The sequence below is a fragment of the Citrobacter sp. U14242 genome (genome assembly GCF_046555775.1).
GTDB lineage: Bacteria > Pseudomonadota > Gammaproteobacteria > Enterobacterales > Enterobacteriaceae > Citrobacter.
Genome location: NZ_JBKGLW010000011.1, coordinates 173,014 through 219,912, shown reverse-complemented (window position 1 = coordinate 219,912; position 46,899 = coordinate 173,014). Strand labels below are relative to the sequence as shown.

29 protein-coding genes, 3 tRNA genes and 4 pseudogenes (1 of these 36 only partly in view) are annotated in these 46,899 nt (G+C 51.8%); 30 read left to right on the top strand and 6 right to left on the bottom strand.

The features are described from left to right. Nucleotides 1-13 precede the first annotated feature (13 nt). The 3 genes from ACLJXE_RS19090 (at nucleotide 14) to ACLJXE_RS19080 (ending at nucleotide 310) form a co-directional block, all read left to right on the top strand. Nucleotides 14-90: transfer RNA gene (locus tag ACLJXE_RS19090), tRNA-Met, on the top strand. A gap of 33 nt (nucleotides 91-123) precedes the next feature. Continuing rightward, nucleotides 124-200 (top strand) — tRNA-Met (locus tag ACLJXE_RS19085). A 33-nt stretch (nucleotides 201-233) separates the two neighbouring features. Then, nucleotides 234-310, top strand: a tRNA-Met gene (locus ACLJXE_RS19080). Between the two features lie 303 nt (nucleotides 311-613). Here ACLJXE_RS19080 and ACLJXE_RS19075 read toward each other — a convergent pair. Next, nucleotides 614-1,005: pseudogene (locus ACLJXE_RS19075) on the bottom strand (integrase domain-containing protein); the annotation flags it as partial. Between the two features lie 638 nt (nucleotides 1,006-1,643). Between ACLJXE_RS19075 and tssB the strand changes: the two are divergent. From tssB to ACLJXE_RS18945, 26 genes and pseudogenes are all read left to right on the top strand, one after another. Further along, nucleotides 1,644-2,144 (top strand): type VI secretion system contractile sheath small subunit, encoded by a 501-nt coding sequence (tssB, locus tag ACLJXE_RS19070; protein ID WP_410751713.1) that lies wholly within the window; start codon nucleotides 1,644-1,646, stop codon nucleotides 2,142-2,144. A gap of 58 nt (nucleotides 2,145-2,202) precedes the next feature. Continuing rightward, on the top strand, nucleotides 2,203-3,789 hold the full coding sequence (gene tssC, locus ACLJXE_RS19065; protein ID WP_410751712.1) for a type VI secretion system contractile sheath large subunit: 1,587 nt from the start codon (nucleotides 2,203-2,205) through the stop codon (nucleotides 3,787-3,789). Next, nucleotides 3,761-5,098 (top strand): type VI secretion system baseplate subunit TssK, encoded by a 1,338-nt coding sequence (tssK, locus tag ACLJXE_RS19060; protein ID WP_410751711.1) that lies wholly within the window; start codon nucleotides 3,761-3,763, stop codon nucleotides 5,096-5,098. Before tssC ends, tssK begins: the two co-directional genes overlap by 29 nt. Beyond that, nucleotides 5,095-5,760 carry a type VI secretion system protein TssL, short form gene (gene tssL / locus ACLJXE_RS19055; protein ID WP_410751710.1) on the top strand — a complete coding sequence of 222 codons (666 nt, stop codon included), beginning with the start codon at nucleotides 5,095-5,097 and terminating at the stop codon, nucleotides 5,758-5,760. Before tssK ends, tssL begins: the two co-directional genes overlap by 4 nt. A 12-nt stretch (nucleotides 5,761-5,772) precedes the next feature. Beyond that, nucleotides 5,773-7,425: an OmpA family protein gene (locus tag ACLJXE_RS19050; protein WP_410751709.1), complete on the top strand. Its 1,653-nt coding sequence runs from the start codon at nucleotides 5,773-5,775 to the stop codon at nucleotides 7,423-7,425. Nucleotides 7,426-7,482: 57 nt separating this feature from the next. Continuing rightward, complete coding sequence (locus tag ACLJXE_RS19045; protein WP_410751708.1) at nucleotides 7,483-7,974, top strand: Hcp family type VI secretion system effector; 492 nt, start codon at nucleotides 7,483-7,485, stop codon at nucleotides 7,972-7,974. A gap of 191 nt (nucleotides 7,975-8,165) precedes the next feature. Continuing rightward, nucleotides 8,166-10,801: pseudogene (gene tssH / locus ACLJXE_RS19040) on the top strand (type VI secretion system ATPase TssH). An 11-nt stretch (nucleotides 10,802-10,812) separates the two neighbouring features. Then, the gene (locus ACLJXE_RS19035; protein WP_410751707.1) at nucleotides 10,813-13,323 is read left to right on the top strand and encodes a type VI secretion system Vgr family protein; all 2,511 of its coding nucleotides are present in this window, start codon (nucleotides 10,813-10,815) and stop codon (nucleotides 13,321-13,323) included. After that, nucleotides 13,316-14,056, top strand: a complete 741-nt coding sequence (locus ACLJXE_RS19030) for a hypothetical protein (protein WP_410751706.1) — start codon at nucleotides 13,316-13,318, stop codon at nucleotides 14,054-14,056. The genes ACLJXE_RS19035 and ACLJXE_RS19030 overlap by 8 nt, the downstream gene beginning before the upstream one ends. Before the next feature lie 11 nt (nucleotides 14,057-14,067). Next, nucleotides 14,068-14,907, top strand: a complete 840-nt coding sequence (locus ACLJXE_RS19025; RefSeq protein ID WP_410751705.1) for a hypothetical protein — start codon at nucleotides 14,068-14,070, stop codon at nucleotides 14,905-14,907. A gap of 75 nt (nucleotides 14,908-14,982) precedes the next feature. After that, nucleotides 14,983-15,801, top strand: a complete 819-nt coding sequence (locus ACLJXE_RS19020) for a hypothetical protein (RefSeq protein ID WP_410751704.1) — start codon at nucleotides 14,983-14,985, stop codon at nucleotides 15,799-15,801. Nucleotides 15,802-15,867: 66 nt separating this feature from the next. Further along, a pseudogene (locus ACLJXE_RS19015) lies at nucleotides 15,868-16,560 on the top strand (DUF2345 domain-containing protein); the annotation flags it as partial. After that, nucleotides 16,553-17,341, top strand: coding sequence for a hypothetical protein (locus ACLJXE_RS19010; protein WP_410751703.1), 789 nt, complete (start codon nucleotides 16,553-16,555; stop codon nucleotides 17,339-17,341). The pseudogene ACLJXE_RS19015 and the gene ACLJXE_RS19010, both read left to right, overlap by 8 nt. An 84-nt stretch (nucleotides 17,342-17,425) precedes the next feature. Beyond that, on the top strand, nucleotides 17,426-18,346 hold the full coding sequence (locus ACLJXE_RS19005; protein WP_410751702.1) for a hypothetical protein: 921 nt from the start codon (nucleotides 17,426-17,428) through the stop codon (nucleotides 18,344-18,346). Nucleotides 18,347-18,600: 254 nt separating this feature from the next. Then, nucleotides 18,601-19,815: a hypothetical protein gene (locus ACLJXE_RS19000; RefSeq protein WP_410751701.1), complete on the top strand. Its 1,215-nt coding sequence runs from the start codon at nucleotides 18,601-18,603 to the stop codon at nucleotides 19,813-19,815. A gap of 56 nt (nucleotides 19,816-19,871) precedes the next feature. Beyond that, entirely contained in the window at nucleotides 19,872-23,204 is a 3,333-nt protein-coding gene (locus ACLJXE_RS18995; protein WP_410751700.1) for an ImcF-related family protein, read from the top strand. Next, complete coding sequence (tssA, locus tag ACLJXE_RS18990; RefSeq protein ID WP_410751699.1) at nucleotides 23,197-24,807, top strand: type VI secretion system protein TssA; 1,611 nt, start codon at nucleotides 23,197-23,199, stop codon at nucleotides 24,805-24,807. Before ACLJXE_RS18995 ends, tssA begins: the two co-directional genes overlap by 8 nt. A gap of 5 nt (nucleotides 24,808-24,812) precedes the next feature. After that, the gene (locus ACLJXE_RS18985; RefSeq protein ID WP_410751698.1) at nucleotides 24,813-25,652 is read left to right on the top strand and encodes a hypothetical protein; all 840 of its coding nucleotides are present in this window, start codon (nucleotides 24,813-24,815) and stop codon (nucleotides 25,650-25,652) included. Nucleotides 25,653-25,767: 115 nt separating this feature from the next. After that, the gene (locus ACLJXE_RS18980) at nucleotides 25,768-26,742 is read left to right on the top strand and encodes a hypothetical protein (RefSeq protein ID WP_410751697.1); all 975 of its coding nucleotides are present in this window, start codon (nucleotides 25,768-25,770) and stop codon (nucleotides 26,740-26,742) included. Between the two features lie 49 nt (nucleotides 26,743-26,791). Further along, entirely contained in the window at nucleotides 26,792-27,862 is a 1,071-nt protein-coding gene (locus ACLJXE_RS18975) for a polymorphic toxin type 44 domain-containing protein (protein WP_410751718.1), read from the top strand. Between the two features lie 4 nt (nucleotides 27,863-27,866). Beyond that, on the top strand, nucleotides 27,867-28,313 hold the full coding sequence (locus ACLJXE_RS18970; RefSeq protein WP_410751696.1) for a hypothetical protein: 447 nt from the start codon (nucleotides 27,867-27,869) through the stop codon (nucleotides 28,311-28,313). Nucleotides 28,314-28,481: 168 nt separating this feature from the next. Further along, on the top strand, nucleotides 28,482-30,242 hold the full coding sequence (tssF, locus tag ACLJXE_RS18965) for a type VI secretion system baseplate subunit TssF (RefSeq protein ID WP_410751695.1): 1,761 nt from the start codon (nucleotides 28,482-28,484) through the stop codon (nucleotides 30,240-30,242). Further along, nucleotides 30,206-31,285, top strand: a complete 1,080-nt coding sequence (gene tssG / locus ACLJXE_RS18960) for a type VI secretion system baseplate subunit TssG (RefSeq protein ID WP_410751694.1) — start codon at nucleotides 30,206-30,208, stop codon at nucleotides 31,283-31,285. Before tssF ends, tssG begins: the two co-directional genes overlap by 37 nt. Further along, a complete protein-coding gene (tssJ, locus tag ACLJXE_RS18955) occupies nucleotides 31,266-31,799 on the top strand; it encodes a type VI secretion system lipoprotein TssJ (RefSeq protein WP_410751693.1) in 534 nt (177 codons plus the stop codon). Before tssG ends, tssJ begins: the two co-directional genes overlap by 20 nt. A 3-nt stretch (nucleotides 31,800-31,802) precedes the next feature. Beyond that, a complete protein-coding gene (gene tssE / locus ACLJXE_RS18950) occupies nucleotides 31,803-32,231 on the top strand; it encodes a type VI secretion system baseplate subunit TssE (protein ID WP_410751692.1) in 429 nt (142 codons plus the stop codon). Next, nucleotides 32,231-32,753: pseudogene (locus ACLJXE_RS18945) on the top strand (type VI secretion system protein VasL); the annotation flags it as partial. The gene tssE and the pseudogene ACLJXE_RS18945, both read left to right, overlap by 1 nt. A 57-nt stretch (nucleotides 32,754-32,810) precedes the next feature. Here the strand turns inward: ACLJXE_RS18945 and amiC are convergent. Then, complete coding sequence (gene amiC, locus ACLJXE_RS18940; protein WP_137382705.1) at nucleotides 32,811-34,064, bottom strand: N-acetylmuramoyl-L-alanine amidase AmiC; 1,254 nt, start codon at nucleotides 34,062-34,064, stop codon at nucleotides 32,811-32,813. A 234-nt stretch (nucleotides 34,065-34,298) separates the two neighbouring features. On the opposite strand from amiC, the gene argA reads away from it, so the two are divergent. Further along, nucleotides 34,299-35,630 carry an amino-acid N-acetyltransferase gene (gene argA, locus ACLJXE_RS18935; RefSeq protein ID WP_410751691.1) on the top strand — a complete coding sequence of 444 codons (1,332 nt, stop codon included), beginning with the start codon at nucleotides 34,299-34,301 and terminating at the stop codon, nucleotides 35,628-35,630. Between the two features lie 145 nt (nucleotides 35,631-35,775). On the opposite strand, the gene recD is transcribed toward argA, so the two are convergent. From recD to recC, 4 genes are all read right to left on the bottom strand, one after another. Next, nucleotides 35,776-37,605 (bottom strand): exodeoxyribonuclease V subunit alpha, encoded by a 1,830-nt coding sequence (gene recD, locus ACLJXE_RS18930; protein ID WP_286629606.1) that lies wholly within the window; start codon nucleotides 37,603-37,605, stop codon nucleotides 35,776-35,778. Further along, nucleotides 37,602-41,147: an exodeoxyribonuclease V subunit beta gene (recB, locus tag ACLJXE_RS18925; RefSeq protein ID WP_410751690.1), complete on the bottom strand. Its 3,546-nt coding sequence runs from the start codon at nucleotides 41,145-41,147 to the stop codon at nucleotides 37,602-37,604. The genes recD and recB overlap by 4 nt, the downstream gene beginning before the upstream one ends. Continuing rightward, nucleotides 41,140-44,028 carry a pitrilysin gene (gene ptrA / locus ACLJXE_RS18920; RefSeq protein ID WP_410751689.1) on the bottom strand — a complete coding sequence of 963 codons (2,889 nt, stop codon included), beginning with the start codon at nucleotides 44,026-44,028 and terminating at the stop codon, nucleotides 41,140-41,142. Before ptrA ends, recB begins: the two co-directional genes overlap by 8 nt. A 179-nt stretch (nucleotides 44,029-44,207) precedes the next feature. After that, nucleotides 44,208-46,899, bottom strand: partial view of an exodeoxyribonuclease V subunit gamma gene (gene recC / locus ACLJXE_RS18915; protein ID WP_410751688.1) — the 3' portion only. The gene runs 677 nt beyond the window's last position; the window shows 2,692 of its 3,369 coding nt (coding positions 678-3,369); its start codon lies off the right edge, out of view — the gene reads right to left on this strand; it ends in the stop codon at nucleotides 44,208-44,210.

Genomic DNA, 46,899 nt, shown 5'->3' with positions numbered 1-46,899 from the left:
AGCAGTACGGTGACGCGGGGTGGAGCAGCCTGGTAGCTCGTCGGGCTCATAACCCGAAGGTCGTCGGTTCAAATCCGGCCCCCGCAACCAATCAAATTTGATAAAATACAAGCAGTACGGTGACGCGGGGTGGAGCAGCCTGGTAGCTCGTCGGGCTCATAACCCGAAGGTCGTCGGTTCAAATCCGGCCCCCGCAACCAATCAAATTTGATAAAATACAAGCAGTACGGTGACGCGGGGTGGAGCAGCCTGGTAGCTCGTCGGGCTCATAACCCGAAGGTCGTCGGTTCAAATCCGGCCCCCGCAACCAACTCAGTATTTTAAGGCGTCCGTATAAGTCCCTGGAAGACAAGAAACCGCAAAGCTATCAACGGCTTGCGGTTTTTTTCGTTCTGGCGCTGTTACCCTTAACCGCCCCTTACCCTTTCCGGCCTTTTCCTTTTACTGGCACAATCATCAGCAAAAAAAACCGCAATGCTGTACCAGAATCCTGTTAATAGGCTATACCGTTCGTAAGCGCCGTTATTAAGAGGAAATCACCCAAAATTGTTTGGGGGCAAATAATTTTGTACGAAAACTGATGGATAACTCAATTTTTTCAAGGCAACGGCTATCAATCAGTATCCCTACGCCCATAAACCTGCGCCACATATCGCCCGCGCCCGTCACCGTGCTCCAGATCCATCGCCGTCATCGCCAGCGCTTCCTTCTCACAAAAACCCTGCGCCAGATAATGACGAATGGCATCCTGCGCCCACGCATAGCGCAACGAGTGCGGGGAATATGCACCAGTTAAACCAAGACCCGACGCCTGGCTGTACCAGTATTTCATTGCTGATTTCAAATCTGATTTGTCAATCAGTCTGCCGTTACGCTGTTCTGCAACAGACTGGGCATTATCAGCCGCCTTTCTAACTACGCCAGCATCAAGAATAATCGTCTCGCGGGGCCGTCCGCCTTGGTACCGAACACCACGGTTAACCGGGACTCACCGAGCTCCAGCGCCGCTGGCACGGAAAGGAAAAACTCTTCTTGTCTGAAAAAAATTTCACAAGTTTTACCCTGTAAACAAACCGGCTTTATGGTCCCTGCCACTGAATGAATCAGATTTTTATATCACAAATAAATCATTACTCTGTTAATAAGTTTGTAAAATTGAAATAAATATATTACACCAAGGTCCTTTACATGACACATGTCTAATGCGTGTGCCATACTTTATTTTTATGTTATTGCAACCACTACATTCATTATATTAATTTATACGTAAACATTATTTTTGCTGGTTCCCAAAAAATACATTCACATGACAAATATTGTTGAGCGGATTAATGGTCCTTTTGTATTCTGAAAAATAAAATTTTGAGATGCATATCTGCTTATTTTTCTTTGTTTCATGCAAGCATATACACGCTTCAGATTACTTCCCAGCTAACAGATTAAAACGCCAAAAAATGAGATGGTATTTTCAAATAATATTTTTTCAGGATAGAGGTGTAATTATTCGCGGTATTTATAAATGATATTTCCGTCTCTATATTTGCTCTTGTTTTTTATCTTCATATAGTCATACTCCTTATGCGATAGTCACACGCGTGATTATTTCGCACTCCTGATGAAAAGTGGATGATGAGGTAAAGGATATGGCCTACAGTTTTCAGAATGAAGTTCCCGCCGCCCGCGTTAATATCAAGCTTGACCTGCATGTTGGAAACACTAAAAAGAAAGTTGAATTACCCCTCAAGCTTCTTGCCGTTGGTGATTACAGTAACGGGAACGAGCAACGTCCGCTGTCCGAACGGGACAAGGTTGATATCAATAAAAACAACTTCAACAGCGTCATGGCTGAGTTTTCGCCTGCTGTTAATTTAACGGTAGAAGATACGCTAAGCGGAAACGGTAATGAACAAAATATCTCGCTTGAGTTTAAAAGCCTGAAGGATTTTGAACCCGAGCAGGTAGCAAAAAATATTCCGCAACTTCGTGTATTACTCGCTATGCGCAATTTACTACGTGACCTGAAATCTAATCTGCTGGATAACGCGACGTTTCGCCGTGAACTGGAAAATATTCTGAAAGACCCGACGTTGAGTTCAGAACTGCGTGATGAGCTGGCGAAAATTGCGCCGCAGGAGAACGTTTAACCCGAAGTGATATTTAGGTTAAACCGGAGAAAAAAGAATCCCTAAAAAGGAAATGCTGATGTCTGTACAACAAGAACATGCCACCTCTGAAACTGCAACGCTTACCACCACTGAGTCCGGCGGCGTTTATCAGTCCCTGTTCGATAAAATTAATTTAACCCCGGTCTCTTCCATTCAGGAAATCGATTCATGGCAAAACAGCGAAACGCTGGCCGATGCCTCACCCGATGAACGCGTGACGGCGGCTATCCACGTTCTGCTTTCCTGTCTGGCGAAGTCAGGCGAGAACGTGGTTAAACTCGACAAGAGCCTGCTGGATTTTCATATCGACGATCTGGATCAGAAAATCAGTAAACAGCTTGATGCGGTCATGCACCATCCGGAATTCCAGAAAGTCGAGTCGCTCTGGCGCGGCACATGGTTCGTCGTACAGCGCACTGATTTTCGCAATAATGTCAAAATTGAACTGCTGGATATCAGTAAAGAACATCTGCGACAGGACTTTGATGATTCTCCGGAAATCATTCAAAGTGGTTTATATCGCCATACATACATTCAGGAATATGACACACCGGGTGGCGAACCTGTTGCCTCATTAATATCCAGCTATGAATTTGATAACAGCCCGCAGGATATTGCACTACTGCGTAATATTTCCAAAGTCTCTGCTGCTTCACATATGCCCTTTATCGGTTCCGTCGGGCCGAAATTCTTCCTTAAAAATTCGATGGAAGAAGTCGCCGCGATTAAAGATATCGGCAACTATTTTGACCGCGCAGAATATATTAAATGGAAGTCGTTCCGTGATACCGATGACAGCCGCTATGTGGGATTAGTGATGCCGCGCGTGCTGGGACGTCTGCCGTACGGGCCGGACACGGTGCCGGTACGCAGCTTTAACTATATAGAAGAAGTCAAAGGTCCGGATCACGAAAAGTACCTCTGGACAAACGCCTCGTTTGCTTTTGCCGCCAATATGGTGAAGAGCTTTGTGAATAATGGCTGGTGCGTGCAGATCCGTGGTCCGCAGGCGGGTGGCGCAGTAGCCGATCTGCCGATCCATCTTTACGATCTCGGCACCGGCAATCAGGTCAAAATTCCGTCCGAAGTGATGATCCCGGAAACCCGCGAGTTTGAGTTCGCCAACCTTGGCTTTATCCCGCTCTCTTATTATAAGAATCGCGATTACGCCTGCTTCTTCTCGGCGAACTCTGCCCAGAAACCGGCGCTGTATGATACCGCTGACGCCACCACCAACAGCCGTATCAACGCCCGTTTGCCTTACATCTTCCTGCTGTCCCGCATTGCGCATTACCTGAAAATTATTCAGCGCGAGAATATCGGCACCACCAAAGACCGCCGCGTGCTGGAACTGGAGCTTAACACCTGGATCCGCACGCTGGTGACGGAAATGACCGATCCGGGCGATGAACTTCAGGCTTCGCATCCACTGCGTGACGGGAAAGTTATCGTCGAGGACATAGAGGACAATCCGGGCTTTTTCCGCGTCAGACTCTTTGCCGTGCCACATTTCCAGATTGAAGGGATGGACGTCAACCTTTCTCTGGTTTCCCAGATGCCAAAAGCAAAAGCCTTATTGGGCGGTGGTGTGATGTATGAAAATTTGTCGACCACTGTGGGCTGAGGGGACATTCCTGTCTTCTCAACAGTTTCAGCAGCAGGCCCGCTGGGAAGCGTTCAACAATGACCGCGTTGCGCAACTTTGTATTCGCCATCCGTGGGGGATCGCAAATGTGCTCTTTGACCGGGATGCCTTGACGCTCGGAAAGCTGAAAACGCAGGTAGTACGCCTGCGTTTTGCTGATGGTACGCAGATCGATTCAGATGTCTCGGATATTCTGCCGCCTGCCAGTGACCTGCGCACGCTGGAGGGCGACAGCGCGATTGTTTTACTGGCGCTGCCGCTTGCGCATGGTAACGGCGGTAATCTCGGTCAGGGCGAGCAGGCTGAAAGGCCACTGCGCTATCGTCAGGAATGGCAAAAGGTGCAGGATATCTACGGCAGTGACAGTGAAGACATGGCCGTTGAGCGCCATGCACTGTCCCTGCGCTTTGCCCATGATAACAATCAGGATTACATCACCTGTCCGCTGGCGCGTCTGGTGCGGGATGTTCAGGGCAACTGGACGCAGGATGAGGGGTATATTCCGCCGTTGCTGGCGTTTAACGCCCATAACGGGCTGGTACAGCGCCTGGACACGCTGCTGTTGCAGCTACGGGCGAAGTGCCAGCGCCTGATGGCAATGCGACGGGAAAGCAACCAGCGTATGGCGGACTTCGCCGTCGCCGACGTCTCCCTGTTCTGGCTGCTTAACGCGCTGAATTCCGCCGAACCGGTGCTGAGCGATTTCCTGCGCTACCCGGCGGTTCACCCCGAACTGGTCTGGCGGGAGCTGGCGAGGCTTGCCGGTGCGCTGCTGACGTTTTCCCTTGAACATAACGTCAGCGCCGTTCCGCCCTATGTCCACGAATCGCCGTCCTCCGTCTTTCCGCCCCTGTTCTCCCTGCTCAGCGAACTGCTGGAAGCCAGCCTGCCGTCACGGGTGATCGCGCTGGATCTGGCGTCACTGCCGGGCAACCGCTGGAAAGCCGACCTGCACGATCCGCGCCTGCGGGAAGACGCCGATTTTTACCTGTCCGTCCGTTCCTCACTGCCTGCGCATCAGGTACTGCATCAGCTACCGCTGGTCTGCAAAATCGGTGCGCCTGATGACGTCACGCTGCTTATCAACGTGGCGCTGAACGGTGTTCAACTGGTGCCGCTTACCTCAGTTCCGGCAGCGCTGCCGCTGCGGCTGGAGAACCAGTATTTTGCGCTGGATATGCACAGTGACGCGGCTAAATCGATGCTGGAGTCCGGGTGCTGCATGATTTATGCGCCGGGAACAATGGGCGACCTGAAACCTGAACTGTTTGCGGTGCTGCGCACATGAAAAAAGAGACGGATATCAATATCGACGCGCTGCTGCGCGACACGTTCCTGACGGTGGTGGAACTGCGTCAGGGAACCACCGTGCGTCACGGTATGGCGCTGTATCACCACTGCCAGCGGCAGGTGGAGCTGGTCCGCGAACGCCTGAAAGATGCCGGATTCAGCCGGGAGAACGTGGAGCACATTACTTACGCGCAGTGCGCTCTGCTGGACGAAACGGTGCTCAGCCGTAGCGGCATGGACGACGGTCAGGCCATCTGGATGAAGGATCCACTCCAGTCGCATTTTTTCAACACCCTGCAGGCCGGTGAGCTGCTGTACGAACGGATGAAACAGGTGCTACAGGAGCCCGCCCCCGCGCAGGCCGTGCTGACCTGCTTTCACCGCGTTCTGCTGCTGGGATTTCGCGGGCGTTATCAGGATCCGGCAGCCCCGGAGCGCGACCAGCTTATTTCGACGCTCAACGGGCAGGTCGCGCCCTTTGACGTGCTGCCGGAAACGGCGGTGCTGAATGTGCCGTTATCCGCTCGTCAGCATCATTTACTGCATTCGCCGTTTTTCTGGCTGGTAACACTGGCGCTGCTACTGGCGGGCGTCTGGTGGGGACTGCACCACTGGCTGAACGTGCTGGTGGATGAACTGCTGCCGCAAAGCCTGCGTTAAAGGGAGTGGTGAGTGAGGAATACGCTGAAACAGACGGTTTTGTTATGGACTCTGTTGTTGCTGCTGACGACCTGGCTGGGTTTCTTTGCTGTATCTGCGGTCGTGAAGTATGCCGTGGTAGTGATTCTTGTCGCCGCCACAGCGGCGGTGATGGCGTACTGGCATAAGAAAAAGGAACAGGTCGTAGCGGACGACGTATGGCCGTCATCGCTGCCGCCGGAAACGTACCGGCAGCCGGTAGTGCTGGTCTGCGGCGGTCTGTCGGCGCACCTGCTCACTGACAGCCCGGTCCGCCAGGTTTCAGAAGGACTGTATCTGCATGCTCCTGATGAAGAACAGCTTGTGGCGCAGGTGGAGCAACTGCTGACCCTTCGCCCGGCATGGGCATCGCAGCTTACCGTGGCGTATACCATCATGCCCGGCATACACCGGGATGTGGCGGTTCTGGCCGGACGGCTGCGACGGTTCGCCCACAGTATGGCGACGGTGCGTCGTCGGGCGGGCGTAAACGTACCCTGGCTTCTCTGGAGCGGGCTGTCCGGCTCGCCGTTGCCGGAGAGCGCGAATTCACCGTGGTTTATCTGTACCGGCGACGAAGTTCAGGTAGCAACATCCACAGAGACCACCACGCCCGCGCAGTGGATTGCACAATCCGGCGTACAGGAGCGCAGTCAGCGACTCTGGTACCTGCTGAAAGCCGAAAGCCTGATGCAGTGGCTGGATCTGAATGTGCTGGCGGAACTGAACGGCCCGGAGGCGAAATGTCCGCCGCTGGCGATGGCCGTGGGGCTACCCCCCTCGTTGCCTGCGGTGGATAACAACCTGTGGCAATTGTGGATCACCGCCAGAACCGGCCTGACGCCGGATATCGCGGACACCAACACAGACGATGCGCTGCCGTTCCCGGATGCCCTGTTACGGCGGTTGCCGCATCAGTCGGGCTTTACCCCGCTGCGGCGGGCCTGCGTGACCATGCTGGCCATTACTACCGTGGCGGGTATCGCCGCGCTGTGCCTGTCAGCCACGGCGAATCGCCAGTTATTACGGCAGGTCGGTGACGATCTGCACCGGTTTTATGCCGTCCCGGCGGAGGCATTTAACACTAAAGCCCGTCACCTGTCGGTGCTGAAAGACGATGCAGTCATGCTCGATGGGTATTACCGGGAAGGAGAACCGCTGCGCCTTGGTCTGGGGTTATACCCCGGCGAACGCATCCGCCAGCCGGTATTACGCGCCATTCGCGACTGGCGTCCGCCTGAGCAAAAAATGGAAGTGACGGCTTCGCTTCAGGTTCAGACCGTGCGTCTTGACAGTATGTCGCTGTTTGACGTCGGACAGGCCCGCCTGAAAGACGGCTCGACAAAAGTGCTGGTGGACGCACTGGTGAACATCCGGGCAAAACCGGGCTGGCTGATCCTCGTGGCCGGATATACCGACGCCACCGGCGACGAAAAAAGCAACCAGCAGCTATCGCTGCGACGTGCCGAAGCGGTGCGCAACTGGATGCTGCAGACCAGCGACATCCCGGCGACCTGTTTTGCCGTACAGGGGCTGGGCGAGAGTCAGCCTGCAGCGACCAACGACACGCCAGAGGGCCGGGCAGTCAACCGGCGCGTCGAAATCAGTCTTGTTCCGCGTTCTGACGCCTGTCTGGACGTGAAATAAAACATACCGTCGGAAGAAGGCGGTACTTCAATCACACTAACAAGGAGAGTAATTCTCATGGCTATTCCTGCTTATCTCTGGCTGAAAGATGACGGCGGCGCGGATATCAAAGGTTCCGTGGACGTTCAGGAGCGTGAGGGCAGTATCGAAGTGGTGGCGCTGGATCACGATGTGTACATCCCGACCGACAACAATACCGGCAAACTGACCGGTACCCGCACCCATAAGCCGTTCATTTTTACCAAAGAAATCGATGCCTCCAGCCCGTATCTCTACAAGGCCGTGACCACCGGCCAGACCCTGAAAACAGCGGAGTTTAAATTCTACCGCATCAACGATGCCGGTCAGGAAGTGGAGTATTTCAACACCCGGCTGGATAACGTCAAGCTGGTCAGAGTCGCTCCGCTGATGCACGACATCAAAGATCCGGGTAAAGAGAAGCATAACCACCTGGAACGCATTGAGTTCCGCTACGAGAAAATCACCTGGACTTACAAAGACGGCAACATCATTCATTCCGACTCGTGGAATGAACGTCCTTCCGCCTGATAACTGCGGCAGACAGGAAACTGTCTGCCTTTCTGTTGTGTGCTTTTCCCAGTGCCGCAGGCACCGGTACTGAGCAAAGCATACCCACAATCTGGTGATACCTGATGGGCCTGAGTGAGGTAACGGCTATGGGCGGTAGCGTGCCTGAACACAGATCGCAGGAATACAGAACACGATAAGGAAACCCGTCTATGACAGGAAATCACCCCGCCGCGCTACTGCGTCGCCTTAACCCGTACTGTGCACGGGCGCTGGACGCTGCCGCCTCACTGTGTCAGACCCGCGCCCATGCGGAGATAACCATTGAACACTGGCTGCTGAAACTGCTGGAGCTGGGAGAAGGCGATATCACGGTGATTGCCCGCCGCTATGAATGGGATATCGACACGCTCTGGCAGTCTCTGCTGGCGCATCTGGACACCTTACCCCGCTCGGTCCGCGAACGTCCGCAACTTTCTGAACCGCTGGCGGCGCTTATCAGACAGGCGTGGCTGATAGCGTCACTGGAAGGTGACGATCCACAAATCCGCAGCCAGCACCTGCTGATGGCGCTGACAGAAAAGCCGATGCTACCCGCCAGTAATGACCTGTGGGTATTACTGAGCCTGAGCCGCGTACAGCTTGAGCGGTTGCGCCCCCTGCTGGATGCGCAGTCGGATGAATGTCCGACGCGTCAGCCGCAGGTAAGCGAACCGCTGACATCCGCGCAACCCGTGGTGGCAACGGCGGACGCACCGGCAAAAACGCTGGCGGAGAAACAGGATGACGCCCTGCTGGCGGTACTTAACCGCTTTACTGAAGACGTGACGGAAAAAGCCCGCAGCGGGCGAATCGATCCGGTATTCGGACGCGACACGGAGATTCGCCAGATGGTCGATATCCTCTCCCGTCGCCGTAAAAACAACCCGATTCTGGTGGGAGAACCGGGGGTGGGCAAAACCGCGCTGGTGGAAGGGCTGGCGCTGCGTATCGCTGAAGGCAACGTACCGGACAGCCTGAAAACGGTGCATATCCGCACGCTGGACCTCGGTCTGTTACAGGCTGGCGCGGGCGTTAAAGGCGAATTTGAGCAGCGGCTGAAAAACATGATTGATGCGGTACAGAAATCACCGGAGCCGGTACTGCTGTTTATTGATGAAGCCCATACCATTATCGGCGCGGGTAATCAGGCGGGCGGCGCGGATGCGGCGAACCTGCTGAAACCGGCGCTGGCAAGGGGCGAACTGCGCACCATTGCGGCAACCACGTGGAGCGAATACAAACAGTATTTTGAGCGCGACGCCGCGCTGGAGCGCCGCTTCCAGATGGTGAAAGTGGACGAGCCGGATGATGACACCGCCTGCCTGATGCTGCGGGGACTCAAGGCCCGCTACGCCCGGCACCACGGCGTACATATGCTGGACAGCGCCATCCAGACCGCCGTGCGCCTGTCGCGCCGCTATCTGACCGGACGCCAGCTGCCGGACAAGGCGGTTGATTTGCTGGATACCGCCGGGGCAAGAGTCCGCATGAGCCTCGACACCCTGCCGGAGCCGCTGACACAGCTTCATGCGCGTCTGGCCGCGCTGGATATCGAGCGGGAGGCGATTGAGCAGGACAGCGTGTTTTATCCCGAAACCAGCCCGGAGCGGCTGGCGGAACTGACCGATTTGCGTGATGAGCTACAGGCAGAAGCCGGGCATCTGGAAGCGCAGTATCAGCAGGAAAAGGCACTGGCGCAGCAGATCATGACGTTGCGTCAGGAAGGGACAGACAGCACTGAACTGCAACAGCAACTGCGAACGCATCAGGGCTTTGCACCGCTGCTGGCGCTGGATGTGGACGCCCGCGCCGTCGCCACGGTGGTGGCGGACTGGACCGGCATCCCGCTCTCTTCCCTGCTCAAGGACGAACAGAGCGACCTGCTCAGTATGGAACAAAGCCTTGAAAACCGCGTTGTCGGGCAACGCCCGGCGCTCTGCGCCATCGCACAGCGGCTGCGGGTAGCAAAAACCGGCCTCACGCCGGAAAACGGCCCACAGGGGGTATTCCTGCTGACCGGCCCCAGCGGCACCGGTAAAACCGAAACTGCGCTCACACTGGCCGACACCCTGTTTGGCGGTGAAAAATTCCTTATCACCATCAACCTCTCCGAATATCAGGAACCGCATACCGTTTCCCAGTTGAAAGGTTCGCCTCCGGGCTACATTGGTTACGGTCAGGGCGGCGTACTCACCGAAGCCGTTCGCAAACGCCCGTACAGCGTGGTGCTGCTCGACGAAGTGGAAAAGGCGCATCGCGACGTAATGAACCTGTTCTATCAGGTGTTCGACCGGGGCTTTATGCGCGACGGCGAAGGACGGGAAATTGACTTCCGCAACACCGTGATTCTGATGACCGCCAATCTGGGCTGCGACCCCATTATGCAGCTACTGGAGGAAAAACCGGACGCCACGGACGCAGACCTGCATGAACTGCTGTACCCCCTGCTGCGAGACCATTTTCAGCCTGCACTGATGGCGCGCTTTCAGACGGTGATTTACCGCCCGCTGGGACAGGAGGCGATGCGCGCCATTGTGGAAATGAAGCTGGCGCAGGTTGTCCGCCGTCTTCACCAGCACTATGGGCTGGAAACGGAAATCAGTGACAGCCTGTATGACCAGCTTACCGCCGCCTGCCTGCTGCCGGACACCGGTGCGCGCAATATCGACAGCCTGCTGAACCAGCAGATTTTACCGGTATTAAGCAGCAGTTGCTGGCGCAGCAGGCCGTGCATCATAAGCCTGCCCGACTGCGGCTTGGCTGGGATGAGGAAGACGGCATTGTGCTGGAATTTGATGAGAAATAATGGAGGCTCTTATGAACGTACCGTTCTTCGACCACGCGCACCACAAGCTCAAAATTCGCGGTCTGCAAAGTCCGGTGGATGTACTGACCTTCGAAGGCCGGGAGCAACTGAGTACCCCGTTCCGCTACGATATCCAGTTTACCAGCAGCGACAAAGCGATAACGCCGCAGTCGGTGCTGATGCAGGACGGCGCATTCAGCCTGACGGCATCGCCGGTACAGGGAATGCCGGTACATGCCCCCCTGCGCACCCTGCACGGCGTCATCACCGGCTTTAAACTTCTCTCCTCGTCACAGGACGAAGCCCGTTACGAAGTGCGTCTTGAACCGCGTATGGCGCTGCTGGCCCGCAGCCGTCAGAACGCCATTTACCAGAATCTGACGGTACCGCAAATCGTGGAGAAAATACTGCGCGGGCGGCACCAGATGCGCGGTCAGGACTTCGTGTTTAACCTCAAAAGCGAATACCCGGCCCGCGAACAGGTGATGCAGTACGGCGAGGACGACCTGACGTTTGTCTCACGCCAGCTGTCGGAAGTGGGTATCTGGTTCCGCTTCGCCACCGACACGCGGCTGAAAATCGAAGTTGTCGAGTTTTACGACGACCAGAGCGGCTATGAGCGCGGACTGACGCTGCCGCTTCGTCATCCTTCAGGGCTGTTTGATGGTGAAACGGAAGCCGTATGGGGGCTTAACACCGCGTACAGCGTGGTGGAAAAAAGCGTCTCCACGCGGGACTACAACTACCGCACCGCCACGGCGGAGATGATGACTGAGCAGCATGACGCCACCGGGGGCGATAACACCACCTACGGCGAAGCCTACCACTATGCCGACAACTTCCTGCAAAAAGGCGATAAAGAGGCAGCGGAAAGCGGCGCGTTTTACGCCCGTATCCGCCACGAACGCTACCTGAATGAACAGGCCATTCTCAAAGGTCAGAGCACCAGTTCACTGCTGATGCCGGGGCTGGAAATCAGGGTTCAGGGCGACGACGCGCCAGCGGTATTTCGCAAGGGCGTGCTGATTACCGGCGTGACGGCCAGCGCGGCGCGTGACCGCAGCTATGAGCTGACGTTTACCGCCATCCCGTACTCAGAGCGCTACGGCTACCGCCCGGCGCTTATCCCCCGCCCCGTCATGGCCGGAACGCTCCCGGCGCGGGTCACCAGTACGGTGAAGAACGACATCTACGCCCATATCGACAAGGATGGGCGCTACCGGGTCAACCTCGACTTTGACCGCGATACGTGGAAACCGGGTTATGAAAGCCTGTGGGTGCGCCAGTCGCGACCCTACGCCGGGGATACCTATGGTCTTCACCTGCCGCTGCTGGCAGGAACGGAAGTCAGTATCGCGTTTGAGGAAGGCAACCCGGACCGACCGTATATCGCTGGGGTAAAGCACGACTCGGCGCACACCGACCATGTGACCATCCAGAACTACAAGCGCAACGTGCTGCGCACCCCGGCGAACAACAAAATCCGCCTCGACGACGAGCGCGGCAAAGAGCATATCAAGGTCAGCACCGAGTACGGCGGCAAGAGCCAGCTCAACCTCGGCCATCTGGTGGATGCCGGAAAACAGCAGCGCGGAGAAGGTTTTGAGCTGCGTACCGATCTGTGGGGCGCGTTGCGGGCGAAGAAAGGGATTTTTATCAGCGCCGATGCGCAGGATAAGGCGCAGGGTCAGGTGCGCGAAATGGCTCCGGCGATGGCAATACTGGATGGCGCACAGTCACAGATGAAGTCGCTGTCCACGGATGCTGAAACCGCAAAAGCGGATCCTGCCGATTTGTCATCACAGATAGCGCTGTTGCAGCAGAGTGTAAAAGATCTGACGCAGGCAGCGATCCTGCTAAGCGCCCCCAAGGGCGTGGCGATTGCCAGCGGAGAGCACCTGCAACTGGCGGCGGCAAAGAATGTGATAGCCAACGCGGGCAACAACGCCGATGTCGGCGTGGTGAAAGATATGTTTATCGGCGTGGGACAGGCGCTGAGCGTGTTTGTACGCAAAGCGGGTATCAAACTGTTTGCCAATAAAGGGGCGATCTCGGTACAGGCGCAGAACGATCTGATGGAACTGCTGGCTCAGAAATCGATAGAGATCACCAGTACGGAAGATGAGATCAGGATCACCGCGAAGAAGAAAATCACCATTAATGGCGGTGGCAGCTATATCCGGCTGGATGCCTGTGGGATAGAGGCCGGTACTCCGGGAGAATATAACGTTAAGGCGGGATATTACGGTCGTAAGCCGAAGGCGAAATTGACGCCGGAACTGATGGCATTTCCGTTGATTGAATCTGGGGAATATAATATTCAGTTCAATTTCAAGGATGATGATGGGATACCTTATGCAAATACGAGATATATTGCGTTTATGGCCGACGGAACAAGGAAAGAAGGTATTACTGATGAGAATGGAAAGACTGATAATTTTAACTGTGATAAAGAGCAGGAAATAGAGGTCAGGTTATTACATCAAAGCATTGATATGGTTGAGGGGGGGGTAAATGAGTGATGATCGTGGTAGTTCAAAAGGTACGGCAGAAAAGAAAGAAGAATGTGTTAAAGAGTTTATTGTTTCCGATAAGTTTAAAAAAATGATGGACGATGCCTTTAATGCAACTAAAAGTGTATTAAAGAAAAGGGCTAAGAATCTGGAGGACTGGACTGAAAATGATAAGCAGGAGTTCAGTAAAATATTTGGTGTTTCTGGTGATACAATAATTACCAGTACATATTTTTCGAAGGGTGTGAAAGAAGAATTATCAGAAAAAGTTGATGCACGTACTTTTATGATATATGGTGTCAATCGACTAATTTTGATATGTGATAATATTTCTGTAGAGTCACGCGTATGCCAAAATGGGGTGAACTTATATGGTAACTTTATCAATAATACCCATATTTCTCCTGGTTCAGCTCGCGTTAATAATGATCTAACTATAGGGCTGTCTCCTGATAAATATAAAGAGAAGCTACGAATTGAGATACTACAAAATTTTAAGAAAAAGCCTTTTTCTGGTCGTGAATCTCATGTGTCTTCTCTATGCCATGAATTATCTCATTTTTGTAGATATTTTATCGATGGTAAACATTGTGGCGGAATGGGAACTGATGATGTCCCAACTGAAGAATTTAATCCAAATTTTCGATATACAGGATATGCTCGAGATCTAGTAAAAGCTCATGATCTTATGGTATTCAAAAATGCATATAATATCGAAAGATATTTTGAGATAGAACCTTGAGATAGAATCTGATGAATAATATTTTCTATTTTATCATTTTGTTTTGCTCTTTTTTTACCTTCGCGGGTGAAAATTATTTCTCTGCAATATATGGTTATGGAAAACGTAATGGGGGAGATTACCCTTTTGTTTATCCGTTATCTTTAGAGAATAAAAAAAACCATTACATACTTGATTCGTTCGATAATAATAAAGAACAAGATTTGCATCAAGTTTTTGCCTATTTATCAGTGAAAAAGAAGGAACATCAGGTATTAGCAAAAGTGACATTTAAAAATTTAAGTAAGGAATCTTATTTTGTTCATAGGAATAGACTTACATTGGATAATGACGGTACAGGGAGCGGTATTATTTCTTCGATGTGTGGAAAATCATTTATTATTACTACAAATAATATACTTCTTGATTATCTGTCCAGTAAATGTGAGTTCGATGAATATAACTTCGACCATGATTGGATCGAAATCCCGGCAGGACAATCACGCTCCTTTAGTTTCGTTCTTAATGATGCGTATATTTTTTTACCGGGTGAGCATCGTTATGATATAGGTTCTTTGGAATATTATTTTACTGATGCCAAATGGATTAGGAAGAAAAAAATATACAGATCGTTATTTTATATAATTAAATTCCGAGTTGGCATATGTAGTAGTCGACTGGGAGGGGATTATATTTTTCAAGAGAATAATAGCTATTGCGAACCTGAAGATGAGAACTTAATTGATATTGAATATTTTTTATGGCGACTTGGTTTAAATGGAGGGCATGAGGGGATGTATTTTAATATCAGAACCAATCAAGTTGTGATTGATATTGATGGGTGTGATATTCACTCATTATACGATAACTAAATCATAAAGTTAATTAGTTGTCCGTATAGCTATCTCTAATATGGTATACCATAAGATGAGTTATTCTTTTTTTCTTTGAGTTTGAAAGTTTTATTGATTTTTTCCTTAATTTCATTTCAGGCAAATGCTAATGATTTAACAGTTATGAAGTATGAATATGGACGACGAGGATGGGATGGAGAAAAATACGAAGCAGCAAACATTTATCCACTTCCTGAACAATACCCTCGCTACTTAGTTTCTGATACTGATAATATAAAAATAAAAAGACTTCTTAATGTTACACTTGATCTTTCAATAAAAAAAGAACGTGATTCCATATTGGCGGTGGTTAGATTAAAGAATAACGGCAATAAACATATTTTCATCCGTGAAATACAATTTTCGGCATTAAGCATGTATTTTTTAATAACTACAGATAATATACTTTTAAAGTATTTAGGGGGGCGTTTTGATTATGGTGGGGATTTTGATCGAAATGACTGGATTGAGCTTTATCCGGGAAGAATGGTTTCGCTTACACAAAAACTTAATGATAATTATGAATTCCCCCTTGGTAAGCGGATATACAATATTGGATCATTAGAATATAGCGTGGTTGATGAACAGTGGTTTATAAAGAGATCTATATTCAAAAATCTTATTTCAATAACAACTCCAGAAACCAATAATTGCAATATTAGAGAAAATATGCCACTTATATTAAAAGAAAGCCGGTTATGTTTACCGAATTATGGAGAAAGGGGTATATCTTTAAGGAAATTATTTAGAGATTTAGAGTTTTATACCTTTGATACTATTGATATGAATAATTCATTCAGGATTAGAACAAATCAGGTTCTTGTTGAGATTGACGGGGATAAAATTAGCTCTCTATATGAAAAACGAGACTGAAAATACCATATAATAAGGTGTAATTGTTTTTTAGTAGCCAGTTTCCTTACAAGAAAAACAATCAATAAAGATCTGACGCAGGCCGTGATCCTGCTAAGCGCACCCAAGGGCGTGGCGATTGCCAGCGGAGAGCACCTGCAACTGGCGGCGGCAAAGAATGTGATAGCCAACGCAGGCAACAACGCCGATGTCGGCGTGGTGAAAGATATGTTTATCGGCGTGGGACAGGCGCTGAGCGTGTTTGTACGCAAAGCGGGTATCAAACTGTTTGCCAATAAAGGGGCGATCTCGGTACAGGCGCAGAACGATCTGATGGAACTGCTGGCTCAGAAATCGATAGAGATCACCAGTACGGAAGATGAGATTAAAATCACCGCGAAGAAGAAAATCACCCTTAACGGCGGTGGCAGCTACATCCGGCTGGATGCCTGCGGGATAGAAGCGGGAACTCCGGGAGAATATAACGTTAAGGCCGGATATTACGGGCGTAAACCAAAGGCGAAGCTGACGCCGGAACTGATGGCGTTTCCGGTGATTGAGAGCGGGGAATTTAATGCTAAGTTCCTTTTTACTGATGATGATGGTCTACCTTATGCCAACACAAAATATATTGCATGTTTTTCTGATGGCACTCAAAAAGAAGGTATTACTGATGAGAATGGGTATACAGAAAATTTTAATACTGATTCCAAACAAACAATTGATGTCAGATTATTGAATCAAAATATAGACATGATATTGGGAGGCGTGCATGAGTAATGATAGAGGTAGTTCAAGTGGTGAAAATCAGAAAACTGAACAATGCATACAGGAATTTCAAGTTACGAATCAATTTAAGAAAATGATGAAGGAATCTCTAGAGGAACAAAAAAAGGTAATTGATAAAAGGGTAGAAATGTTAACGCACTGGAATGATGAAGCAGAAGAGGAATTCAGGAGGATATTTGGCGTGCCATCTGAAAAAATAATAACCATAAAATTTAAACTGAACGGAGAAGTAACAAAAGAAACAAAAAGTGCGCGAGCAGTTATTCAAGAAGCCGTGGACAGAATGAAAATGATATGTGATAAATTATCTGCTGATAAAGGGGAGTGCAAAGAAGTTACTTTTAGGGATAGATATCTTGATAGTAATGATAATTACTATGATAAAGATGTTACTAAGTGGAAGTGTGGCAATTTTGTAAATTCTACGGACAATGATGCTTATACTGCTAACGTCACCCCTGATCATATTATAGGTGTTTCTCCAGACAAATATGTAGATGTAGTGACAATAAGAATAGGCCAGCGGTTTGTATGTAAACCAATGACAGGAAAGGATTCTAAAGTTTCATCACTTTGCCATGAATTAACACATTTAGTCAGATATGGCCCCAAAGGTACGTATGGCGGTATGCAATCAGAGGATATGCCTGTTGATAAAGAGCTACAGAATGCGAAAGAGTATGACATCTTTGCTGATAAATTAATAAAAAAGAAGGATATGACACTCTTTGAAAATGCATATAATATTGAACGTTATTTTGAAATAGATTAATTACTCATATCCATTTGCTAATCTTATCGTTTATTATATGTAATTATAAATTTATCGTTAAGCTTGACATAAGTGAGTGTATCTATGTTCTTAACAAATACATCGCGTTTTTTATTTTTATTTTTATTTCTTATGCACAAGAATAAATTATATGCATATGATAATTTCTCATTCAATGCGGATGTACATTATGGTTATGGTAAGCTATTATGGCATGATAAAAAACCAGAAATATACCCATTGGCATCCTTATCTGATTATACTTATTATAACGAATCCGACCCATTTGAAACGATTTATTATGTGGGGCAATACTATAAAATTAGCTTAAATGAGAGTAAGCGAATTCAAGAACAAAAGGACATTTACGCACACCTTCAATTAAAACATAATAAATCATTAATTACAGCAAATGTAACGTTACATAATAAAAGTAATAGTTCGTATTATGTTCATCGGATGAATTTACCAGCAAACATCCATGAATCACCTTACTCTCCTTTGTGCAGTGGTTCTTTTTTAATCGTAACAAATAACATACGGTTAGATTATATAAGAAAAATTACATGCCGATTTGATTTGTGGATGAAAAAATCTGACTGGATAGAAATATCACCCGGAGAAAAACTCTCATACACAGTAAATTTGAATGACTATTATGCTTTTCTCCCTGCGAAGCATCAATATGATATAGGAACTGTAGAGTTCACATTGGTAAATAGTAATTGGTTCTTAGAACAGCATATTTATGATCTTTTTTTTGCTATTGTGGATGAAAGACACTATAAGCAGTGTAAAAACACTTCTGGCATTGTTAGGAAGTATATCTATAAGTCGTGGCAGTTATGTGAGACTTATCGTGGGAGGTGGAGCCCTTTACAGGAACTCATGAATCGATTTCATTATGAAGGAGGGAGTGAAAATATATTTCAAATAAGAACAAATCAAGAAAATATAAACATTAATGGAGATAAAATTAAATCTCTTTATTCATCGATGCAGTGAGCTTAATTTTTGTGGGTATGTTTATTAAACATGTATGCAAGGAATATAAAACACATCACTCTCAAAAATATTAATAACAATACTGAAAGAATTTAAGAATTCGCATGTTTTAAATTAAGCTTCAAATGATATCTCCGTATAAAAAGCAAGATGTATTTTAATTAGTGCACACCTAAGTTGGTAGTGAATTACTTACATAGTTTAAATATCCTGATATTCATTACATTTATATTTCAGAATAATGGATTATTACAATGCCCGTCCGACTTAATACCATTCCCGACGCAGAACCCTATCCCGCACCGCCAGCCCACATTGAATGGTTGTCAGCCTTATTACTGATGCTGTCCGTGGGCGTGGCCCTGACTTCATTATTCGCCAGCGATGAACTGGCAAAAAACGGCCCGCATTTCTGGGGGCTGGCCTGCGGTGTGCCTGCCTTTATCTGGTCGCTGGTTGCTTCAGTTCGCTGGCTGTTTTTTATCACGCAGTACATTCGGGCTGATGCCTGGAACCAACGTCGCGAAGAAGTCATTTTGCAGGAAACACTGCGGGGACGACGGGCGTTGCAGATACTCAGTTTTTCCGTACAAACCGCGCTGAATGGTGATTCCGTTGCAGAAACTACAACAGCATTTCTGGCGCGTCAGCAGGTGTTGAATACTTACGCTGATTTGCGCGGAGAAGATACCGTGCGTCGCAGTGTCATTCCTGTATTAACCAATAAACCGGTTACCGGGCGTTTATCCGAAATTATTTCCCGTCTTTTTATTGATATCAGACCGCAATTGTTTCTGCTGCCCCCTGATTTTCATATCAACGTACTACTGGAAATTGATGCGCCGCTTTCAGGGGCCTCCGTGAGAACTATCTGGCAGGACGAATGGCAAAAAGCCGGACTCCCGGAAGCCCGTCTGTTTTCTGCCCCGGAGCCGGGGCTGGCCGCCGTGGACGACTGGCTGGACAACTTTATTCAGGAAAAGGCCGTACTGCTGGCGATTTCCGTGCGTCTGGAACCGAAGAACCCGGAACGGACGGCAGAATCCGCCACCGCGCTGTTGCTGGCAAACCGGCTGACGCAAACCGCGCTGACGCCGCTGGCCCTGCTGCATCGTCCTGAATGTATCACTGATACAGAGATGATGGTGTCAGGCATTGCACAGGCGCTGGACTGGATGCCAGTGCAGCCAGATGCCATATCCGGCATATGGACTGCCGAACTGGACAGGGAACAGCGTGCCGCGTTGTTAAGCCTTAACCAGCCGTTTATTCAGGAAGCCCTGATGTACGAGCTGGATGCCTTTCTGGGGCGATCCGGCCCGGCAGCACCGTGGCTGTCCGTCGCTGCGGCAACGCTGGCGGCAATACAATCACAACACCCCCAACTGACGCTCAGTGGCGTTCAGGACGGGCATTATTCATGGGCGACCGTGGTGTCGCCATTCGTTTCCCCACAGGAGGCATCATAGTGGTTCCGGGATTAAACCGTCTCCGGCCCCGTTCGGTTTCAGGGCCTGCCATCGTCATGACCGTGGCTGTTGTGGTTGCGCTTTGCACGTTTATTCACCGTAAACCGGCATTGCTGGGCGTTGAACCGGGTAGCTCACAGCAAATGTACTGGATGGCTGGCGTGATTGCCGCAGGCGTGGTCTTTCTGATTATCATGGGGGTTTATCATCTGCTCAACCGCCACGCTGCCGTACAGAACTTTGAACTCCGCAGACAGCTTGCCGCCGGAGATGACTATCGTGCGGTGACGACAAAGAAAGCCGATAGCCGTCATCCGGCAATGGTGGAACTCACCACCTTCCTGCGCGACCGCTACGGTCCGTTCTGGCGGCGTAACGTCCGCCTGCTGCTGGTGACCGGCGAGCCTGAACAGGCAGAAGCCATCGCGCCGGGGCTGACCGGGCAACACTGGCTGGAGGGCGACCACACGGTGCTGATATATGGCGGCAGGCCATCAGCGGAGCCTGATGTCACACTGCTGACCGCCTTAAAAAAACTGCGCCGCAGCCGTCCGCTGGACGGCATCATCTGGCCGCTGACAGAAGAACAGAGCCGCCAGACCGCACAACTCGACAAAGGCTGGCGCGAACTGATAAACGGTAGTAAGCGACTCGGTTTCCAGGCCCCACTCTATTTGTGGCAGGTCTGTGACAACGGTGATTATCAGACCGGACGCCCCCTGCAAAGCGTCGGCTGCCTGCTGCCGGAACGCTGTACCCCGGAACAACTGGCTGTAATGCTGGAAGCACAAACCCTGCCGCTGACGGAACAGGGCATGTCGCAGCTACTGACCGATAACCGCCATGATTTTCTGCTGCGTCTGGCTCATACCCTTGCAGAGCGGGGTATTGCTCACTGGCAAAGCGTCCTGAAACCGCTGCTGGCAGGCGGCGCATTCTCTTCCCTGCGCCTGCGCGGTCTGATGTTCAGCCCGCCGCTTACCGCCGTACCGGAGGCCGCACCTCATGCGTGGCTGCCGTCGCCGGTCTGGGCGGGCGTGACCGCCGATAACGCACGGGGGCGTACAGTGGGCTTTCCGTGGCTACGCGCCGCGCTGATGTCCGCTGTCTGCGTGCTGGCGATATGGGGGGCCGGAATGACGACCTCGTTCTTCGCCAACCGCACGCTTGTTCAGGAAACCAGTATCCAGACGGCACGTGCGCTTGATACCCGCCTGCCGCTGACAGAACAACTGGTGGCGCTGCATACCCTGCAGGGCGAACTGGAGCGCCTGCAATATCGTATCCGCGAAGGTGCACCGTGGTATCAGCGTTTTGGCCTTGAACGTAACCAGCAACTGCTCGCCGCCGCCTTTCCCGGCTATGCGCAGGCGGCAAACCGGCTGGTGCGCGACGTGGCCGTTGACCATCTGCAACAGCAACTGAACGCCTTTGTCGCCCTGCCGCCCAACAGTCCTCAGCGTACCGCCACCGGTGAACAACGCTATAAGCAGCTTAAGACATTGCTGATGACTTCCCGCCCGGAAAAGGCCGACGCTGCCTTTTTCAGTACCACGCTGATGGCAGACGGCCTGCGCTACGAGAATATCCCGGAAGGTGTGCGGCAGAGCGTGTTGCCGTCACTGCTGACCTTCTGGATGGCGAACCTGCCGGAACACCCGCAGTGGAAAACCGCACCGCCGCCGGAACTGACCGGCGCGGTGCGTAAAATCCTGCTGCGCCAGATTGGTGTGCGTAATGCTGAAAACACCCTCTACCAGAACGTGCTGCAACAGGTGTCCCGCAACTACGCCGATATGACGCTGGCGGACATGACCGGGGATACGCTCACCGAATCTCTTTTCAGTACGGAACAGACAGTGCCGGGGATGTTCACCCGTCAGGCGTGGGAAGGACAGGTCAGGGAAGCCATCGAGCAGGTGGTGACGGCGCGGCGCGAGGAAATCGACTGGGTACTCAGCGACCGCCAGCAGGATACCTCTGCGGATATCTCGCCGGATACGCTGCGTAACCGTCTCACCTCACGCTACTTTACCGACTTTGCCGGAAGCTGGCTGGCGTTTCTCAACAGCATTCGCTGGAAAAAGGAAGACTCGCTCTCCGGCATTCTCGACCAGCTGACGCTGATGGCCGATGCCCGTCAGTCGCCGCTGATTGCGCTGACCGATACCCTCGCATGGCAGGCGGCGACAGGCAGGGAAAACCGTGGCCTGCCAGACTCGCTGTCGAAATCGGCACAGGAACTGTTTAACGGCAAGGAGAAAACGCCGCAGCAATCCCGTGAAGGCGACGTGCCTGTCGGGCCGCTGGATAAAACTTTCGCGCCGCTGCTGCGGTTGCTGGGCGATAAGGCCGGAGGCGGTGGTGGCGATACGCAACTCAGCCTGCAAACGTATCTGACCCGCGTCACCCGCGTGCGCCTCAAACTGCAACAGGTGACCAACGCCCCCGACCCGCAGGAGATGACCCAGCAACTGGCGCAGACGGTTTTACAGGGCAAAACCGTTGACCTCACCGACACCCGCGACTACGGACGGTTAATCGCCGCCAGTCTGGGCGAGGAATGGAGTGGCTTCGGTCAGGCGCTGTTCGTCCGCCCGGTGGAACAGTCGTGGCGGCAGGTGCTGACGCCTGCGGCGGATAGCCTGAACCGCCAGTGGCAGCGGGCGATTGTCAGCCACTGGAATCAGGACTTCGCCGGTCGCTATCCGTTCAAAGCCTCACAAAACGATGCCTCTCTTCCCCTGCTGGCGCAGTATCTGCGCGATGACGGGCGCATCAACCAGTTTATTGCCGCCAACCTTTCCGGCGTACTGAAACGTGAAGGCCGCTACTGGGTGGCTGACGCCATGAACACGCAGGGACTGACGGTCAATCCGGACTTTATCCGCGCCCTGAACCGCCTGCGCGATGTGGCCGATACCGCCTTTGCCAGCGGCGATGCCGGGATACATTTTGAACTGCGGGCAAAGCCGGCCCGTGACGTGATGAAGACGCATCTGGTGATTGACGGGCAGGAACTGGAATATTTCAACCAGAAAGAACGCTGGCAGCGTTTTAACTGGCCGGATGAACAGTGGCAACCCGGCGCATCGCTGAGCTGGACCAGCACGCAGGCGATGGAACGCATACTGGCGGATTACCGGGGAAGCTGGAGCCTTATTCGTCTGCTGGAACAGGCGCAGGTGACGCCGGTGGACAGCAGTACCTTTAAGGTGGTGTGGAAAGCGCAGGACGGCCTGCCGCTGAATTACCTGCTGCGGGTTGAACAGGGTAAAGGGCCGCTGGCGCTGCTGGAACTGAAAAATTTCCGCCTGCCGGGACAGGTATTTCTGACCGGGAAGAGTATGAAGGATGCGGAAGAGTATGGGGAAGACGCCGATGAGTGAACTGTTGCAAAAGCTGACCCGTAGCTGTTTTGCCGACCGGGACGCAATGGAAACGGCGCGAACACAGGCGGCGCTGTGGCAGACGTGGCTGCTGCCGGTGACGGCAGATACGCCGGTCGGGGAAGACCCCGGCTATCACGATGATTTCCTGCGTATCCGCGACGAGATGAACAAACTTTCCGGCGCAGATACCTACCTCATCTGCCAGCTTGCCGAATCCCTGCTGCTGACGCAGGCAAAAGACGTGCGCATCGCCACTTACTACATCTGGGCGCGACTGCACCGCGACGGCGAACGCGGACTGGCTGAGGGGCTGGCGCTGTTAGCCGGGCTGGTGGAACGCTTCGGTACGCAACTGCTGCCCTCGCGCCCGGCAAGCCGAAAAATGGCGCTGGAGTGGCTGGCGGGGGAAAAGATGCTCGACAGCCTTGCCCGCTACCCGGAAGTGGCAAAAGAGGATTTTGCGAACCTGATTGCCGCCCTGAATCTGCTGACGGTCTCCTTCGCCGCATGGCCCGAAGACCAGCATTCCCCTTCCCTGATGCCACTGATTAACGCGCTGGAATCGCGTCTGGCGCAGTCGGGTGGGATGAACGCGGTGGTGCCGCAAAACAGCAGTAGCGTTACGACACTGTCATCCCCGGTGAATGCGCCACAGGTACAGACCATCACCTCCGGGCGTGACCTGCTCGACCAGGCGAAAGTGCTGGCCCGTTATCTGAACGAACAGCCTCAGGGCTGGCTTTCGGCGCACCGGCTAATGAAAACCCTGCGCTGGGACACGGTGCATGAATTGCCGCCGGACGTGGACGGCAAAACCCGGCTGGCCCCGCCGCGCACCGAATCACGCAATCAGCTTAAGCGGCTGTATGCCCAGCAGAACTGGACGGAACTACTGGAGCAGGCCGACCTGATGTTCAGCACCGGCGTCAGCCATTTCTGGCTGGATATCCAGTGGTATCTGCATCAGGCGCTGGCCAAGGCGGGCGCACCGTGGGACAGGTGGACAGCGGTTATCCGTCAGGACCTGGCGCTGCTGCTGGAACGCCTGCCGGGGCTGGAAAATCTGGCATGGAACGACGGCACGCCGTTCTCCGATGAGGTGACGCGCAACTGGATAGCGCAGCAGGTCATGATGCGGGAAGACGGCGCATGGCTTGCGGGGAAAGCCGCTGTACCGACAGACGACGCCACAAACGACGTACTGGCGCTGGAGCCGGAAGCGCTGGAGATGGCAGACAGTCAGGGCGTGGAGGCGGCGCTGGGCTGGATACAGCCCCGTCCGGGCATCACCACGGCACGCCAGCGTCTGTTATTGCGGCTGCTGATGGCGCGGGTGGCGGAACAGTACGGTAAAAACGAGATGGCGCTCCTGCTGCTGGAAGAACTGGATACTGCCGCACAGGGAATAACGCTGACACAGTGGGAGCCGGACCTGCTGTTTGAGGTAAAAGCCCGACAACTGAAACTGCTGCGTCTGCGGGCGCACCGCTATGCGGATAAAGCCCTGCTGAACCGAAAAATGGAAATCCTGCTGGGAACGCTGGTGACAATCGATCCGGTACGGGCAGCGGTATTGTGTGATACGCAACATAAGGACTGATGACGATGCCGGAAACCAAAAATGTATCGACGGGAGTGACAAAAAAGACCAGTGACAGCGGAGAGCCTAATGTCATTCAGGTTGCTATCACTCGTCCTGTACCCTATTACGTGATGATAGCTTATGGCGGACATGGTGGGGCCGAGATGCTGAAAGCGGCAGAGTTCAAGAAAAAACGCCTTGAAATGCTTTATCCGAAAGGGAAAGTGACGGAACCAAAAATATTTAAGAGTCTGAAAGAATTTGAGAAGATCTGGACAGACATATTCTATGATATCTGTAAACTGAATAAATCAGGTCAGCCTACGTATGATTTGCATGAAATTCATATTTTTGCTCACAGTAACCCCGATCGGATATCTATCCGGAAGGAAGAGCATATTACTGCTGAGGTGGTGGAGACGCTTGAAAACCTGATATGGAACCCGGAAAAAGGTCACCTGGTATTGCACAGTTGTCGTTCAGGGCGATATGAAGATGATGATCTGGAGAAGCGAAAGAGCAAAGAATGTATTGCCCGCGCTTTTTCCAAACACGAGCCATCAGCCTGTGTTATCGGTCAGATGGTTTATGCTTCTTTTAACTATGCACCAGATCCGGAGGACTGGAAATTCCGGGCCACATTCAATGACAAGGTTGCAATTGACTGGCTGGGAAAACGGGAACTTGTGCTGTGGGGATACAGGTCTGGTGGTAAAGTTGAAGACCGATATTCGAAAGATAAAGAGTATGCCATATTATACGGAGGGCAGCTCTGGCCGTGTAGAAAATATCGAAATGGGGCGGAACTAGAAAGAAAAGTAGAGAGCGGTAAGTTTAATGATGATGATCTGAATTTTATTTAATCTGTGGGTTTTTAATCACGCTATGCGCTATTCAGGAAAACGTTTTTTTTCATTACTGACAGTCGTAGTATTAATACTGCTGTCCGCTTTTTATGGCTATAAAAAGGTTATTCAGATGAGCTATTTAATTAAACCAGCCATGCTGCCGCAGAATGAATTATGGACAGTTGAGTATTCGTGGCTGATGGTGAGACGAGCAATAACGCCGGAGATCCCGCAGATTGACGATGAAGAAGCGCTGCTGGAGTTGATCCGGCACGCATGGCTATGGGATAAAAATGCCATGATCCAGTATGCCAGAATACAGGTGGAGCTCCGGGATGACGCCATTCTTGATGATTTTATCAGGAAACATGCGCACCGTATCGCTGACCGGGATGGCCAGCGTCTCCAGCGGCCTGATATCTTTGACAGGAATTACAGCGAGCTTATTACTGAACTGGCCGATATGCAATATCCACTTGCGGCTGATCTTGTGACCGGAAGGCTGTTGTGGAGCGCAGGTAAAACGGGATTAATCCATAACCCGCTAACGCCTGAAAACCGTGCTCAGCTTATTCACTATACCCGGTACGCCATACAGGGCGGTTATCACATCCATTCAGAACTGGCCGATGCAATTTTGTTTGATACTGGATTTGCTTATAAAGACAGTAACGAGGAACAGATAAATACCTTACCAGACAGAATTCGTTCTCTACCACGGAGTGAGCTGGAAGAAAGTTTTTCTGCTTATAAAACGAGCGCTCTGCATGGTTCTCAATATGCGCAAATCAGAATGAGTGAATTTTATCTTTATGGTGTGGGTGTTGAGCAGAACCTTGAAACAGCCTGTGCGTGGTCACTGGTTGCCAGAGACAATTTTATCGCATTCAGTAAAGACGGTCATCGCTATTTTCAGGAAAAAGACAGGGAAATTATGCTGGATAAATATAACAATACCGTACTCTCTCCTCTGATGCGCCAGCATATGACAAAAGCGCAGATTGAGAGGAGTGCAATTCTGGCGTCACAAATTAAGTCTGGTATTTCAGAAACCGATTATTATTTATGGGCATCAGGAATGGACGCTGTGCCACCAGCACCTTAAGTATTACAGAATTTTTATTTTTGAGTATTTTTCATAAGGACTGATGGCAATGGGAAGAGGCTATTTTCTGGTCAGGGGCGATAAGACCACCTGTGGTGGAAAAATTATTGAAGGGGCGGACGACCATACGATCATGGGTATCCCGCAGGCGCGGGATATGGACAGAGTGACCTGTGGAAAATATCCGGGGATGTTTATTATCGTCGGCGGCGTTCCTGAAACAGATATTCACGGCAGGCTGATGGCGGGGACGCTGGACAGTCAGAGCAGTTGCCCGTGTAAGGCACGGTTTATTGCGTCGATGATGGATGATGTGTATGAGACGGGGGGCGGTGATGGCGGCAGGGCGGAGAACAATACGCCACTGGCGGCGAAAGGTGTTACTTCTGAGGATGAAAAAAATAAGGAAGATAACAAAGAGAATAAAGGCTCACAGGAAAAAACATGCCCTCATTCAGATGGGAGTATTAAAGTTGCGGAGTATATCCTTTCAGAAATAAAGGTAAATGTAAAAAGTAGTACGGCAGATAGCATTAGATATTATATTGATGAAGATATTTACGCTGAGAAAATGAAAGAGTGGAATTCACTTCCATGGTATTTAAAGCAACAAGGACCACCAAAACTTGATGTTATAGCGGCCTCTGCTATCTGGTTTATGGCGGTGAAAACCGGAGCTAAATGGGATCATAAATCAAAGATTAGGGATATGTTTTCATCTGTAGCTGTTGCCAGACCACTTCCTGATAGTGGCACAAACTCAAAAAGTTATTTTCATAAATATAAGGGCAATGATTATTTTTATGATGTATGGTCCAACATTCATTATGGCTATGTTGGTTTAAGTGTGGGTTTCTCAGAGGATTGGTTACTATTAGGTTCAACCATTGAACAATGGCGAACTTCTAAAGAAGGTAATGCTGATCCAGCCGACGATATTACTTGTATGAAAATTGGTATGGAATTATATCGTCAATATGGAAAGCATGCTGAATCTTTAACCGTTAATCATATAATAAATGCGCTTGAAGCCGCATCAGGAGATTCATTATCTGTTTCAAAACAGACTCACTGGTGCTGGAATGAAGACAACCCTGAGAAGATAAACAACCCAGGATGATTATATGAGAAAAATAATTATCTTTGTATTAACAGTATCTCTGGTATCAATTCTTTTGTATCAACCTGTGCCTGTCGTCAGATTTTATAACAATACAGAGGAAGATGTTTATTTATTTTATGGAGAAAGTAAATGCACGGATGAACCTGATGAAGAAGAGGTCGCTAAATTAATGAAACCGGAACTCATTCCTTCAAAAGAAACTTTAACGTTTTCTCCTGGTATTATAAATATATTCAGATCTGACAGATGTATGTATACAGGGTGGCGAATGGGTAGTCATGCACATCCCTTGCGTAAAGGATCTCGCGCATTTATGATTAAATCAGATTCAGATGCGTGTGTAATATCGGTAATTTTTAACAAGAAAGAGGATGTAATTAAAAATAACGAGAGTCTTTTTTGTTATAAAAAACTTACTCCTTTTGATGCTTTTGAGAACCAAAATTAATAAAATAAACTAGATGAAAAAAATAAAATAACAGAGGCATAAAGATTTTTTGATATAGCAATGTTATGCAATGGGTATAGAAATAAAAAACTTATAAATATACAACTTCAGTCTCATCAAATATTCACATTACATTTATTTTCAATACAAGGAAAAATAATTCCTCCGATGGACGACCTGACCCAACGCTACTACGAAGCCGAAATGCGCTACCTGCGTGAAGCGGGGAAAGAATTTGCGCAGGCTTACCCCGACCGCGCCGCGATGCTCAATCTTGATAAACCCGGCGCACGCGATCCCTATGTGGAACGCCTGTTCGAAGGCTTCGCTTTTTTAATGGGCCGCCTGCGCGAAAAGCTGGACGACGATCTGCCGGAACTGACTGAAGGGCTGGTCAGCCTGCTGTGGCCTCACTACCTGCGCACCATTCCGTCGCTTTCCGTGGTTGAACTGTCGACAGATCACCGGCAAATGAAGCAGAGCGAAACACTGAGCAATTTTCAGGTATTGTCGCGCCCTGTTGGCGAGCGCAGAACCCGCTGTTTCTACAGCGCCACGCGGGATATCACGCTGCATCCGCTGACGTTGCCGGACGTGTCATTGCAATATGAACCGGACGGACGCCCGGTTATCCGTCTGCGCTTTGAATGCGGCCCGCTGGTCGGCGACTGGTCACAGATTGATTTATCCCGCCTGCCGCTGTATCTCAATGCCGACAGCCCGGTAGCCTGCGCACTGCACAGGGCACTGACGCTCGGTGTGCAACAATTCAGGCTGCGTCTGCCGGGGCAGGAACGCCGTGTGCTGGACGCGCACTTTTCCCCGATGGGCTTTGAGGATGATGACCGACTGTGGCCAAAAGGTGAGTCAGCGTTCAGCGGCTACCAGTTGCTGCTGGAGTATTTCACCTTCCGCGAGAAGTTTATGTTCGTGGCGCTGAACGGGCTGGAGGACGTAATCTGGCCGGAAGGGATAACCGGCTTTGAGATTGACATGGTGCTGGCGGAAAGCTGGCCTCATGATTTGCCGTTTAATACCGACAATCTTCGCCTGCACTGCGTGCCGGTCATCAACCTGTTCCCGCTCGAAGCCGATCCGTTACACCTTTCGCCGCTGGAAAACGAGTTTCTGATGCGCCCGATGCGCATTCAGGACGGGCATACCGAGATTTATTCCGTCGACAACATTATTTCTTCGCGCCATACCGGCAGTCAGGCATATGTCCCCTTTTCCAGCTTTCGTCACCGGGGCGGGATGCTGCGCCACGATGCGCCGGAACGCTATTACCACACGCGGGTAAAGCGCGGTCCTTCCGGCCTGCATGATACCTGGCTGATTCTGGGCGGTGATGCGTTTGATACTGACCGAATGCTGGAGGATGAAACGCTCTCTTTAAGCCTGACCGGCACCAACGGGCAGCTTCCCCGTAAAGCTTTACAGAGCACACTGCTCGATACGCCGGTTCATGCCTCACAGAACGTCCTGCGGGTGCGCAACCTGTGCGCCCCGACGCAGCCCTGCTATCCCCCGGCGCGTGACCGCTTCCACTGGCGGGTGCTCAGCCACCTTGGTTCTAACTTTTTATCGATGATGGATAACGCCGAAATTCTGCGCGGCACGCTGGCGCTGTACGACTGGACCGAAAGCGAGATGAACCGCCGTCGTCTGGAGGCGATTGTCGACGTTCAGCACAGCCTGATACAGCGTTTTGAAAGAGGCTTTTTGCTGCGTGGTGTGGATATTCAGGTGACGCTGGACAGTAACGGTTTTGCCGGAGAGGGCGATATCACCCTGTTTGGCGAACTGCTGCACCGTTTTTTCGCACTGTATGCCGATATCCACTTATTCACTCAACTGACCTTAATTCTGCAACCCACAGGAAAATGCCTGCAATGGACAGAGCATCACAGCCAGCGCGTACCGGGCTGACCGACCGGCTGGCCCCGGATATTGCGCGGATCAATTTTTACCGTTTTTGCCAGTTACTGGAACAGAGCCAGCAGAAAGCGCCGCTGGGCAGTACCGACAGCCCCGCCGCAGATGCGGTGCGCTTTCGCCCCCATCCGGGGATGGGCTTTCCGGTCAGCGAGTTAAAGAACGTTGAACGTGACGTGGATAATGCCGACGCGCCACCCACGGTGCGTACCACCTTTCTCGGCCTGTACGGCGTGGATTCGCCGCTACCCACCGCCTATCTGGACTACATCACCCAACGTCATGACGGACATGACGCAGTGATGGCGTTTCTCGATATTTTCAACCACCGCTTTATCACCCAGTATTACCGCATCTGGCGCAAATATAACTACCCGGCGTCGTTTGAAGCGGGGGCCGTGGATGACATTTCCCGTTGTCTACTGGGACTCATCGGGCTGGGTATTCCCGGCAGCGAGAACCATATCGCCACGCCAGTATCCCGTTTTCTGGCCCTGCTCAGCGTGATGCGCCTGCCCACCCGCACGGCGGAAGGCGTCACGGCCCTGGTGGGACTGCTTGCCCCGCTGACGAAAGCGACGGTGGTGCCTCACGATCCGCAACCGGTTATTCTCCCGCCCCCTGCCGGTATGTCAAAGAATTCACCCATCAGCCTGAAAACGCGAACGCTGCTGGGGCGTACCGGCATCGACGTCAACAGCCAGTTGCTGCTGAAACTGTATACCGAAGATGCCGCAGAAGCGCGTGACTGGCTGCCCGGCGGGCAACTGCACAGCGATTTGCTGGTGCTGCTGCGCGTTTATCTGGGCTGGCGCTGTCAGGCCCGTCTGCAACTGACGCTGCCCGTCAGCCTGTTGCCTGCTGCCCGGCTGGGAAAACAGCGTGTACAGATTAGTCGTACCGGTATCCTTCGCGCTTCTTTTACTGCGCCCGTGACCGGAACCGTGACGGTCAGCCTGGGGCGCTATCAGGGATTAATGCCTGCATCATCCATTCGTGACAGGGAGAATGTGACTCATGTTTCTTACGCAATTTAAACGACCCGTTGTCAGTGTGCTGACTGTCGTGGCGCTACTGAGTGGCTGCGGACTGGGCCAGAGAGTGGCGGATGGCACAAAAGAGGTGGCGACGGCGATCTTCTATAAACAGATCAAAACGCTGCACCTCGATTTTGTTTCCCGCAGCGCCCTGAATACGGATGCGGAAGATACGCCGCTTTCCACGATGGTGCATATCTGGCAACTGAAAACACGCGAAAATTTCGACAAAGCCGATTATGACATGCTGTTTATGCAGGAAGAGAAGACGCTGGAAGCGGATGTGCTGGCGAAGCATACGGTCTGGGTAAAACCGGAAGGGGCCGTTTCTCTGAATGTTCCGCTGGACAAGGACACGCAGTTTATCGCCATCGTCGGACAGTTTTATCAGCCCGATGAGAAAAGCGACAGCTGGCGTCTGGTGTTAAAAAGGGACGATCTGGAGGCGGATAAACCCCGCACCATAGAACTGATGCGCAGCGATTTGCGACTGCTCCCCCTTCAGGATAAATAACCGATGGCGACACCTTCCTTATATGAAATGCTGACGTTCAGTTTCAGCGGCGAATTACCGCTGGAACAGGTCAGCGAGCGGGATCAGCTTATCCTTTCCGTGATGGACAATATGCAACGCATTATCAACTGTCGGGCAGGATCGCTGGCGCATTTGCCGGATTACGGTCTGCCGGATCTCAGCCTGATCCATCAGGGGATGACTGCGGGTATTCATGGCCTGATGCGCCAGATTGAAGAAACGCTGCTGCGTTATGAGCCACGCCTGAGTCAGATACAGGTGGAGTTACTGCCCCAGCCCGGTCCGGGGCATCTTAATTACCTGATCCACGCGCAGCTTCCCGATACCGGCTGGATACGCTTTGATGGCGTATTTTCTCCGGAAGGACGAATTGTTCTGCGTCATCTCAAACAGCAGGAGCGAGCGTACTGATGGCAAGTAACGTGAGTTTTATCAGCCAGTTCGTCATGGGTGGCGATCCCTGTACGTATAAGGAATCTGGTGAGCTACAGGCTGAAATGAGTAAACTGACTCACCCCGCCCGACCAGACGTGGACTGGCGTCGGGTGGAAAAACTCAGCCTTGCACTGTTCCGGCAAAATGGCGTGGAACTACAGACGCTGGGCTGACTTCTGGCCAGTACAGGTACATTCCAGAATATCACTGCTCAGTTGGATCACAGAAAAAATGCAGCAGGCGCTGAGAACGCTGGATATTCAGTATCAGGATCTGCCGCAGATTTATCGTTGCGTACAGCATCTTTCTGCCATAGAAACCACGCTGCAACAGTGTGAACTGTGGTATATGACGAAGCTGGACGTATTGTCCGGGCAGTTTCGCAATGCGGCTCTGCATCTGGAACGGCTGGCACCGCAGGGAGCAACCGCTCAGGAGAGTGGCTCATCCCGAAGGGATATCAGCGCACCTGAAAGTGCAGTGGAAAATCCACTGCCACGGGTGTTTTTTTGTTTCTGTCGCCCATAAAAAAAAGCGCTTCTCAGCGCTTTTTTGTTATCCCCTTCTCGCCAGCGTCGCCCCATCAGCAAAGTAAGCTTTAATCCCGGCCAGAATCGACTCTGCCACTTCCTGCTGGAAGGTCGCCGTTTTGAGCTTGCGTTCTTCTTCAACGTTACTGATGAATGCAGTTTCTACGAGAATGGACGGAATATCCGGCGCTTTCAACACGGCGAACCCGGCCTGTTCAACCTGATTTTTATGCAGATTATTAATCTTACCGAGTTTATTCAGCACCGCTTTTCCGAACTTCAGGCTGTCGGCAATAGTCAGCGATTGCACCATATCAAACATGGTGTGGTCGACGTAGCGATCACCGCTTTTACTGACGCCACCAATTAAATCCGAGGCGTTCTGGGTTTGTGCCAGATATTTTGCCGCTGTACTGGTCGCGCCTTTGGTTGAGAGTGCAAACACCGACGAACCACTGGGTTGGCGACTGGTAAACGCATCAGCATGAATAGAAACAAACAGGTCAGCACGCTGTTTCTGGGCTTTCGCCACGCGCACTTTTAACGGAATGAAAATATCTTCATTACGCGTCATATAGACCTTCATGTTGCCTTCTTTCTCGATAAGTGCTCGCAGGCGACGGGCTATCTGCAATACCACATCTTTTTCACGTGTCTTGTATTTCCCCACAGCACCGGAGTCTTCTCCGCCATGGCCAGGGTCAAGCATAATAACAATCGGACGATCGCGCCCCGCTTTACCCGGCTGTGGGCCACTTTGCGCAGGTGGTACCTGTTTATCCAGATCGCCTTTGTTGTAATCTTCAAGCAATGCCAACAGAGGATCCTGGACATCCTGAGCATTGGCAGGATAAAGATCCATCACCAAACGTTCTTTGAAGCCTGCAACTGGCGCTAACGCAAAGAGTTGAGGTTTCACATTTTGTTTCAGTTCAAACACCATACGCACGGTCTGCGGGTCAAACTGCCCGACGCGTGCGGACTTAATGTAGGGATCGTCTGGGCGGATCTGCGTTCCAATGCCCTTGAGCACCGAGTTCAAATTAACGCCTTCAATATCTACAACCACACGCTCAGGATTACTCAGGGCAAACTGTTTGTATTTCAGCAGACGGTTGGATTCCACCGTAACGCGGGTATAACTGGACGCGGGCCAGATACGTACGGCAACGACCTGACTCACGGCAGCCAGACCGACCTGGCTGACGCTTAAAAGCCACATAGCACCCGCACCTTGCAGTAAACGGCGGCGACTGATTGCTGAGTTGGATCCCGACATGCTTCTCCCGAGCAAAAGAAATCTATATTGAGGTAATACGTAAAACGTCCGAATTGACCGGAAACTTTAGCGAATGACGCATAATCTGTCATCTATAAAAGGGTAAACATTGTTTTTATATTCGCGGTATTACTGAAGAAAATCTTAGGCTGGGGTAAAAATTACGCTTGCACACAGGGCAGAAACAGAATAAAAATACACTAATTACGAATAATCATGCAATGAGGGTGTGCCGTGGTGAAGGAACGTAGAACCGAACTGGTACAGGGATTCCGCCATTCTGTTCCCTATATCAATACCCATCGGGGAAAAACGTTTGTCATTATGCTGGGCGGCGAAGCCATCGAGCATGAAAATTTTTCCAGTATCGTCAATGACATTGGTCTCCTTCATAGCCTCGGCATTCGCCTTGTCGTGGTCTATGGCGCACGGCCGCAGATTGATGCCAATCTGGCCGCGCATCACCATGAACCGGTGTATCACAAAAATACGCGCGTTACCGACGCCAAAACCCTGGAGCTGGTCAAGCAGGCTGCGGGGTTGCTCCAGCTTGATATTACCGCCCGCCTGTCAATGAGTCTGAACAATACGCCTTTGCAAGGCGCACACATCAATGTGGTCAGCGGTAATTTTATTATCTCGCAACCGTTGGGTGTGGATGACGGGGTGGATTACTGCCATAGCGGACGTATTCGTCGAATTGATGAAGAAGCGATTCACCGTCAACTGGACAGCGGTGCTATTGTTCTGTTGGGTCCGGTGGCTGTTTCCGTAACCGGTGAGAGCTTTAATCTGACCTCCGAAGAGGTTGCCACCCAGTTGGCGATCAAACTGAAAGCAGAGAAAATGATCGGTTTTTGCTCCTCTCAAGGAGTGACTAACGATAATGGCGATATTGTTTCCGAACTCTTTCCCAACGAAGCGCAAGCGCGTGTTGAGTCACAGGAAGAGAAAGGTGATTACAGCTCCGGTACGGTGCGTTTCCTGCGCGGTGCCGTTAAAGCCTGTCGTAGCGGCGTGCGCCGTTGTCACCTGATTAGCTATCAGGAAGATGGCGCGTTGTTACAAGAACTGTTCTCCCGCGATGGGATCGGTACGCAAATCGTGATGGAAAGCGCCGAGCAGATCCGTCGCGCCACCATTAACGATATTGGCGGCATTCTGGAATTGATTCGTCCTTTGGAACAGCAAGGTATTCTGGTACGTCGCTCCCGTGAACAACTGGAAATGGAGATCGACAAGTTCACCATAATTCAGCGCGATAACCTGACCATCGCCTGCGCCGCCCTGTACCCTTTCCCGGAAGAAAGAATTGGCGAAATGGCGTGCGTGGCAGTGCATCCTGACTACCGTAGCTCATCGCGTGGCGAAATCTTGCTGGAGCGGATCGCTGTGCAGGCCAGACAAATGGGGCTTAGCAAGCTGTTCGTGCTGACCACGCGCAGTATTCACTGGTTCCAGGAGCGCGGCTTCACGCCAGTCGATATCGATCTGCTGCCGGAAAGCAAAAAAGAGATGTACAACTATCAGCGGCGGTCAAAAGTATTGATGGCGGATCTGGGGTAGTGGTCATTGCCGGATGCGGTATGGATGCCTTATCCGGCCAACAATTCACTGGCACATCTTTTGTCGGCAGATAGTGTGCCTGATAAGACGCGTTAGCGTCGCCATCAGGCACACTGTAGCCGGATGGCGCTGACGCTTATCCGGCCTACATCATGTCGTCATTAAACAATGCTGACAGTCCGCTGCGACGTTCAGTACGCGTGGCGATCGCCCCGCTCAAAATCCGCTCATCGGCATAAAGCGACAAGCGGCGGCGGGCACGGGTCACTGCGGTATAAACCAACTCTCGGGTAACAACTGGCGAATGCTGGCTGGGCAAAATCAACGCCGCATGGTCGAACTCAGAACCCTGTGACTTGTGCACAGTCATCGCCCAGGTCGTTTCATGCTCCGGCAAACGGCCAGGCAGTACCGACTTGATAGAGCCATCCGGTAATACAAACCACACGCGTAAACCTTCACCACGATCGAGCGCAATGCCGATATCACCGTTAAACAGTCCCAGCGAACTGTCATTACGCGTAATCATTATCGGTCGCCCTTCATACCAGCGAGAGTGTGCAAATCGGTAAATTTTACGTTTTTGCACCATCGCCTGCTCAATGCGCTCATTCAATCCGCCTACGCCAAATGGACCTTCGCGCAGTGCACACAACAACTGATAATCATTGAAGGCCTGAATAATGGTGTCCGGCTCGGCCCCTTCACGCAGCAAATCCAGGTAGCGACCATACCCCGCCAGCGCTTCATTCAGCATCCCGGTGTAATCTTCGCTGCTATTAAGCGTACGCTTTTCGATATCACCGAATCCCTGTTGGAAAACGGTTTTAACCGCTGCCTTGTCACCCCGATTAATGGCCGCAGCCAGTTGACCGATGCCAGAATCACTGCCAAAACGGTAACTCTTTTGCAGCAAGCATAAACTGTCACGTAAAGACGCGGCCTGAGTTCCGGTTCCCGCAGGAATGGGACTACCGGTCAGCCGACTGAGTTGTTTGGCACGTTCCGGGGTAAATCCGTCATTCACAAATGCACAAATGTCTCCCAGCACCGCCCCCGCCTCAACAGAAGCAAGCTGGTCACGATCGCCAAGAAAAATCACCCGTCCGTGCGGCGGTAGTGCATCGATAAGGCGCGACATCATGGGCAAATCAATCATGGAAGCTTCATCCACCACCAGCACGTCCAGATGCAGCGGATTACCCGCATGATGGCGCAGACGCTGGCTACCGGGCTGTGCGCCTAACAACCGGTGCAGCGTACTGGCATCATCGGGAATACGTTTCTTTTGCTCATCGGTCAGCGGTAACTCACGCAGTGCCGCCCCCAGCGATGCCGTCAGACGTGCAGCCGCTTTTCCCGTCGGTGCCGCCAGACGGATACGACAACGCTCCCCCTCCGCCATCTGAATCAATGCTGCCAGCAGTCTGGCTACCGTTGTCGTTTTACCGGTGCCGGGTCCCCCGGAGATCACCGATATACGGCGGGTCAACGCCACAGCAGCCGCCACTTTTTGCCAGTTCACGCCCTCCGATGGTGGGAAGAGCGCTTCCAGCGTGCGAATCAACCGTGGCTCATCCACCTCAATGGCCTGGTTTACCTCACTGAAAAAACGGGCCACCGTGCGTTCGTTATTCCACATACGGTTCAAATACAGGCGATTGTCATATAACACCAGCGGTGTTGGCTGTTCGCCGCGACTTACCGCAGCAGAGGCCAGCAGGCATTCCGACCAATCTTCCGGTTCACCGGCCTCGCACAGCCAGGCGCTCAACAGCGGATGAGCATCTTCGCGTAAAGATAGCCGGGAAAGCGGTAAGCAAACGTGCCCCTCGCCCGCGTCACGGCTGAGCAGAGCCGCCGCCAGCGTAACGGCAGGGTTGTCGTTTCCGGCAACCGCCAGCGCAAACTGAGCATCCAGAGGACGGAGCTGTTTTTGCTCTACTGCCTCCAGCAATCGTTTCTGGATTGTCATTGCATCTCCTCCAGAGCCGCGCCGGCAAACATCTCGTCCATCAACGCGATCAATTCCCCATCGGGTCGGGTGGCGTAAATTCCCTGCAGCGGATCGTTGCCGTCAACGCCGCGCAGGAAAAGGTAGATAACACCACCAAAATGGCGTTCATAGTCATAATCAGCGATGCGATGGCGCAGATAACGGTGCAGTGCCAGGGTATACAACTGATACTGCAGATCGTAGCGGTGTGCCTGCATGGCTGAGGCCATTGCCTGCTGGGTATACGCAGAACTGTCTTCACCCAGCCAGTTTGACTTGTAGTCGAGCAGGTAATAACGCCCCTGGTGGCGGAACACCAGGTCAATAAACCCTTTCAGCATGCCGCGTACCTGCATAAAATCCAGCGGCGGGCAGCCGGCCGAAAGAGGATCGTATTGACGGATCACGGCATCGAGCTGGTCGGCCACCAGCGGTTGCGAAATCGGCAGGTAAAACTCCATTTCCACCTGTTTTTCACGCGCAGAAAGATTACTCAAACTCACACCGGTTTCATTGAGCGGCGCATGCAAAATAGTATCCAGCCACTGCGTCAGAACGGGCTCCCAGTGCGTGTCATATCCGCCAAGCGCAAGCTTTTCTTGTACCCACACCGGCTCAACCGGCTGGGTGAAATCCAGATCTTCAAACAAGCTATGCAAAAATGTCCCTGGTGACGCGCCGCGAGGAAACTGGTGTGGCGTAAGGCCTGATTCCTCAATGGTTTCACCGACGCCTGCCGCGTCGATATCCAGGCGTGGAATCAGATCCTGTGCAATACCATGACCACGCTGTTGCAGACCGGAATAGCTGGTGACACGCCAACTGTCACCTGGCGTTCGTTGCAGCATTTTTGCATTCAACGTAGAACTGGCAGGCTGTACAACCTGCCAGCGCTCTCCATCCGGTTCATTCGGCGTCAGGCAGGCGATATCCTCACCGCACAGCGCCTCAATAGCGCTACGCAGACCTGCAGCATCCATTGGTTCACCCCGTTGCAACAGGCGACCAAGAGCACTTTGATGCACATCGGTATCACCTTTCTTATCGCTCCGGCGGCGTACCAACGGCGCCACGCCAAGGCTACAGTGCCAGACCGAGCGGGTGAGCGCGACGTAAAGCAAACGCAAGTCTTCTGCCAGACGTTCAGCCTCTGCCAGTTCAACGCTTTCATCCGCTTCGCTGAGATCCAGCACGGCTTCAAACGAACTGCGATCGTGATAGAACGCCTGATCCTGGACGCGAAAATTAGTGATAAACGGCAGCCAGACGAGCGGATATTCCAGCCCTTTCGATTTATGGATAGTGACGATTTTGACCAGATGCTTATCACTTTCCAGCCTCAGCTGCTGGCTGGAAGCATTACTGTCAGGCTCCAGAATATGTTGCGATAGCCAGCGTACCAGCGCATGCTCACTTTCCAGTTGAGCACCCGCTTCCTGCAACAGCTCGCTGATATGCAAAATGTCGGTCAGACGGCGTTCGCCCCCTGCCGTTGCCAGCAGGTTTTCCGCAATATGGCGCGCGGACATCAGTGCACGCAGCATGGGCATCACGCCGCGTCGATTCCAGACCTGTCGGTAGCTATCAAATTCCTCAACAACCACATCCCAGGCTTTCTCGTCAGTATTCAGCGCTTCAATATCCTGCGCATTCAATCCCATCATTGAGGTTGCCAGCGCACTACGCAGCGTATTTTCACGCTCCGGCGTCATCACTGCCTGCAGAACCCACAACAGTTCCTGCGCTTCCAGCGTATCAAAGACGCTGTCACGGTTAGAAAGATACACCGATGGGATGGCCAGTTGCGTCAACGCATCGCGTACCAGCGCCGCCTCCTGGCGGCTGCGCACCAGTACGCTGATATCAGACGCGCGTACCGGCCTGGACGTTTTACCGCTGACCAGCAACGCTTCGCCAGAGTGTCCGGCTTTTAGCCAATCGCGAATTTGTGTCGCACACACCTGGGCCATAAAGTTCTGATAATCACCCACGCCGCAGCTGTCCCCTTCCATCAGCCACATACTCATCGCCGGCTGCGTTTCCCCTTGCAGCACAAACCGTAGCGACTGATTTTTCTCTGCGGACCTCACTGGACTAAAGGGGATTTCGCGGAACATAAAAGCGTCGCTCATCTGGCTGAACAACGTATTAACACTGTTAACCATGCCTGGGGCCGAACGCCAGTTAGTATCAAGCGTATAGTGCGCGCTGACTTCGCTACGCGCCTTCATGTAGGTAAAAATATCCGCGCCACGAAATGCGTAAATAGCCTGTTTAGGATCGCCTATCAGCAACAACGCTGTATCCGGTTGATGCTGCCAGATACGGCGGAAAATACGGTATTGCTGTGGGTCGGTATCCTGGAATTCATCAATCATCGCCACCGGGAAACGGGTACGAATGGCCGCCGCCAGCGCATCGCCGCTTTCGCTACGCAGCGCCGCGTCCAGGCGACTGAGCATATCGTCAAAACCAAGCTCACCACGTCGGCGTTTTTCCTGCGCGACAGCCTCGCGGATTTCCGACAATGCCCGGGTGATCACCAGATCGCGGATTGTCAGCGGTTCACTCAGCAGTGCATCAATCGCGACAAACAGCGGATGTTGAGGGATTACTCCACCCGCTTTGGTGCGGTCTTCCAGAAAACGCTGAGAGAATTTCTCCAGTGCGTCAGGAAGCTGGTAGCTTCGGGTTTCTTCCTGTGCCCAGGCGCTGATCTTTTCGATCCACTTTCCCTGATTACCACGATTAAATTTACGTCTGTCGATCCCGGAGGCTTCCAGTAGACCATCCAGCTCTTCAACGGAATCACGCCATTGCTGCTTAATCTGGTCGATACGCGCCAGAATTTTTTCGTGCCGGGCTGCCAGTGTTTCATCGGCTGGCGGTGGTGCTTTAATCACCGGCGCTTCCCCTTGCAGGTAGCGATCGATATCCCTTAGCAGCGCCTGTGGACCTTTCCACGTTTCAAAAATCACCTGCGCAATGTCGCGGGGCAGCGGGTAGCAATGCCGACGCCAGAAATCTGCGCAGGCCTGATAACGCAGCAGTGATTCATCTTCAATCAGCTGTTGTTCAAACAGCATGCCAGACTCAAAAGCGTTGAGACTGAGCATACGCTGACAAAAACCGTGGATGGTAAAAACCGCCGCTTCATCCATCTGTCTTTCAGCCAGCAACAGCCACTGTGCGGCCTGCTTTTTATCGGTAATTTCATCTAACAGACGGGCGTAAAGCGGGTTATCGGTGGTTTCGCGCAGACAGGCAATGCGCAGTTCATGGATGTTGCTACGAATACGACCGCGCAGCTCTTCAGTAGCCGCCTCCGTAAAGGTGACTACTAACAGTTCTTCGACGGTCAGAGGACGAGGAAAGGCGGCAGAGCCGCCCAGTCCAAGCAGTAAACGTAAATACAGGGCGGCGATGGTAAAGGTCTTACCGGTGCCTGCAGAGGCTTCAATCAGACGCTCACCCGTCAGGGGCAAGCGTAGGGGATCAAGGGGCTCAGCGGCATCATTCATTCTTATCACTCATCAGGGGTAAGGTTTGCTGCAACGCGCTGACGGTCTGCCACACTTTCCAGCCTTCCGGGTGCACATATTCTGCTTTCCCATTCTGGCTACCGGAAACCTGTGACAGTATCGCCATGCCTTGCGGCTCAACCACCGCCTGATGGAAGAAGTCGGCAAGCTTTTGCGGCGTCAGCAGTTTAATCTGAGCCACGATTTTATCACGTGAATCGAAGCGCATATTACCGCGATCGAAATCTTTGCTTAACTGAGAAGCTTCGGCCCCCAAAGTTTGCGGAGCCTGTAGCATTTGCGCGATGATCGCCTGCTGAATTTGTGCAAACTCATCAGCTTTCATCGCCCGCAGCTTCGCTTCCGCCGTCGGGAAAAATGCCTTATAGCGTTCCCAGAGATAGGACGGTTGCTTGTCACTGCTTTGCAACAGGAAGCCCATTCCCCACTGGCGGCCAACGCTCATTGGGAAAGCGAAGACGGCATAACCTAATTGCTCTTCAGTACGCAGTTGATTGTAGAACCACGGTTGAACAATCTGTCCTAGCATCGCGCTGTAAGCCGAGCTGGTGTACTCGTCATAGCCGGTGGGTACAAATACCGCCGCCAGCGCTGAATCCGTACTACTGCCCGCTTTTTCAAAGATGACAGACTGCTTCTTGTCTACCACAACATCTTTGTTTCGGCACCACTGTGAGCCATTCGCACCAAGCTGCTTCTGGATATCCCGCGCCATGGTTTTCGCCTGAGTTTCACTCATATTGCCGACCACCAGGAATTCGGGACGCGCACCGGCTTTTAAGGTGTCACGGTAGGCCATCACTTCTTTCAACGTAATAGATGGCAACAGCTCACGCCGTTCATCACGTGAGAAGTACGGTACCTGAGACAGCATCTGCACCGGCATGATCGCCTGATCGTAGGCTTTGCCTTTCTCCGCAGAGTCCATCATCTGGGCGTACCAGGATTTCGCCTGTTCCAGCTGTTCATCTGTTGAGGTGTAACTGAAATAACCGCTCAGCAGCGCCTGGAAAAGCTGCGGCAAACGCTGAGTATAGCCGTTGGCATTGAGCATCAGGCCGTTATTAGCGTTAGTAGAAAAACCAATACCCCCCACTGCGGCCTGGTTACTTAACTGGTCGAGTGCAATACCCGCCAGATAATCGTTCAGGGCGAATAAGACCTGGTTTCTGGCACTGTCCATCGCTTTCGGGTTACGCAGTATCACGCTGACATCAACCTTTGGCTCGCTGGCAAAATATTGACTCGGGGCATACACCACGCGTAAATCAGGCTCATCAACGATCAGCTCCGGATGAGCATATTTTTTATCCGTCTTAATCAGCGTGAAATCATCCGGAATATACGGGTTCAGCTCCGGCAACGACAGCGCAATGCCCTTCGCTTTTTGCTGCCAGTCGGCGAATGTTTTCTCGCTGATTTTATCTACCTGATAAGGCGCGTTGACAAAATAAGCGGTTTTATTGTGTGGCTCTTTCTCGCTGATATACCAGATGCGCGCATTCTGCGGTGTCATCATCGCTAACCGTCGCTCAACGGCTTTGGCATCGTACTGGTCGGCAATGTTTACCGCATCGAGGGTATGTTCCACGGGAACGCGGATCATGGTGTCAGCCAGCCATTCCACATAGTCCATATCACGGGTAATTGAAGGATAGCGGAAGTCGAGATCCAGCACGTGCGCCAGTTCGTCGAAATAACGTTTATCGACGCCTTTTTCGCGTAACAGGTTGAGATAGCTAAAGATGGCAGCGACCACTTCATCGCGATTCGCGAGGCCTTTATCGGTCAAGGTCGCGGAAATGGCTAATACGCCGCTGTTGCCATTAACGACAGGATCGGAGTCTGCACGAATGCCCTCAACTAATCCCTGCTTTTGCAACCAGTCTGACAACGTTCCCGGACTGCGATTGCCAATCAGATAGGTCACCAGCTCATCGGTTTTACTGCGAAACTGTGCGCTGTTGTTATCAATTCGAAACTCGACACGCAAAACTTTACGCGGCATCGCGGGAACATAGTGGATGATGACGCCCTTTTGCGCATCAGTGACAACCGGGACGGTTATTTCCGGTTTTTCGATATTTCTGTTTGGCACGCGTCCAAAAGTGTCAGCAGCTATCTTCGCCAACTCTGGCAACGGTTTATTGCTGTAAATCACCGCCTTCATCAGGTTAGCTGAGTAGTACTTTTCATGGAATGTCTGTAACGCTTTCAATACCGGATTGCCCGGCTTATCGCTCAACGTTTCCAGATTTCCGCCGGAGAAGCGCGAACCAGGGTGCGCCGGGTTGATCGTCTCCGCACTCACCTGTGCCATACGCATACCGTCGCGGGTACGCGCCAGCGTCAGCTCAGAATTAACGGCATTTCGCTCGCGATCGGCATATTTTTTATCCAGCAACGGATCGGCAATCGCATCTGCCAGACGATCTACCGCCCCGACCAGCGCGTCATTTTCGACTTCAAGATAGAAAGCAGTACGATAAGGCGCAGTGCTGGCATTATGGCTACCACCGTGCATTTTCAGAAATTCGGCCAGGCTGTCCGGTTGTGGGTATTTTTTCGACCCCATCAGGCACATGTGTTCAAGATAATGTGCCAGCCCCTGATGATCGTTCGGATCTTCCAGCGAACCGACAGGCACCACCAGAGCAGAAAGGGATTTCACGGCCTGAGGATCGGATACCAACAACACGATCATGCCATTATCAAGGCGTACGGCCTGATACTGGCGGGTATCTTTATCGCTTTTACGGATGGTTTCAGCTAAAGGCTGCCAACCGGTATCTGCCTGACTTACGGGCGCCCAAAAGGCGACGAACAACAGTAATGCGCTGAACCAGGTGCTGCGGGGCATTCACAAACCTCATCATTAACGTATTCACCTGTTCACTGCAAACAACGCATTTAGCGTGGTCTGAACAGGGCAAGACTCTGTGCTGAACGCGTCAGCCTCTTCTCTATTGTAAGAATCAGTCCGTGACAGAAAGCGCATCATAGTGGAAGCGATCAAATTGCGCAATTTTTATACAATCATCACGACTGATTAAATCGAAAAATCGGTAACAGATAACGCTGAGACTGTAAAACAATCGTCTCCAGAGTTTCAGGTTCCAGTTGACGCCACAGGCGTTGATACCAAATATCATCACCTTCACCGCGTACCATCATGTTGCCGTCATAGGCCTGCAAAAACTTACTGCGCGCTTTTTGCAACGTATCATCGTCATCTAACATGGCATCATTTACGGCGTCATAACAGGTTTTTATCCACGCCCCACCACTTTCCGGTAATACCAGTAGCGGTGATGACATGCCTTCCCGATATCCCTCAATAAGTTGCGACAGATACTGTAACGCCTGTTCAGCCTCCAGTGGAGGGAAACGCCACTCGCCGTCTTTGCGTAAGAACAACCGGCTTTCTCCCGTGCCGCCACTGGCACAATAGACAAGATGTTCCAGCCAAAGTTGCACACCCTGCGAAACGCTTATCAAAGATGGGCGCCAGCGCAACAATCCGTCTTCTTGTACCTGCGGGAGCCAACCCGTAATTTGTACACCATTACAGGTCAGGTCAATTTCCATGCTCTGGCTGGGCTGGCGGCAGGCAATAATGCGCTCAGCCAGCGACTGCATCTCCTGGTGTTGTGTATCCCAGAGAATTTCACCAAATGCACCATAGGGAAGCGACCCCGCAGCACGGAAGCGGCGGAACAAACGTTCAGCATCGTGTTCTTCGACCAGCGTGTTAAGCAACTGCTGATTAAGCTGATAGCGACTGAGTCCTTCAAGGATAAAGGGTTCAGTTTCCGGGATCTCGCTCTCTTCAGAACGGAAATTTACCCTCAGGCGCATCTGGAAAAACGCCCGCACCGGATGAGCCCAAAAGCGTTGCAGCGTTTCCAGCGTCAGGGTTTCAGGCATTTCAAAGGGGAGCGGCTGGACAAAATCCGTGTGCGCTTTGCCTGACAGGCTTGCCGCTGGCAACCACTCGCGCGCATAACTTTGCTGCTCACCTGGCAGATAGTTTTGTGCATCAAAGGGCATACGGGTATGTAAACGGGTAATGTGTGCTTTTACTTTCGCTTCACTTTGATCGCTAGTGAGTAATTCATCGCCCGGCAAATAGTGGCTTTGCCCAATGTAATCCATAAGTTCCTGCACCAGCACCGACGGGAAGCGCTCACTGTTATCCTGGATTGAGCGGCCGATATAGCTGATATAAAGCGTTTGCTGCGCCGAAATCAGCGCTTCCAGGAACAGATAGCGGTCATCATCACGGCGGCTTCGGTCGCCACGCCTCGGTTTTTGGCTCATAAGATCAAAGCCCAGCGGCGCAAGCTGGCGCGGGTAAACGCCATCGTTCATACCAAGCAGACACACCACCTTGAAAGGAATGGAGCGCATCGGCATCAGCGTACAGATATTGACAGGCCCAGCCAGGAAACGCTGGCTGATTCGTTCCTGATCGAGTCGCTGTGCCAGCTCATCACGCAACAACGAAAGCGGTATGGCACCGTCATACTCGGCTCCCAAACCTTCGCCAATAATGGCCTGCCACTGCTGTTCAATCAGCGTCATCGCGGCTTCGGTATCAGCATCCGGCAGGAAGAAATCATTCAGCATTTCGCGACAAACAGGCAGCCACGCCTCCAGCGGACGCTCTACGGCCAGCTCCCGGCGCCAGAGATTAAGCTGCATGAGCAGCGAGGCCAAATGCCCAACTAACTCGGCAATCAAGCCACTGGACTCATCATAGGGCAATACCGACTGCCACTCACCCTGTGCGCTTTCCATCGCATAGCCCAGCAGCATACGTGTTAAACCAAATTGCCAGGTATGCTGGCCAGTTGGGGGAAGCGCGAGTTCGCGCACGTTGTCGTCATCAATGCCCCAGCGAATTCCAGACTCATTGACCCACAAACGAAGATAGCGCAACCCTTCTTCATTGATGTTGAAACGCGCAGCCAGCACTGGCACATCCAGTAATGCCAGCACATCCTCCGAGACAAAGCGGCTGTCCGGTAGCGAAAGCAGGCTAATAAACGCCTGTAAGACGGGATGAGACTGACGCGCACGACGGTCGGAAATCGCATACGGCAGGTAACGTTCGGCTGGCGCGCTGCCAAACACCGCCTGAATAAATGGACTGTAGCTATCGATATCCGCCACCATCACGATGATGTCACGCGGAGTGAGCGCTGGGTCCGCCTCCAGCATCGCCAGCAGCCGGTCGTGGAGAATTTCCACTTCGCGTTGCGGGCTATGACAGACGTGAAAAGTCACGCTGGTATCATTCGGCTCAAGCCGTCGTTTATTGTCGCTGCGAGAATATTCTTCCAGATTAACACCCGCCACCGCCCTGCTTTGCAGTTCGAGGATATCCGACTGGATATTGTGCAGCAGGTTGTCGGGGGTAATATCGACAAACGCGTCCAGCTCCTGGCTGGTTTCCAGCTCTGAGAGCAGGTAAATATAATCGCGACCCAGTTTGCCCCATGAGGCCAGCATAGGGTTGCCCACATCCTGCTCGCCGTCGCTGTTAAACAGTCCTTCAGCATTCTGACTATCGCGAAACAGCGGTAAATGTCGTTCTTCAAAGCTATGCCGACGCTGACGCGCCAACAGCTTTGCCAGATAAGCGGGATCTTTAATATCCCCCCAGTAATAACGACAGGGATTGGTAAAAAGCAGATGAATATCAATGTGCTTACCCAGCGCTTGTAAT

Coding starts and splice junctions, on each gene's coding strand:
- tssB (WP_410751713.1), top strand. CDS start 1,644: ATGGCCTACAGTTTTCAGAATGAAGTTCCCGCCGCCCGCGTTAATATC.
- tssC (WP_410751712.1), top strand. CDS start 2,203: ATGTCTGTACAACAAGAACATGCCACCTCTGAAACTGCAACGCTTACC.
- tssK (WP_410751711.1), top strand. CDS start 3,761: ATGAAAATTTGTCGACCACTGTGGGCTGAGGGGACATTCCTGTCTTCT.
- tssL (WP_410751710.1), top strand. CDS start 5,095: ATGAAAAAAGAGACGGATATCAATATCGACGCGCTGCTGCGCGACACG.
- ACLJXE_RS19045 (WP_410751708.1), top strand. CDS start 7,483: ATGGCTATTCCTGCTTATCTCTGGCTGAAAGATGACGGCGGCGCGGAT.
- ACLJXE_RS19035 (WP_410751707.1), top strand. CDS start 10,813: ATGAACGTACCGTTCTTCGACCACGCGCACCACAAGCTCAAAATTCGC.
- ACLJXE_RS19030 (WP_410751706.1), top strand. CDS start 13,316: ATGAGTGATGATCGTGGTAGTTCAAAAGGTACGGCAGAAAAGAAAGAA.
- ACLJXE_RS19025 (WP_410751705.1), top strand. CDS start 14,068: ATGAATAATATTTTCTATTTTATCATTTTGTTTTGCTCTTTTTTTACC.
- ACLJXE_RS19010 (WP_410751703.1), top strand. CDS start 16,553: ATGAGTAATGATAGAGGTAGTTCAAGTGGTGAAAATCAGAAAACTGAA.
- ACLJXE_RS19005 (WP_410751702.1), top strand. CDS start 17,426: ATGTTCTTAACAAATACATCGCGTTTTTTATTTTTATTTTTATTTCTT.
- ACLJXE_RS19000 (WP_410751701.1), top strand. CDS start 18,601: ATGCCCGTCCGACTTAATACCATTCCCGACGCAGAACCCTATCCCGCA.
- ACLJXE_RS18995 (WP_410751700.1), top strand. CDS start 19,872: ATGACCGTGGCTGTTGTGGTTGCGCTTTGCACGTTTATTCACCGTAAA.
- tssA (WP_410751699.1), top strand. CDS start 23,197: ATGAGTGAACTGTTGCAAAAGCTGACCCGTAGCTGTTTTGCCGACCGG.
- ACLJXE_RS18985 (WP_410751698.1), top strand. CDS start 24,813: ATGCCGGAAACCAAAAATGTATCGACGGGAGTGACAAAAAAGACCAGT.
- ACLJXE_RS18980 (WP_410751697.1), top strand. CDS start 25,768: ATGAGCTATTTAATTAAACCAGCCATGCTGCCGCAGAATGAATTATGG.
- ACLJXE_RS18975 (WP_410751718.1), top strand. CDS start 26,792: ATGGGAAGAGGCTATTTTCTGGTCAGGGGCGATAAGACCACCTGTGGT.
- ACLJXE_RS18970 (WP_410751696.1), top strand. CDS start 27,867: ATGAGAAAAATAATTATCTTTGTATTAACAGTATCTCTGGTATCAATT.
- tssF (WP_410751695.1), top strand. CDS start 28,482: ATGGACGACCTGACCCAACGCTACTACGAAGCCGAAATGCGCTACCTG.
- tssG (WP_410751694.1), top strand. CDS start 30,206: ATGGACAGAGCATCACAGCCAGCGCGTACCGGGCTGACCGACCGGCTG.
- tssJ (WP_410751693.1), top strand. CDS start 31,266: ATGTTTCTTACGCAATTTAAACGACCCGTTGTCAGTGTGCTGACTGTC.
- tssE (WP_410751692.1), top strand. CDS start 31,803: ATGGCGACACCTTCCTTATATGAAATGCTGACGTTCAGTTTCAGCGGC.
- amiC (WP_137382705.1), bottom strand. CDS start 34,064: ATGTCGGGATCCAACTCAGCAATCAGTCGCCGCCGTTTACTGCAAGGT.
- recD (WP_286629606.1), bottom strand. CDS start 37,605: ATGACAATCCAGAAACGATTGCTGGAGGCAGTAGAGCAAAAACAGCTC.
- recB (WP_410751690.1), bottom strand. CDS start 41,147: ATGAATGATGCCGCTGAGCCCCTTGATCCCCTACGCTTGCCCCTGACG.
- ptrA (WP_410751689.1), bottom strand. CDS start 44,028: ATGCCCCGCAGCACCTGGTTCAGCGCATTACTGTTGTTCGTCGCCTTT.